Consider the following 56,482-nt stretch of genomic DNA (forward strand, 5'->3'; position numbering starts at 1 on the left):
CTCCGGACAAGGAATAGCTGAAGGGGCGCAACGCCCCTTTTTTCTTTTCCCCCACGCCATACCTGCGCCCGGCGCATGGCATTTGCCGCACCTCCCGCTCCTGACGGGCGCCTTGTTTTGCGCCCTGCGTTTCCCTTTGATTTATTGATAAAACAGCCGGTTCCGGCGGTTCCTTCCCCGCTTGCCCGGCGATAGGCTAAAAAAGACTTGACTTATGAATGATTACTATTATCATAAAAATCAAGCAAGCCAACAAGCCATCAGGAGGAGCCATGCAAAACCTTCGCGACTACCGCAACCTCGACATAGATTGGACCATGACGCCCGAGGCGGCCGTCACCCTGTACCTGGAGTGGGGCAACAACGCCTGGCGGGCAGAGCATGGGCCGGTGACCGGCAAGTACGACTCCAGCACCTATTTTGTCGTCTACGCCTGGGACGAGAATCCCCGGCTGATGCTCATCCGGCGCAATTCCGAGGGCGCCGAGGAGCTGCTCAACGAGGAGCTGCCCCACGACGTGGGCAAGCGCTTCCTGGAGTCCGTGAGCCATCTCAAGGGCGTGTATCCGCCCAACCGCGAGGTGCGCGAGTGGATCGAACGCCAATTTTCCGCACGCCAGTAGGGGCGGGAAGCCGCCTTCGGGCGGGCTGTCCAAAGGGTTCGGGACCGGCCTTGCGCCGGTCCTTTTTTATTTGGCGCGGCGGTTGGTTGCGTCGCCCGATCTTGTGGCCTGTCGGACGTTCGGCCCTTGCAAGCCATCGGCTTTGAGGGTAAGCCAAGTCGGATAAAGGAGAAATGGCATGTCCGATAAATTCGCCCGGAGAATGGGCACCGTGCACCGCTCGTTCATCCGGGAAATCCTGAAAGTCACGGCTGATCCTGAAATCATTTCCTTTGCCGGGGGACTCCCCAATCCCGAACTCTTCCCCGTGGACGCCATGGACAAGGCGGCCCACGAGGTGTTCGCGACCATCGGGACCTCCGCGCTGCAATATTCCACCACCGAGGGCGATGCGGGGTTGCGCGCCATCATCGCCGCGCGCTATGCCCGGCGCGGGCTGGCCGTGGACCCGGATTCCATCCTCGTCACCACCGGATCGCAGCAGATTCTGGACCTGTGCGGCAAGGTCTTCCTGGACCGGGGGAGCAAGGTCGTCATCGAGCGGCCCGGCTATCTCGGGGCCATCCAGGCCTTTTCCCTCTTCGAGCCGGAGTTCGTCACCGTGTCGCTTGAGGCGGACGGCCCGAACCTGGAGGAGCTGGAGGCGGCCTTCAAGGCCGGGGCCAAGTGCTTCTACGCCGTGCCCAACTTCCAGAACCCGTCCGGCATGAGCTATTCCGCCAAACGGCGCGAGGAAGTGGCCGAGCTGCTGGACAAGTACGACGTCCTGTTCGTGGAGGACGACCCCTACGGCGAGCTGCGCTTCAAGGGCGAGCGGCTGCCGAGCGTCTATTCCCTGCGCAAGGGCGGCAGCCTGCTCTGCGGCTCCTTCTCCAAGATCGCCGCGCCCGGCTTCCGCATCGGCTGGGTGGTGGCCCCCAGGGACATCTACGACAAGCTGGTCATCGCCAAGCAGGCGGCCGACCTGCACACTTCCACCGTGGCCCAGGCCATCCTGCGCCGCTACCTGGAGACCAACGACATCGAGCAGCACGTGGCCCTCATCCGCGAGCGATACGGCAGCCAGCGGAACGTCATGCTAGAAATGGCCCGCAAGCACTTCCCGGCCGGGGTGGACGTCACCGAGCCCGAGGGCGGCATGTTCCTGTGGGCGACCCTGCCCGAGGGAACCTCGTCCATGGACCTGCTCGACCTGGCGGTCAAGGACAAGGTGGCCTTCGTGCCCGGCCGCCCCTTCTACGTGGACGGCTCTGGCGAGAACACGCTGCGCCTCAACTTCTCCAACTCCGACCCGGTCCGGATCGAGGAGGGCATGCGCCGCCTCGGCGTGTCCATCGGTTCGCTGCTCAGGTAAACGCTCGCGGCCGCGAGGGAAGGCCGCGACAATGCATATACGAAGGAACTGCAATGTCCCAACACATCGTCATCATCGGCGGCGTGGCCCTCGGGCCCAAGGCCGCCTGCCGGTTCAAGCGGCTGGAGCCCTCCTCCCGGGTGACCATGGTCGACCAGAGCGCCCTCATCTCCTACGGCGGGTGCGGCATTCCCTATTACGTGTCCGGCGACGTCTCGGACGCGAGCGAGCTGTGCACCACCAGTTTTCACATGGTGCGAGACGTCGATTTCTTCCGCGAGGTCAAGGGCGTGGACGTGCGCACCCTGACCCGTGCCACTCGCATCGACCGTGAGAGCAAGCAGGTCCACCTGACGGACGTGACCACGGGCGAGGAGTCCGTGCTCGGCTACGACAAGCTGGTCATCGCCACCGGGGCCTCCCCGCGCAGGCTCGGCCTGCCGGGCGAGGATCTCAAGGGCGTCAGCTACGTCTGCAACCCGGACGACGCCACCCGTATCCGCGAGGGCATCTCCAAGGGCGAGGTGGGCAAGGCGGTCATCATCGGGGCCGGGTTCATCGGCCTGGAGATGGCCGAGGCCTTCGCCGACATGTGGGGCGTGGAAACCACGGTGGTCGAGATCACCGGCCAGATCATGCCCCGTCTTGTCAGCCCGGCCCTGGCCACCATGGGCCAGCGCCACATGGAGGAGAACGGCGTCACCTTCCATTTCGGCGAGACCGTCAAGGCCATCGAGGGCGAGGACGGCCGCGTGACCCGCGTCGTCACCGACAAGCGGACCCTGGAGGCCGACGCGGTCATCATCGCGGCGGGCGTGGTTCCCGGTTCGGACATCGCCCGCGAGGCCGGGCTGGAGGTCCACCCGCGCGGCGGCGTCATCGTGGACGAGCACATGCGCACCAGCGATCCCGACATCTATGCGGGCGGCGATTGCGCCATCGTCAGGAACCTCATCACCGGGGACCAGGCCTACCTGCCGCTGGGCTCCATGGCCAACCGCCAGGGCCGCGTCATCGGCACCAACCTGGCCGGGGGCGACGCTTCTTTCGACGGCGTGGTCGGTTCCTTCGTGGTCAAGTTCTTCGAGCGCTCCATGGCCGGGACCGGCCTGAGTCTGGAAGGGGCCCGGGCCGCCGGGTTCGAGGCCATGAGCGTGCTGCTCATCCAGCTCGACAGGGCCCATTTCTACCCCTCCAAGGAGCTGATGACCCTGGAGATGGTCGTGGACAAGCCCACCCGCCGCGTGCTCGGCGTCCAGGGCTTCGGCTCCACGCGCGACGCCATGGTCGGCCGCATCAACGCGGTGGCCGCCATCCTCAAGTACGCGCCCAAGGTGGAGGACATCTCCAACATGGAGCTGGCCTACTCCCCGCCCTTTGCTTCGGCCATGGACATTCTCAATTCCCTGGCCAACCTGGCGGACAACGCGCTGCGCGGCATCAACCGCGGCGTGGGCCCGGACGGGTTCAAGCGGCTCTGGGACGCGCGCGACACGGACGGGTGCTTCTTCCTGGACTGCCGCGAAGCGGGCGACGCCGATCCCTACATCGAGCGGCATCCCGGCGAGTGGCACAACGTGCCCCAGGGGCAGATCTACGACCGGCTGGCCGAGATTCCCAAGGACCGGCCCGTGGTCCTGGTCTGCAACACCGGCGCGCGGTCCTACGAGGCCCAGGTCATGCTTACCGAAAAGGGATACAAGGACGTTACCAACGTGCAGGGCGGCATGGCCGCCATCAAGAACTACGGCGTTGATCTGTAGTTGTTTTTTTATTCATAACGGGATAAACGGCTACTTTCCTGGCACCATGCCGGACAAACCGGCCCTGGCGGTAAAAGCGAGGAGTTCGTGCGGTTCTTGATTGTGGATGACGATGAAAGCGCGCTGGCCTACCTGGAGACGGTGCTCTCGCCGTTCGCCGGATGCGACGCAGTGCTTTCCGGCAGGGAAGCACTGGCCGCCTTCGACAAGGCGCATGCCGAGGGGCGTCCCTATGACGCCGTGCTGATGGACATCCTCATGCCCGGCATGGACGGGCACCAGACGGCCGAGCTCCTGCGCGCCCGGGAAGAAGCGCTGGGCGTGGACGAGTTCCACGCCTTCAAGCTGGTCATGGTCTCCTCCCTGGTGGACGACGTCAACGTGACCCGCGCCTTTTTCTCCACCCAGGCGGTCTGCTACCTGGTCAAGCCGCTGGAGAAGGAGAAGATTCTGGACGAGCTGCGCCAGAACCTGGTCATCTGATGCGGGTTGTTTCAGCAAAATGAAAGAGGACGGTCCGTCGGGCCGTCCTCTTTTTTTCGGGCTATTGGGGGGGGCGTCAGATGCGCCCTTCGGCCACGGCGTGGCAGGCCACCACCACGCCGCTTTGCATGGTGCGCGGGGCCGGGGCCTCGGTCATGCACCGCTTGCCAGCGTGGGGACAGCGGCCGTGGAACACGCAGCCGGAGGGCAGGTTGATGGGGGTGGGCACGTCGCCGGAGAGGCGGGTGTGTCCCCCCGCCTTGCCGCCCAGCCGGGGAATGGCCGAGAGCAGGGCCTGGGTGTACGGATGGCGCGGATTGGCGAAGAGCTCCGCCGCCGGGCCGAGTTCGCAGACGCAGCCCAGGTACATGACGCAGACGCGGCTCGAGATGTGTTCGACCACGCTCAGGTCGTGGCTGATGAACAGGTAGGTCAGGCCGCGCTCCTCCTGGGCGTCCATGAGCAGGTTCAGGATTTGGGCCTGGATGGAGACGTCCAGGGCGGCGATGGGCTCGTCGGCCACGATGAATTCCGGGTCCACCACCAGGGCGCGGGCGATGGAGATGCGCTGGCGCTGCCCGCCCGAGAACTCGTGCGGGTAGTTGGTGGACCAGACCGGGTCCACGCCCACCCGGCGCATGACCTCGGCCACCTTGTCGTGGACCTCGTCCCGGTTGAGCGACGGGTTGTGGAGCCGGACCGGCTCCTCCAGGATCTGGCGCACGGTCATGCGCGGGTTCAGGGAGGCGTAGGGGTCCTGGAAGACCATCTGCATCTTGGTGCGGTAGGGGAGCATCTGCGAGGAGCTCAGGTTGTCGATGCGTTCGCCCTTGTAGAGGATTTCGCCCCGGTTGGGCCTGTAGAGGCCCATGACGGTGCGGGCCAGGGTGGACTTGCCGCAGCCGGACTCGCCGACCACGCTCAGGGTCTCGCCGGGCATGACCGACAGGGTGACGCCGTTGACCGCCTTGACCACGGTCCGTTTGCGGGTGATCCGGCCGCCGTCCAGCCGGAGCTGGTCGAGAATGGTGCCGGAGATGTCGAAGTGCTTGTCGATGTTTTTGATATCGAGGATGGCGGTCATTATTGATCCCCTCCCTGGCAGCGGAAGCAGGCCACCTGAGCGCCGCCCTCGGCCTTGGTCAGGACGGGAATTTCGCGCAGGCAGCGGTCCAGGCGGACCTCGCAGCGCGGCTGGAAAGGACAGCCTTTTGGCATGTTCAGCAGCGAGGGCATCATGCCCGGAATCTGGTTGAGCCGCCGTTTGCCCTCGGCCATCTGCGGCAGGGCGCGGAGCAGCCCCCGGGTGTAGGGGTGCTGCGGCGAGCCGATGATCCGGTCCGTGGGACCGATCTCAACCACCTTGCCCGCGTAGAGCACGGCGATGCGCTGGGTCACCTCGGAGACCACGGCCAGGTCGTGGGTGATGAGGATGAGGCCCATGTTCTCGTTTTCGCACAGCTCCAGGAGCAGGGACATGATCTCCGCCTGGATGGTCACGTCGAGCGCCGTGGTCGGCTCGTCCGCGATGATAAGCTTGGGGTTGGTCAAAAGCGAGATGGCGATGACGATGCGCTGGCGCATTCCGCCCGAGAACTCGTGCGGATACTGCTTGAGCCGTTTTTCGGGCGAGGGGATGTAGACCTTCTTCAGCTTGTCCAGGCAGATGGCCTCGGCTTCCTCGTCCGAGACGTCCATGTGGGCCAGGATGGTCTCCTTCATCTGGGTGCCGATGGTCAGCACCGGGTTGAGGGTCATCATCGGGTCCTGGAAGATCATGGAGATGTGGTTGCCCCGGATGTGGCGCATCTTCTCGTAGGAATACCTGGAGATGTCCTCGCCGCCGAAGATGATCTCGCCGCCGGTGATCCGGCCGGGCTTGGAGATGAGGTTGATGATGGAGAACCCGAGCACGGACTTGCCCGCGCCGGATTCGCCGACGATGCCGAGGCGCTCGCCCCGGCCTATGGAGAGGGAGACGTCGCGCACGGCCCGGACCGTGCCCGAGCGCAGGGCGAAGTCGACCCTGAGGTTCTTGATGTCGATGAGCGGTTCCACGCCTTACCCCTTGTACAGTTTGGGGTTGAGGAAATCCCGGACCCAGTCGCCCAGGAGGTTGATGACCAGGATCAGGAGGACCAGCAGGATGCCGGGGAAGATGGTGATCCACCACGAGCCCGAGAAGATGTACTCGAACCCGGCGGTGATCAGCGACCCGAGCGACGGCTTTGTCACGGGCATGCCCAGTCCGAGGAAGGACAGGGCCGCCTCGCTCATGATGGCGTTGGCCACCTGCACGGTGGAGATGACCAGCACAGGCGAGAGCGTGTTGGGCAGGATGTGCCGCCACATGATCCGGCTGCTGGGCAGGCCGATGACACGGGCCGCCTCCACGTATTCCTTCCTCCGTTCGGCCAGCACCGAGGCGCGCACAGTGCGGGCGTACTGCGGCCATTCGGCCAGACCGATGATGACGATGAGCAGCGGCACGGCCACGTCCTCGTACCCGGCCACGCCAAAGGCGGTCTGCACGATGGCGCCGATGAAGATGGCGACCATGTAAGTGGAGAACGAGAGCTGCACGTCGGCGATGCGCATGAGGATGTTGTCCAGCCTGCGGACGTAGCCCGAGAGCAGGCCGACCACGATGCCCAGAAAGGCCTGGAGGCAGACCGCGCCCACGCCGATGATGATGGACACGCGCATTCCGTAGAGCATGGTGGACAGGATGTCGCGTCCCTGGGCGTCGGTGCCGAGCAGGAACTGTTCGGTGCCGCCATGCTCCCAGGACGGGGGCAACTGGGCGTTCATAATGTCCACGGTGGTGGGATCGTAGGGGTTGTGCGGAGCGAGGACCGGCGCCCCGAAGGCGCTCACGAACAGCAGGGCGAGGATGATGAAGCTCGTCAGGGCCACGGGATCGCGCAGGAAACTGTGGAGCATGTACGAGTCCTTGAAGCGTTGCCAGCGGGTGCGCATTCTATTTCCTCCCCGCCACGCGGACCGTGGGATTGACCAGGCCGTAGATGATGTCCACGGCGGTGTTGACCAGGACGAAGACGAATCCCACGAAGACGAGGTAGGCGACCATCAGCGCGGTGTCGGACCGCTCCACGGACTCGATGAACATGGAGCCCATGCCCTGCCACTGGAACACGGTTTCGGTCAGGATGGTGAAGGCCACCATGATGCCGAGCTGGACGCCGCCCACGGTGATGACCGGGAGCAGGGTGTTCTTGAAGGCGTGGATGATCCAGACGCGCCAGGGCTTGATGCCCTTGGCCCAGGCGTACTTGACGTATTCGGTCTCCAGCACTTCCATCATTTCCGAGCGGATGAGCCGGATGAACAACGGCAGCATGATGGAGGAAAGGGCGATGGAGGGCATTATCAGGTGTTTGATGCCGTCCCAGGTGAACATGCCGCTCTCCCACCAGCCGAAGAGGAGCACTGTCTTGCCGCGCCCGAAGGAGGGGAGCCAGTGCAGCTCCACCGAAAAGATGTAGATGAGCAGGATGGCCGTCAGGAACACCGGCATGGACACCCCGACGATGGAGGCCCCCATGGTGATGCGGCTAAGCCAGCTCTTTGGTCGGATGGCGGCGTAGATGCCGAGCGGGATGGAGAGCACGACGATGATGAACGCCGCGCAAAAGACCAGCTCCAGCGTGGCCGGGGCCTTGTTGACGATGACCTCGGTGGCCGGTTTCTTGAAGAAGTAGCTTCGTCCAAGGTCGCCGTGCAAGGTGGCGTTCAGGAAGCGGACATATTGGGTGACGAACGGGTCGTTGAGTCCGAGCTTTTCGCGGATTTCCGCGCGTTGGGCCGGGGTGACCCGCTCGCCCACCAGCTCGCGCACCGGGTCTCCGAAGCTGTGCTTGATGGAGAAGCCGATGAAGCTGATGATGAGCATGACGATGATCGCCTGCAGGATTCGTTTTACGCTGAATGCAAACATGGATGGTGCCGGTTGAGGTTGATGCCGTCCCCGGGGACGCGCGGCCATGCCGCCGGTCTCCGGGCCGTCGAAAGGGGGCCCTGGCCGTATTCCGCTCAAAAGGGGAACCCGGACGGGCCGGGTTCCCCTTTATTTCGATTTTGCCGGATGGGCAAGCGTTCCTTGCGGACTACTTGATCATCATGTCCCCGAAGTAGGGGAAGTTCATGACGTTGACGATTTCGGGCGTGTTCATGTTGGACTTGGAGGCCCAGGACAGGTGCTCCCAGTGCATCGGGATGTAGCCGGCCTCGTCGTACTGGATCTTCTCCACTTCCTGGAGCATGGCCGCGCGCTTGGCGGGATCGGTCTCGGTCTGGGCGGCCAGGGTCAGTTCGTCCACCTTGGCGTTGCAGTAGTTGCCGGAGTTGTACTGGCCGTAGCCGGTCTCGGCGTTGCGGCACATGGACAGGAACTCGTAGTAGTTGCCGGAGTCCTCGGTGTCGGGATGCCAGCCGATCATCTGGATGTCGGCAACCTGGGCGTCGAACTGATCCCAGTACTGGGCCTTGGGCATGGTCTTCAGGCTGACCTTGATGCCGATCTTGGACATCATGCCCACGAAGGCCTCGGCCAGCTTCTCGTCGTTCACGTAGCGGTTGTTCGGGGCGATCATGGTCGCCTCGAAGCCGTCGGGATAACCGGCCTCGACCATCAGGGCCTTGGCCTTTTCCAGATCGTAGCGCGGGGCGCATGCCGGGTTGTAGCCGACGAGACCCTCGGGGCTCATCTGGCCGGCGGCGGTGGCGAAGTCCTTCATGATCTTCTCGACCACGCCCTTGTTGTCATAGGCGTAGGCCATGGCCAGGCGGACCTTCGGGTTGGCGAAGGCGGCGTTGCGCTTCTGGTTGAGCTGGAAGGTGAGGATGCGCGAGCCGGACATGGTCACGAGCTGCAGCCCCTCGGTGGAGCGGACGCGGTCCAGGTCCTGCGGCGGCACGGGCATGATGAAGTCCACGTCGCCGGAGAGCAGGGCGGCCACGCGGGTGGCGTCGGTCTTGATCGGGGTCAGGACGATTTCGTCCACGTTGCCGGTGTTCTTGTCCCAGTAGTCCTTGAAGCGGGTGAAGACCATCTTCACGCCCTGCTCGCGGGCGGTGACCACGTAGGGGCCGGTGCCGGACTCATGGGTGTTGGCGTAGGAGTAGTCGGTCTTGATGACCAGGTCCTTGGCTTTGCCCTGGTCGTCGGTGCCGGTGTAGAAGGCCTTGTCCATGGGGAAGACGTAGGTGGCCATGTTGAGCACCAGGCCGTAAGGCTTCTTGCTGATCAGGTCCACGGTGTACTTGTCGACGGCCTTGGCCTCGGCAAAGGGCTCGAAGAGGCCCTTGAAGTCTTCGGAGTTGCGGAAGCGGGCCACGGTGAAGACCACGTCGTCGGCGGTCAGCTCGTTGCCGGAGTGGAACTTGACGCCCTTGCGCAGGTGGAAGCGCATGGTAAGGTCGTCGATGCGCTCCCACTTCTCGGCCAGGCGCGGCTCGAACTTCATATCCTTGGTGTAGCGGATGAGCGGGTCGAAGACCATGTGGGAATACTGGAGCATACCGCCGGAGAGCTGGACCTGCGGGTCGAGGGACACGGGGTCGGCGTCCATGGCGAGCTTGAGGACGACCTTGGCGGGCGCTTCGGGAGCGGCGGCTTTTTCGGCCTCTTGTTTCTTTTCACCCTCGCCGCAGCCGACCAGCAGCAGCGCGGATACGATAAGTGCGATCACGAGGACGGAAAATTTTCCCGCCTTGCGCATCGTCGACGATTTCATAAACGGATTCCTCCTGATGTTGATTCGTGCGCCGCGATCGGCGCACACCATACCTCTCCTCGTTTCCCTCCGGCCCTGTTGCCTGATCCCGGCTCCATTGTGTACAAGACGGGTGGAAAACATCGGGAGCATACACGCATCAACCCGTTTTAACAATAGTGTCCCGCGTGCCTGTTGAAAAGTGGAGGCGAAATGATATTCGGAATACGGCTTCTTCGGGCGGCTGTTTTGATTTTTATACTGATTTTATGCGGATGTGGCGCATCATTGGGGGTGGAATCCGGCGTGGAGCCAACCATGACCCTCGCCCTGGACGACGGGTTCGAATTTTCGGCGGCCGTGGACAAGGGCGACGTCCTCGGCCTGGACATGCCCCAGCCCAGCCAGCCCGGCTACCGCATTGAGGGCGCGGCCTTCGACCCGACCGTGTTCCGGCTCGACCATTTCCTGACCTATGACCGCGACGGCGCGCCGCGCGCCCAATATATGTTCACCGTACTGGAAGACGGGGCCTCGGATATACTCATCAAGATGCGCAACGGAGAGAGCGGTCCGGTGGAGCTGTTCAAGCGGGTCTCGGTCAACGTGGGGGGGAACCGCGGCCTGTTCTGACCCGCGCGGCCCGCGTCGCAAAGTCGCGGAAATGTGAGGGGAGCGCCTAAACCGGTTCGCGAATTGCGCCGATCAGGGGGGTGACGGAACACCTGACACACCCCGGAAGGAGCTTTCATGAACCGGCCGTTCTTCTTTCTGCACATTCCGAAAACCGCAGGCACCACGCTCAACGGCGTCTTTGACGACAACCTGACGCGCGAGCGCATCCTGGACCTCTACACCGAGTCCCAGCACCGGGCGCTCGCGGACGTGACCTATGAGGAGATCGCCCGCTATCGCATGGTGCGCGGCCACGTCTTCATCGCCGATTTCGCCCAGATCCTGGACGGGCCGGTCAATTTCCGGGTCTTCACCTTCCTGCGCGACCCCGTGCAGCGGGTCATTTCCGAATACTACTTCCTCAAGCGCTGGCCCAAGAGCCACCTCTACAAATACCTGAACGAGAACAACGTCTCCCTGCTGGAGTACGTCACCGGCGAGGACCGCGTCCTGCGCCGCCGGGGGCGCAACAACATGGTCAATTCCCTGTCCGGCGTTCGGCGCAGCGACCTGGACGAGGGACTGGAGCTGGCTTGGCACCACCTGCGCAACCGGTTTGAATTCTTCGGCGTCCTTGAGCGGTTTGACGAGAGCCTGCTCATGCTCAAGCGGCTCATGGGGCTGGGGAGCATCTTCCACGAGAAGCGCAACGTGCGCGGCGAAAGCCTGGACCGGCCCGTGACCCGCGAGGAGTTCGAGATCATCAGCGAGCGCAACCGGTACGACATCCGGCTGTACGAGCGGGCCGTGGAGGAGTTCGCGGCCAGGGTGGACCGGCTCGGCCCGGCCTTTCAGGCGGACGTGCGCATGTTCGAGGCCATCAACAACCGCTTCCAGCGCGTCACCGAGCTGGTGGACCGGCGGGCTGGCCTGGACCGGGGCGTGCTGATAAACCCGAAATAGGCGGGATCAGGCCTCGAAGCGCTGGGCGGTCTTGGTCAGGGAAAAGTCCGTGTTGCCTGCGCCTTCCATGACCGTGAGGCAGATGACCAGCGGACTCATGTAGCCGCGCCGCCAGTCGAGCGTCAGGCGCAGCCCGTCCTCCATCTGCTCGGCCCGGGCCACCAGGGGGCGGATGTCCGTCTCCTTCATGCCTTTCTTGCCCTTGCGCGTCACCGTGAGGGAATCGGCGTCCAGGAAGGCCTTCCACTGGGCCAGCCGCCGTTCCGCGTCGCCGTGCAGTTTGAGCTCGAAGACCTCTTCCACGGCCTGGGGCTGCTTCTTGCCCATGGACAGTCGGTCCGCCTTGAGGGGGGCCATGCCCAGGGGCATGACGGGGGTGAGCCGCTTGATGACGTCCACGGGCTCCAGGTCCTCGCGCAGGAAGATGTTGATCCATTCCGCCCTGCTCTCCACGCCCACGGGCAGCGCCATGCCGAAGGAGAGGCGGGGCATGGGGTGGAACCCGGCGGAAAAGGCCAGCGGCAGCCCGGCCCGACGGAAGGCGCGCTCGAACACGGTCTGGAGCTCCAACTGGCTCAGGTAGGCGGCCGGGCCGGTCTTCTCGTACCAGAGCCGGTAGTGGCCCTCCTTGACGGTCAGGTCGGGCACGGTCACCACGTAGGGCGGCTGCTCCCCTTCCTGGTCGCGCGCGGCGAAGACCAGGCGGGGGCGGATGTCCTTTTCACCGGCCTGGGCCGCGAGGGTGGAGACGCGGCCGTCGCCGCCGCACACGCCGCAGTTGCGGCAGGCTCCGTAGCGGCAGTCCTCGGTGATCTTCCCGGCCAGGGCGCGCTCGCGCTCGGCAAGGAGGAAGCGGCGGGTCAGGCCGGAGGAAAGATGGTCCCAGGGCAGGGGGGCTTCCGGGTCGCGCGGGCCGGTGTATTCGTCCCAGGAGAGCCCGGCCTCGGCCATGGCCTCGCGGTATGGCTCCAGGCGCAGGTGGTCCTTCCAGCTGGAGAAGAGCGCACCCTTCCGGTAGGCGAGCTCCACCACCTCGGCCAGCCGCCGGTCCCCGCGCGAGAACACGCCCTCCAGCGAGGTCATCTCCGGCTCGTGGAACTTGAAATTCAGTCGTTTGTGTGGCCGGAAGGCGTCGCGCAACCGGCCGATGCGCCGGTATATTTCCTCATATGAAATCTGCGGCTCCCACTGGAACGGGGTGTGCGGCTTGGGCACGAAGGGCGAGACCGCGGCCGTGACCTGAAGCCTTTTTATGTGGCGTCCGGCGGCGTCGCGCACCTTGAGGCAGAGGTCCACGATGGCGTCGAGGTCCTCGTCGGTCTCGGTGGGCAGGCCGATCATGAAATAGAGCTTCACGCCCTGCCAGCCGTTGTCGAAGAGCAGGCGGACGTGATCGAGCAGCCCCTCCTCGTCCACGCCCTTGTTGATGACGTCGCGCAGCCGCTGGCTTCCGGCCTCCGGGGCGATGGTCGCGCCGGTGCGGCGGATGGAGGAGATGCGCTCCATGATCGGCGCGGAGAGCGAGCCCACGCGCAGGGACGGCAGGGAAATGGCGATCTGCTCGGCCGCGCACTGGTCGAAGCAGCGGGTGAAGAACGTGTCCAGGGCAGAGAAGTCGCCGGTGGACAGGGAGAGCATGGAGGTCTCCTCGAACCCGGTTTCGGCCAGGCCGCGCGTCAGGATGTCGCCAAGGGCGTCCAGCGAGCGCTCGCGCACCGGGCGGTAGATCATGCCCGCCTGGCAGAAGCGGCAGCCGCGCGTGCAGCCGCGCGCAATCTCCATGGTCAGCCGGTTGTGCACGGCGTCGAAGGGAATGGCCTGGCCGCGCGGGAAGGGGACCTTGTCCAGGTCCGCCACCACGGCCTTCTCCACATGGTCGTAGCCGGGCAGGAGCGGCCGGAGCGGCTCGCCAGGCCCCTGGTCCTCGAAGAGCGAGGGGACGTACACGCCGGTGATCCCCGCCAGGCGGCGGAGCAGCTCGTCCTTGGAAATATCGTCCTTTTTCGCCTGGGCCATGCAGTCGAGCAGCGCGGGCAGGGCCTCCTCGCCGTCGCCGATGACCATGGCGTCGAAGAAGGGGGTCACGGGCTCGGCGTTGAAGGCCGCGCCGCCGCCCGCCACCACCAGGGGGGCGAGGCCCGCCCGGTCCGCCGAGCGCAGGGGGAGGCCAGCCAGGTCCAGCATGTAGAGGACGTTGGTGTAGCACAGCTCATGGGTCAGGCTGAAGGCGATGACGTCCATGTCCGCCAGCGGGGTGTCGGACTCCAGGGTGGCGAGCGGCGCATCGTGGCCGCGCATGATGGCGGCCACCTCGTCGTCCGGGGCGAAGACGCGCTCGGCCCAGAACTCCGGGCGGGCGTTGACGGCCTCCAGGAGGATTTTCTGGCCGAGGTAGGCCATGCCGACCTCGTACATGTCGGGAAAGGCGAGGGCGCAACGGACGGAGACCGAGGCCGGGTCCTTGAGGACCACGCCCCATTCGCTGCCGAGGTAGCGGGAGGGGCGGGGGAGTATTGGCAGAAGTTCCTTCATGGGAGGGAGAGCCTAAGGGGATTCGGGTGAATGGTCCACACAAAAACGGGGCGGCTCCTGCGAACCGCCCCGCCTGATGCGCGTAAATGGGGGAGGCTAGACGAGCTTGAGGCCGCCGCCGGAGCCCATGCCGCTGCCGGACAGGTCGAGGCCGCCGCTGCTCATGGCGATGTTGGTCACCGCCTCCAGGTACTTGGTTTTGAGCTCTTCGGGGCAGTTCTGGTACTGGAAGAGGACGTGCGCCGTGGAGATTTCCCCGTGCATTTCCTGATCGAAGGGGTAGCCGAAGGGCAGCAGGACCATCTGGGTCCCCTGCTGGGTGGGCAGCGCCTGGATGGTGGCGGGATCGGCGATCTTGCCGGCCGCCTCGTCGAACTTGCCGACGATCATGTCGCCGCTGACCAGTTTCACCAGTCTGATATCGTAATCCATGGGGAATCTCCTTGCGTTTGGTGTGGCCTCCCTAAGTAGGTACGGGGAGGCGCGCTGTCAAGGGCCGTTTCCCGCCAGGGGCGAAAGGGGCGGAACCGGGTGGGTCGGTTCCGCCCCTTTCCGGGGTGAGGAGGAGATGGGCTGTTACGCCTGCTCGGGCCCGTGCAGGATGGCCATGACTTCCCGGGTGTCGGGAGGCAGGGCCGCCTCGCCCTTGGAGGCGTATTCCATCTTCGAGGCCGCGTAGATGGCCAGGAAAGACAGGAGCATGACGAATCCGCCGGGGTTCTGGTACTGCAGGAAATGGGGGAGCATGTCCTTGCCCAGGATCATGAAGAAGGACCCCACGATGCCCACGACCAGCCCGGCGCAGGCGCCGTTTCGGGTCATCTTCGGCCACCACACGCCCATGACCAGCACCGGGAAAAAGGTGGACGCGGCGATGGCGAAGGCCAGGCCCACCAGGACCGCGATCTGCATGTTCTCGGCCCAGAAACCCAGGGGAATGCCGAGCAGGCCCACTCCGATGGAGGCCACGCGGGCCACCAGGACGCGGGAGCGCTCGGGCATGTTCGGGTTGAAGACGTTGACCACCAGGTCGTGGCCGATGGCCCCGGCGCAGGCGATGATAAGCCCGGCCACGGTGGACAGGATGGCCGCGAAGGCCCCGGCCACCACGATGCCGAGCAGGACCTGCCCGCCGAAGTGGGAGCCCGCCACGGGCACGGCCAGGTTCTTGCCGTTGGCGGCCAGCCACTTCATCAGGTGCGGGGACACGCCCAGGGCCTCGCCCTGAAGGTAGACGTAGCGCACCACGTGGCCGACGTAGGGGCTCAGGATGTAGAACATGCCGATCAGGAAGAGCACGTAGATGACGGTCTTGCGCGCGGCCTTGCCGTCGGGCGCGGTGTAGAAGCGCACCAGGATGTGCGGCAGCCCGGCCGTGCCGAACATCAGGGCCAGCAGCAGGGACAGGGTGTCCTTGAGGCTGTGCAGCCAGTAGGCCGGGTGCGTGTAGGCCACGCCGTCGAACATCTTGCCGGTCATGGGGTCCGGCCCCTTGAAGGTGGAGATGAAGGCCACCACGTCGGTGTAGGTGTAGCCCTTGGCCATGAACGGGATGAAGGCGAGCAGGAACATGGCGCCGAACAGGATCCAGAACTGGACCAGTTGGTTGACGGTGGTGGCCTTCATGCCGCCCACGGTGACGTAAGTGGTGATGATGAGTGCGATGATGACGATGGACTTCTCATAGCTCATGTTGAGCAGCAGCCCCATGACCTTGCCCGCGCCCAGCATCTGCGGGGCCATGTAGAACAGCGAGATGAAGAGCACGCCGACCACGCCCAGGATGCGCGCGCCCTTGGAGTGGAACCGCTCGGAAACGAAGTCGGGCACGGTGTAGCGGCCGAACTTCCGCAGAGGGCTGGCCAGGAAGAGCAGCAGGGCGATGTAGCCCACGAAGAAGCCCAGGGCGTAGATGATGCCGTCGAACCCGAAGAGGAAGGCCACGCCGGCCACGCCCAGGAAGGACGCGGCGGAAAGGTAGTCCGACGAGATGGCCGAGGCGTTGATGAAGGAGTTGACCTTGCGGCCCGCCAGGTAATAGTCCGCCGAGGTTTTCTGGCGGCGGAACATGAACGTCGTCACCACGGTGAAGGCCAGCATGGCGCCGATCAGCACCAGGGCCATGACCGGGATTTGGTATCCGGCTTCCATGATTATTCACCTCCCAAGGTGGTTTCGATTTCGTCCTCCAGGGCGTTGGCCCTGCCCACGTACCAGATGAAGAGCGCCCAGGTTACGGGATAGATGGCGATGGCGACGAGCCAGTAGTGGAGCGGGAAGCCCACGATGCTGACGCCGGTCACGGCCGCGGGGGCCAGGTAGACGAGCAGGAAGATGCCGATGACGAAGGCGAAGTAGGGAATCCCGACGCCCAGCGCCATGCCGAGTTGCCTTTTGCGGATGGTTTCGATCCGATCCATGATGTTTACCCCCTGTTTGCGGTTGAACGATTTGCCGTTGCAGCCCTTTTATCGTAGGGAACTGAAGGGGCGCATGGGATTTCAGGTAAACGGTCGAACCCGTCCGGTCGCGGATCGGCGGGGTGCGCCTGGTCCGGTCAACGGGCCTTTTCCCCCGGTCAACGGCTGGGGCCGGGCGCGTGGAGAACCTTCTTGAGCAGTCAATCACGGGATGAACGGTCGTCGTCGGCGGCGGTGGACGGCGCTTTGGGGACGCCGGACGGTCTGGACCGCGAGCTGCTGGCCATGGCCCGGGAGGGCAAGCTCACCGGCCTGCGCAGTACCAGGATCGACCTGGTGCAGGACTGGCTGGACCGGGGGCTCTCTGCCGAGGCCACCTGCAAGCGGCTCACGGCCTACAACCGGTCCGTGGTCCTGGCCGTGCTTGAGGCCCACGCCGAGGAGCATCCCTGGCTCAGGTCGTGCACCTTCCTGGAGTTCGGCTCCGGCGGGCGCGACGAGCAGTCCGTGGGCTCGGACCAGGACAACGGCCTGCTCATGCGCGTCTCCCCGGACCCGGACGAGCTGGACGAGGTCACCCAGTCCATCGTGGTGGCCCTGGACGGCGCGGGGCTGGCCCTGTGCGAGGGCCAGGTCATGGTCAACAACCCGCAATGGCGCGGGGATTTCGACGACTGGCTCGCGCGGCTGACGGGCTGGCTGTCCAACCCGGCGGAGCGCGGCTCCTGGCAGTCGGGCCTGGTGCTCGACTTCCGGGCCGTGTTCGGGGCCCCGCGCGACGCCATCCTTCTGCGCGAGCGGCTGTGGGAATACGTGCGCACCAAGCCCATCGCCCTGTCCCTGCTCATCGGCGAGCTGACCGACTACCGGATGCCGCTGACCTTCTACGGCGCGTTCGTCACCGAGAAGGACGGTCCGTGGCAGGGGTTCCTGAACCTCAAGAAGAGCGTCCTGGCCCACCTGACCAACGGGACGCGCATCCTGGCCCTCAAGTACAACCTGCCCGAGCACAACACCTGCGACCGGCTGCGCGCGCTCTCGGCTGCGGGCCACGTTTCGTCCAGGCACGCCGTACAGTTGCTGGACGGGTGGGAGTACCTCCAGCGCAAGCGGCTCGACATCGCGCTGGACTGCGCGCGCGACGACGCGAAGCCCCACTGCTACGTCAAGCCCTCCGCCCTGGAGCCGGCCGAGCGGGACCGGCTCAAGGCGGCCATCCACGCGGTGGAGAAGCTGGTCCGCCTGGTCCAGGCCGGGATCGGGCTGTGACGTCTCCGGCTCCGATCTTGCAACGGCCCGGCGGGCCGACGGTCGGCTGACGCCCATATAGTAAGGATACGCGCGCGTGAACGTTCTCGTCATCAACCTGACCCGCTTCGGGGACCTGATCCAGACCCAGCCGGTGGTGACCGGCTTCCGGCGGCTCGGCTGCCGGGTCGGGCTGGTCTGCCTGGAAAATTTCGCCTCGGCCGCCACGCTGCTGGACGGCGTGGACGCGGTCTTCCCCCTGCCGGGGGCGCGGCTGCTCTCCGGCCTGGACGGGGACTGGCGGCTGGCCGTGCGCGACGCGGACGGGTTCCGAGCCCGCGTCCTGGCCGAGTTCCCGCCGGACAGGACCGTGAACCTGACGCCCTCCGTGGCCGCGCGGCTGCTGGCCCGCGCTCTGACCCCGGACGGGGCGGCGGCGGGCTTCTTCGTGGACGAGTTCGGGTTCAATGCCGACAGCTCGGCCTGGGCCGCCTTCCTGCAACTGGCCGGGGGCAACCGGGGGGCCAGCCCCTTCAACATCTGCGACATCTTCCGGCGCACGGCCGGTCTGGCGGGCGAGGGCAATTCCCTGGCCCTGGCCGCGCCGACAGCCGAGGTCGCCGCCAGGGCCGAAACCCTGCTCCGGGCCGGGGTAGCCGCCGCGCCAGGTTTCGTGGCCATGCAGCTCGGGGCCAGCGAGGACCGCAGGCGCTGGCCCGTGGAATATTTCGTCCGCACCGCCCGGCTGCTGCGCGAGCGGGACGGCCTGGTCCCGGTCCTCCTCGGGACCGGGGGCGAGGCGGCGCTGGGTGAGCGTTTCGTGGAGGCGTTCGATGGCCCGTGCGTCAACCTCGTGGGCCGGACCTCGCTGGCCGAGCTGGCCGGAGTGCTGGCCGCCTGCCGGGCGCTGGTCACCAACGACACCGGGACCATGCACCTGGCCGCCGGGCTCGGCACGCCCGTGTGCGCCGTGTTCCTGGCCACGGCCCAGCCCTGGGACACCGGCCCCTACCGGGCTGGCAACATCTGCCTGGAGCCGGACCTGGAGTGCCACCCCTGCGCCTTCGGCCGCGAGTGCGGGCGGGAGCACGCCTGCCGTCGCGCGGTCACGCCCGAGGCCATGTACGCCCATGTCGCCCACCTGCTCGGCGGCGATCGGCCAGGGCCGTTCCCCGGCGCGCGCGCCTGGCTGACCCGGACCGGGGACGACGGGTTCATGGACCTCGTCTCCCTCTCCGGCCACGGCGGGACGGACCGGGCCCTGTGGATCGCCATCCAGCGCGCCCACTACCGCCCCTTCCTGGACGGCGGCCGCTTCGCCGGAAAAACCGGCCTGGCGGGCCGGATGAGCCCTGGCGCGGCCGAGGGGCTGTACAAAACTTTGACGAGCGCGCACGACCTGCTTTTCCTGCTCTCCCGGCAGGGCATGGTCCTGGCCCAGGCTCCCAGGGCCCAGGCCAAGGCCAAGTTTCTGACCTCCTGGCAGCGGCTTCAGAACGTCCTTGGGGCCAATGACTATCTCAATATGTTGGGATTGCTTTGGAAATTTGAGTCGCAGCGGCACGGCGGCGATCTCGCCTCCCTGCTCGGCATGACCGACCGCTACCTGGGTCTCTTCGCTTCCCTCAAGGCGGAATTCGAATAGTCGGCATGGTTCTTGAATAGTCCGGTAAAAACCGACCCATGCGGAAAAAATTCCCTTTCGAGGAGGAGACCACAATGATTGTTATCGATGGCAAGCAGTATGACATCGGGCCCCAGAACTTCGAGAATCTGGAGCAGGTGTTCGTCAAGGTCATGGAAGACGGCCATCTTGAAGACCGCGTCGTGACCGACGTGCTCATCAACAACGAGCCTTTCAGCGAAATTTACCCCCACCAGTCCGAAGACATCGAGATGGACGGCGTGGAGTCCGTGGAGATCGTGACCATGTCCGCCGACGACATGGCCGTGGAGATCACTCTGGAGCTCTACAAGGTGGTCAACATCATGAGCGAGGGTGCCAAGCAGGTGGCCGGGCTCTTCCGTCAGGCCGACGACGCCGAGGCCCTGGACACCTACCAGGATCTGCTGGAGGTCATCCGCAACTTCCTCAAGATGGTCGGCGTGCTGCGTGACGAATACTCCCTCAAGAACAACGAGGACTACGAGAAGGGCGCGGTCGAGCTGAACGAACTGTTCACCGAGATGAGCTCGGTCCTGGAAAACGAGGACTGGATTCTTCTGGCCGACCTGCTCGAATACGAATTCCTGCCGGCGGTGGAAAAATGGAAGCGCGTCATCAAGGCCCTGCGCGACGACATTCGTCAGGCGAGGAAGTAGACATGACGGCCCGGCGTCGGATGCTCGACGAGGCGCTGTCCATCGGCCGCAGGGAGCTGGGCTGCCTGGCGGACGGGGACGTCTTCGAGGCGGAGCGGCTCTCCAAGGACAGGGAACGCATCCTGGACGAGGCCATCGGCGGCCTTGATCGCGAGCATCTCTCCGAACTGGCCGACAAGCTGGTCGAGGTGAAGTCCCTGCACGACGAGATCTCCGAGGAGGCCCGGCGGCTGCACGCGACGCTGCGAAACGACCTTGTCTCCCTCAAGAAGCAGAACCGCCGCATCTCCGGCTACAGCCTGGGTGCGGGCAACCTGCCCAGCCGCGCCCGCCAGCGGTTTGTCCACAAGAAGGGGTGATCTTCCGCTCGAAACGCATGTGAAAAGGCCCCGGCAGTTCCGCCGGGGCCTTTTTCATTCCCTGGGCCAGGGCTAGAATCTTTCCCAGGACAGGCGGCCCGTGCGGTCGTTGACCAGGGCCTGGCCGTCGAACTGGACGCCCATGCGGGTGAAGCCGGGCGCGCCCCCGGTCATGGCGCGGACGCGGCCGGAATACCAGAAGGGGCGGAAGGCTTTTTCCCGGAAGTTGAACATGAACAGGTTGAGGGTCACGGCCGAGCCCACGGCGCAGGCCTCGGGAAGGAGCCCGTCCTGGACCAGGAGGCCGATGCCGCCGTCCGAGAGGTTGACCACGGCGTTGGCGGACTGGGACGGTCCGTCGCCGCCGAAGGAGTTGATCCCGATCTGCGGGGCCGCGTCCTCGAAGGCGAGGTCCGAGGCGAAGGGATCGGCCACCCAGAGCTTGACCCGGATGAACTGCTGGTCGGCCACGCGTTTGCGGCCGTGCCTGCGGCGCGGGATCATCGCATAGTCCAGGGGTTTGGAGAGGACGATGCGGTCCGTGCGGCCGGAGCGGTCGGACTGGAGGACCCTGGCCCGGAGGGAGTTGATCTTGCCGTCCCGGCCGGTGCGCAGGGGGGGGAAGACGCAGGTGACCTCGCCGCCCTCCTTGACCCGGAGCGGGCCCAGCCGCTCGATGATCTCGCACTTGATCTTGCCGCCCGTCACCGACGTGATGACGCAGCGCAGGGGCACGTTCTCGTCGTCGGGCCCGCGCACGAGGTCCACGGTGGCCCCGCTCTGCTGCAGGACGCGGGGGACGTTGATCCGCTTGGGCGCGCGGGCGCGGCCGCTCCCCCGGAAGAGGCGCAGGGCGAGCAGGGCGAGGAGCAGGGCGGCCACGGCGAGCAGGGCCGCGCCGCCGTAGCGAGCCGCCTCGGCGGGCAGGCCGGGAAAGAGGGCGCGGGTCCACTCGGTCAGGGCGCGGCCCGCCTGGTCGATGAGTTCCTGGAGATCCATGTCGTCCACCGGCTAGAAATTGACGAAGTGCTTCTTGGCTTCAATGACCTTGCCAAGATAGCGCCGCGTCTCGCTCTGGGGAAGCCCCGATTTGAGCTTTTGGTAGACCTCGCCCGTGGACAGGGCGTTGATCCGGCGCTTGGCCCGGTCCTTGTTGGCGTCGAAGGTGCGCAGCACCGCGCCCGCGCCGCCGTTGTATCCGGCGATGACGCAGTATTCGCGCGACACCGGGTCGTCGATGCCGCCGAGGAAGCGGGCGTCGAGCAGGTGCAGGTAGGCCGTTCCGTAGGTGATGTTGCCCGCCGGGTCGAAGAGCGTCTCCCGCGTGGGCGCGCCCGCCTTGCCGTGCAGGAAGCGGTAGACGTCGCTGCCCGCCGTCTTCTGCACCACCTGCATCAGGCCGATGGCCATGGCCCCGCTGACGGCGAAGGGGTTGAAGTCCGACTCCACCTGCATGATGGCGTAGACCAGGTTGCGGCTGACGGAGAACCGCCTGGCCGCCGCCTCGACCAGCCCCCGGTATTTGCGCGCGCGCACGTCCAGGTGGTCGCGGGCCATGTCGATGGTCACGTAGCGGACGGTCTTGCCGTTCGCGGCGCGCGTCCTCAGGCCCGTGGCCATGAGGTGGTCGGCGAAGCGCCCGGCCCGCCAGGCCCAGCGGATGTCCTTGCCGTCCGCGTCCTTGACCTCGCCCAGGAGGAATGGCGTCTCGCCGAGCTTGACCGGCTTGTCGGAATAGAGGTCCACGGCGCGCGGGTCGCCGGGGGTGAGCAGGGTGGTGACGATGGCGGTCCTCAGGCTGGCCGGGCCGTTCTCCTGGTCCAGGGTCTCCACGGTGATGATTCCGGCGTCGAAGTCCACGCTGGCCCGCGACAGGTAGTTGTGGGTGTACTTGACGTAGGTCTTGGGCTCCGGGACGCGGGTGTCGGACGCGCCCCAGACCGAGCCCGCGGCCTTGACGAAGTCGTCCACCACCTGTTTGAACCGCTTGAGGTCGGCCGCCAGCGCCCTGGGATTGGCGGCGTAGCCGATGGCCTTGTCCCTGGCCAGGGCCTCGGCCGCGGCGGCCGGGCTGCCCGTTGCCGCCGCCCGGGCGATGCGCACGGCGTCGTAGCGCGAGCATGACGCGAGCAGGGTGAGGAGCAGGAGCGGGATGTAGAGGGGCTTCATGGCCATGTTCGATAGGTCGCCTTGACACGCATCACGGAAGGATGATTAAAGTTTGACGGTTGCGACGAATGATCGCAGGATAGGAATGTTTGGCGGGAAAAACAAGAGCGTGCAAAAGTTGCACGGCGATCACGGGGGGAAGTCCATATGGCGACCGGCCAGATCATCGAGCGAATCGACCACGACCTCGAACCGCTGATGCCGCGGTTCTTCGACAATTCCCGGCAGGACGTCCGGACCATGCGCGACGCCCTGGCGGGCGGCGACATGGAGTCCCTGGCCCGGCTGGGGCATACGGCCAAGGGGACCGGCTACGGCTACGGCATGCGCACCATGGGCGACATCGGCGCGGAGCTGGAGGCGGCGGCCAAGGTCGCCGACGCGGCCGGGTGCCTGGACGCCATCGAGCGCATGGACCGCTACCTGGACACCGTGGTCGTCGAGTTCCGCAACTGACCCCCCGGCGGCGCGGGCCGCCATCCCTTTCCCCCGGACGCGCCGGAGCGGGGGAGGAGGGGCCCGCTCCGGCGGATCGAATCTAGAGCAGCTCCATGGCCTGCTCCACACTCCAGTTCTCGTGCACGACCTTGTTCAGCGCGGCCACGATCTTGGCCGGGTTTTCGTGCTGGAAGACGTTGCGGCCCACCGAAAGGCCGGAGCCGCCCGCCTGGATGGAGTCGTAGACCATCTGGACCAGGTCGCGGTCGCTGTCCATCTTGGGCCCGCCGGCGATGACCACGGGCACGCAGCACCCCTCCACCACGCGGGAGAAGGACTCCGGGTCGCCGGTGTAGTTGACCTTGACGATGTCCGCGCCGAGCTCCACGCCCACCCGGGCGCAGTGGGCCACCACCGTGGGGTCGTACTCGTTGTCGATCTTGGGCCCGCGCGCGTACATCATGGCCAGCACCGGCATACCCCATTCATTGGCCTCGGAGCAGAGCGCGCCGAGGTCGGACAGCATGCGGCCCTCGGTCTCGTCGCCCAGGTTGATGTGCACGGAGACCGCGTCGGCCCCGAGCTTGAGGGCGTCCGTGACCGAGCCCACCAGGGTCTTGGCGTTGGGGAACGGGGAGAGCGAGGTGGAGCCGGAGAGGTGGATTATCAGGCCGATGTCCTTGCCGCCCGCGCGGTGGGAGCAGCGGGGGATGCCCTTGTGCATGAGCACGGCGTTGGCCCCGCCGTCGGCCACCTGGTTGACGGCCTGGCGCAGGTCCACAAGGCCGTAGATGGGCCCGACGGTGACCCCGTGGTCCATGGGGACGACGATGGTCCGGCCGTCGTTGCGGTTCATGATGCGTTCCATCCGAATGGCTTTTCCCAGATGCATGAGGTGCTCCTTTGGTGTTTCGACCGGCGGCGCGGCCCGAAAAAAAAGAGGCCGCGGACTTTGCCCGCGGCCTCTTGGTTGATCGATTTTCTCCAAATACTAGCGCACACCAAGACCGCAGGCGTTCCTGTCGTTAAAGCTAAAGAAGAAAAAGAAACGGGCGGAGTTGTGTGTCATGACTATCGGGGTAGCGCAGATCGCCGCGCGCTGTCAAGCGGCGAACGGGTGACGGTTCGGGGGGCGGGTCAGTCGGCCACGGCCGTGCACTTCATTTCCACCAGGCCTCCCAGGGGCAGGCCCGCCACCTGGATGGCGGCGCGGGCGGGCTTGTGGGAGGTGAAGTATTCCGCGTAGATGGCGTTGAGGTCCGCAAAGCGGCCCATGTCCATGACAAAGACCTCCACGGCCAGGACCTTGTCCAGGGAGGAACCGGCGGCTTCCAAAATGGCTTTCAGGTTTTCCAGGGCCTGGCGGGTCTGGGCCTTGAAGCCTTCCGCCAGCTTGCCTTCGCCCGGGATGATGCCGAGCTGGCCGGAGACGAAGACCAGGCCGTTCGCCTTGGCGGCCTGGGAATAGGGACCGACGGCGGCCGGGGCCATTTCCGTATGGATCAGATCGATGTTCGGCATGGGAGCCTCCTTGGTTTGGCGGGGCGCTAACCGGCGACCCAGAGATAGGTGTTGCGAAATTTGGCGGGCAGGTGGCGGACGATGCGGACGATGATCGCCACGGCGATGAGCGCGAAAAGCAGTCGGCCCCAGAGGATGCCCGAGATGTGCCCGCCGATGAGCAGGAGCAGGAGCGTGTCTTCGATGAGCGAGTGGCACAACCCCATGAGAGTCAGGGAGTAGAAGACGTCCTCCCGGCTCACGCGACCGCTCTTGGCCTCGCTGATGATCAGCCCGCCGCCGTAGGCCAGCCCCATGGTCAGCCCGATGACCGTGATGGCCGACGCCTTGGGGCCGATGCCCACCTGCTTGAGCACCGGGCGGAGGATGCGGTTGATCAGCTCGATCAGGCCCAGGGCCTGGAGTATGCGCATGATGGTGAGCAGGGCGAGGATGATGCAGGAGATGGAGAGCAGGTTGCGCACCTGGCCGAGCCCCCAGGCCAGGAGCGAGGAATCGCCCGTTGCTTTCGCGGTGAAGAGCATGACGGCCGGGGTCTGGAGGGTGCCGGTGGCGTCGTATGCGAGATGCATCACCATGGCCAGGGCGAAGGCCCCGACCAGGCGCGAGACGGCCTGGAACAGGAAACGCGCTCCTGAGCGGCGGGCGATGGCGCACTCCACCGGGAGGCCGTGGCCCACCAGCATGAGCACCGCGAGCACCGTGGCCTGCGCTCCGGTCAGGGGATTGTCCTGAATGAGCGAGGCCAGGACGATGAGGCCGGTATAAATGTTGTTGAGCAGGGCGGCCGCCCAGACAAGGCCCATCTCCGCGGGCAGGCCCAGCAGGCTCATGGCGGGCTTGAGGGGCCAGGCCAGGTACTGGATCAGCCCCAGTTCCTGGAGTATCTTGACCCCGATGAGAATCGGAACCATGACCTTGAAGAGTTCGAGGGAAGCCGTGACGGTCTGGCGCACGATCTCCCCGGCGGTACGGAAGAGTTTTTCCATGGGATTGGGCCTCGTCGGCGCACTCTAGGGCATCCCCAGGCAAAAGAAAAGGGGAGGCCGGAGCCTCCCCTTGTTTTTGTCTGTTGTCGCGGGACGCTACAGGAAGGCCCTGGTGACGTGATAGCCGATGACGGCCATGACGAAGGCCAGGGTGGTGGAGCCCACCACGCTGAAGGCGGCCCAGCGCCAGCTCGACTCCCGGGCCATGGTCACCACGGTGACGAAGCACGGGGCGTAGAGCATGGTGAAGATTATCAGGGCCACGGCCGAGGCGGCGGTGAAGGCCGGGTCGGCCAGGAGCCGCTCGGACAGGGGCTCGGCGTCCTCGGGGTCCACGTCGCCCATGGAGTAGGCGGTGCCCAGGGTGGAGACGATGACCTCCTTGGCCGCGAACCCGCCGGTCAGGGCGATGTTGGTCCGCCAGTTGAAGCCCGCATGTTTGGTCAGGGGCTCCAGCGCGGCGCCGATGCGGCCCGCCACGGTGTTGAGCATGGCCTCCTCGGACTCGGCGTTGGCGATGTCGGCCGCGGCCTCCTCGGTCTGGGCGGCCTGGCGCAGTGCCTCGTAGTGGGCCACCCGGTCGGCGGGAAGCTGCGGGAAGGTCATCATGGCCCAGATGAGGATGGAGATGCCGAGGATCACGGTGCCCGCCTTCTTGACGTATTCCCAGGTCCGCTCCCAGGTGTGGATGAGCACGCCGCGCAGGGTGGGCATACGGTAGGGCGGAAGCTCCATGACGAAGGGCGTGCACTCGCCCCGGATGACCGTGGAGCGCAGGGCGCGGGCCACGAGCAGGGCCATGCACCATGCGCCCAGGGTAATGGCGAGCATGACCGTGGCCGCGTGGGCCGGGAAGAAGGCGGCGGCGAGCATCAGGAAGACCGGCACCTTGGCGCCGCAGGTCATGTACGGGGCCACGAACAGGGTGGCCAGCTTCTCCTTGGGGCTGCGCAGGGTGCGCGCGGCCATGACGCCGGGCACGGCGCAGCCGCCCGCGATGCCGCCCGAGACGATGAACGGCAGCACCGAGGTGCCGTGCAGGCCGAAGATCTTGAAGACGCGGTCCAGCATGTAGGCCATGCGGGCGATGTAGCCGGAGTCCTCAAGGGCCGAGATCATCAGGAACATGAAGATGATGAGCGGAACGAAGCCGAGGACGCCGCCCACGCCGTCGATGATGCCGGAGACGATGAGCGAGCGCAGGTGGCCGTCGGGCAGGGCGTTGCTTGCCGCGTCGCCGATGACGCCGAACAGGCTTTCCAGCCAGCCCATGGGGATTTCGCCCACGGTGAAGGTGACCTTGTAGATGAGATAGACGATGGCGATCATGATGAGCGGGCCGAGCAGGGTGTGGGTCAGGACCTTGTCCATCTGGTCGGAGCGCGAGATGCGGTCCTCGTCCAGCAGGGGGTAGGTGACCACGTCCTTGATGATGCCCGCGATGAAGCCGTAGCGGTAGTCGGCGATGAGCGCGTCGGGCTGGGCCTTGAGGGTCTTCTGCATGTGCTCCGCCACCTCGCGCGCCATGGCCTCCAGCCTGTCGGACACGGCGGTGTCGGCCATGCGGCCCTTGACGATGACGTCCTCGTCCCGCTCCAGGTACTTGATGCCGGTCCAGCGGGCCGGGACCCTGTCGGTCAGGAAGGCCGACTCCTCGATGAGGGCGGTCATCCTGGCCAGGACCGGGTCCAGGTCCGGGCCGTAGGAAATGTGCAGGGGCTTCCACTCCCCCCGGCGCTCCGCGGCCAGGGAGACGGACGCCTTGAGCAGTTCGTCGGTCCCGTGGGCGTTGCGGGCCACGGTCTCGACCACGGCGCAACCGGTCAGGGCGGCCAGCCGCGCGCTGTCGATGGTCTTGCCGTTCTTGCGCACCTCGTCCATCATGTTCAGCCCAAGGACCAGGGGCACGCCCAGTTCCATGATCTGCACGGCCAGGTAGAGGTTGCGCTCCAGGGCGTCGGCGTTCATCACGTCGATGACGGCCTCGGGCCGCTCGTCCACCAGGAAATTGCGGGCGACCAGCTCCTCCTGGGTGTAGGCCGTCAGCGAATAGGTGCCGGGCAGGTCCACCACCTCCAGGGAATCCCCGTTGCGGGTGAGGTGGCCGATTTTCTTCTCGACGGTGACGCCGGGCCAGTTGGCCACGTGCTGGTGCGCGCCGGTCAGGGCGTTGAAGGTCGTGGTCTTGCCGCAGTTGGGGTTGCCGGCGATGCCGATGGTATAGGTCGACATGCCTAGCCCTCCTGTTCGCGGACGGTTATGTGGTCGGCCTCGCTGTTGCGCAGCGTCAGCGTGAAATCCTTCAGTCGCAGGGCCACGGGGTCCCGCAGGGGGGCCTTGCCGATGACCTTGCATTCGGTGCCGGGGATCAGCCCCATGTCGCGGATGCGGCGGCCCAGCTCCCCGGCGGCCGACACCGTGACGATTTTCAGCATTTGATTGACCTTGGCCTTGCGCAGGCAGAACGGTTCGCTCATGAATGGTACCTCACTCTCTTGGCGACAGGTTAAACTTTCCGGGCTACTGGCGGCAGCCGCAGGATGGCCCTTGGGCCTTGTTTTGCGAGGGGCACGAGGGCCCCTGGCTACAGCCGGAGCAGTCGCAGGAAGGCCTGTCCGCCCGGAAGGTGCGGATGACCCTGCGCGCGAAGAACGCAAAGGCGGCGAGCACGATGATGCCTACTATTATGGTGTCGGTCATGATGTCCCTCAAAAGATGGTTGTGGCCCCATCGGGCCGGACAAAAGAGTGATAGTGATGTTGAAAATCAATGTCAAGTAAAACGCGCCGGAAAAATGCCACCGATTTTTGGCTGCCAATTAATGCAGCAATTCAGGTTGATTGAAATGGGAAAACGGTTTGACTGCCGTCGGCCTGTTCCGATCGTTCGCCAAGGTTGTCAATATCTTGCTTTTATGGTCATATGCGCGAATTCCGAATGGGAGTCGTCGCCAGTTGAAGACCAGATTGTTGCTTATCGCCGAACCGGGCGCGGCGCGCAACGCCTATATGGAAGTGTTGCGCAGTCTTGACGTCGAGGTGGATTGCGTCGGGTCCCCGGCCGAGATTACCGGCCGCCTGGCCGACGCCTTCTACAGCGGCCTGGTCGTCGACGTCCCGACCATGATCCGTTGCGAGTGCGGGGACAAGAACCGCATTACACGGTGCATGGAGCGGTTCCCGGTGCTGCGGGTCATGTTCAACCCCGACGCCGGCGGCATCCGGGGACTCTCCCAGGGCGGGACCCTGCGGCACAACCGCGACCTGGCGGATTTCGTGGAGTACGAGTGCCGGTCCTTCACCGCCCGCTCCATCCGGGTGGCCCGGCGGCGGGAGGTGGTTTTCAATGTAGTCCTGTTCAACCGGCCAGACGGGGCCGAAGGCGAGCGGACCGTGACCATCAACGTCTCCGAGCACGGCTGTTTCATTTTTACGATCAACGACTGGCGGCTGCAATCCCCGGCGTGGATGGTGGTCAGCGAGTTCGAGGACAAGACGCCCGTCGAGCTGCTGGTGCGTTGGCGGCGTCCCTGGGGAACCGAGGGCCGGGCCCCGGGAATCGGCGCGACCTTCGAGTCCATGACCGCGTACCAGTACGTGCAACTCCAGTCCATTCTCTGAGAACGAGGCGAGAGCATCATGTCGGACGATTCAAAGGAATTCATGCAATGGGTGGACGCTCTGGCCAAAGGCATCATCGCCGGTTGCGCCGTGGGCTTTTTGTTCAGCCTGACCGGGCTGATGGCCGCGCCCAAGGCCGTGGTCCTGGGCGGGCTGGCCGGTTGCCTGGCCTCCATCACCTTCAAGAACAGGACGGACGACCGCAGGGACCGGGACAAGTAGTCCCCGGCCGGGTCGTCAGAACCCCTTCTTCTTCAGGCCCAGTTCGAGCAGCCGGAGGGCCTCCGGCAGGTTTTCCCCGGGGGTGAACGTCTCCAGGCACTCGCGCGTGCCCAGCTTGCAGGTGTTGCTGTTGCAGGGATAGCAGGGCAGGCCCTTGGTGGCGCTGACGTGCTCGTCAGAGGGAAAGCCCCAGCCGGTGCCCGTGGCGCCCTGGATGGTCAGGGTGGGAATGCCCACGGCCACGGCGAAGTGGCGCGGGGCCGAGCAGTTGCCGAGGTGCATGGCCGCCCGCTCCTGCACGGCGGCCATCTCCCGCAGGGAAAGCATGGCGTCCGGGACCAGCGCACCGTCGCCCGCCTGGGCGGCCACGGTCTCGGCCAGCTCCTTTTCGCCCGGTCCGTAGAGGATCACGGCCCCCAGCTCGGGATGGCGCTCGCGCAGCAGGCGGACGAGTTCCGCGAAATGTCGTTCGGGCCAGCGTCGGGTCTCCCGCCGGTGGCTCGGGTCCACGGTGATGAACGGCCGCCCGCCCAGGCCGTGGCGTTCGATGAAGCCGTCGGCAAAGGCGCGTTCCCCGTCGGTCAGCCAGAGCTCCGGGCGTTCGCCGTTCCACTCGATGCCCAGGGGGGCGAGCACGCCCGCCTTGCACTTGGCGGCATAGCCGTACACCAGGGGACCCCAGTTGGTGTAGAGGAACCGGTTGTACCACTTGGGGGGAAAGCTCAGCCGCACCGGCGCGCCGGAGAATCGGACGACCCACTTGCAGCGGGGGAGCTGCTGGAAGTCCACGATGAGGTCGAACCCCTGCCGCGCGACCCCGGCGTACCAGGCCAGGGCCTTGAACGGGTTCTTGAGCGCCTTGCGGTCGAGGACCCAGACGGTGTCGACGTGGGGGTTGTTCTCCAGGACGGGCAGGCAGCGTTTTTCGGTCAGTACGTGCAGCTCGGCATCGGGGTAGCGCTCCTTGAGCAGCCGGATGGCCGGGGTGGCGAGGAGCACGTCGCCGATCTGCCGGAGCTGGCAGGCCAGGATTTTTCGGGGGTGCAGATTGGTGATGTCTTTCATGGATGGCGGTCCGGGATGGTTCCTCTCGAATGAGCGGATGCAATTTCCCCTATCGCCGGGGGGATGTCAAGGCGAGGGTATGGACAACCGGTGCCAGTTGTGCTTTGGTGTGCCAGCCTTACTCCCGACGCAAGGAATCAGCCGAACATGCTCTGCGCCATACCCATCGAAATCGTCAACCGAGAACTCGACGCGGTCCTGTACCTGGCCCTCCACCTGGCCGGGCGGGGACTCCCCACCCTCATGGGCGACTACATGGTGCGCCGCTGGGTCTTCCGGTTCGACAAGGGCAAGCCGGTCATCTATTTCGACCAGGACCAGAGCCTGCGCGACAACCAGGCCGTGCTCGACGCGGGCGGCGTGGTCTTCAACCTCAACCAGGAAGGCCTGGTCCTGGAGGACTCCCTGGAGCAGGCCGACTACGCCCTGGCCGTGCGCGCCCTGACCATGCTTTTCGCCTGGGGCGAGGCGGGCAGACGCAACATCCTGCGCCGGATTCCCGAGGACAGGCATTCCCTGGTCAAGGTCACGGGCCATCCCTCCTTCGACCTGGCCAACGAGCGCTTCGTCCCGTTCTACCGCGACCCGGAGATCATCGCGGCCCACGGCGAGGGCCACATCCAGATCAACACCAATTTTTCGTACGCCAACCTCAAGATGGACCTTGACCGGTACATCAAGATGCTCTCCGGCATGGACGAGTGGAAGATATACGGCGACAAGGCCGTTCAGGAATACGTCTGGAAACTGCACGACTTCCAGGCCGGCCTTCTTGACAAGTACATTGAGCTCGCCGGGGTTCTCGCCGACGCTTTTCCGGACCGCCACGTGGTCTTCCGGCCCCATCCCATGGAGAACCGCGACCGCTACGTCCAGGCCTTCCGCTCCCTGCCCAACGTTTTCGTGGACAACGCGAAGCCGGTGCGCAACTGGCTCGCATCGGCCGGGCACGTCGTCCACTGCGACTGCACCACCGGCATGGAGGCCCTGCTCATGGGCCGCCCGGTCATCGGCTACCGGCCGGTGGAGAACGCCGAACTGACCAACCGGCTCTTCGCCGGGATCGGGGTCCCGGCCGACACGCCGGAGGCCGTGGCCGAGGCCGTCCGCGCGGGCGACATGCCCGTCGAAATGCGCCGCGCCCAGTTGGCGACACTCTCTCCCTACCTGGCGAACCTGGAGGAGAGCGCGGCGGGCCGCATCGCGGACTACGCCGCCTCCTGCACCTCGCCGGACAAGGTCTGGCTGCCCCGGCCCCTGCGCTGGACCGAGCGGCTGGAGTGCTTCCGCAAGCACGTCAGCAAGCTGATCCGGGCCCGGCAGCCCGGGCACAATGGCCGCAAGGTCCGGTACGCACTGGAAAAATTCCCTCCCACCAACGTCGCCGTCCTCATCGACAAGGTCCGCCGCCTGCGCGAGGCCGAGCCCTCCCTGCCCGCAGTGCGGGTGGAGCAGGTCGCGCTCAACACGTTCCTGATGGTTCCGGAAAAAGGCTGAGTTTCGAGGGCCGCGTTTTGGCGCGGCAACGGGACTAGTCGATCCGTTCGAGCAGGAAGACCACCGGCCGGTAGCCGTCGGTGCAGCAGGTGACGAACCGCTGCGGCCCGCCGCGCGACATGGACCAGACCATCTTCTGCATGTCGGCCCAGGCCCAGCCGCAGAACCCCTCGGGCTTGTCCCAGGGCGCGTCCGGGCCGACGACGAAGACGTCGCCCTCGGCGAACTCCGGGCAGGGCGTCCAGCTTTCGGGATGGTCCGCGTACGCCTCGATCAGGTCCTGGTGGAAGAGCCGCTTCTGGACGGTGATGCGGACGGCGTGGTTGCGGCCCATGGCGCTAGTCCCGGCGCACCGGGATGCCCGCCCGGCGCAGGTGGGCCCTGGCCTCGGCCGGGGTCTGTTCCGTAAAGTGGAAGATGGAGGCGGCGGCCACGGCCGTGGCCCCGCCGTCGCGGATGGCCTGAAGCATGTGCTCGTAGTTCCCGGCCCCGCCCGAGGCGATGACCGGGATGGTCACCGCGTCGCTCACGGCCCGGACGGCCTCGATGTCGTAGCCCTTGAAGGTGCCGTCCAGGTCCACGGAGGTGAGCAGGATCTCGCCCGCCCCGCGCTCCTCCATCTCCCTGGCGAAGGCCGCCGGGGCCAGCCCGCGCGGGTTGCGGCCCGAGTTGGTGACCACTTCCAGCCGTCCGTCCGGGTGGCGCTTGAAGTCGATGGAGACGATGGCGCACTGGGCCCCGTATTTGTCCGCCACGCGTGTGACCAGGGCGGGGTCGTTCACGGCGGCGGTGTTCATGGCCACCTTGTCCGCCCCGGCCTCCAGCAACCGGCCCACGTGGTCCACATGGGTCACGCCGCCGCCTACGGTGAGCGGCATGAAGCAGTCGTCGGCGAAGTCGTTGACCCAGGCGAAATCAGGCTCGCGGCCGTCGCCCGTGGCCTTGATGTCCACGATGATGAGCTCGTCCACGTTGCGCATGTTGTAGACCTTGATGGACTGCATGAGCGAGCCCACGTGCCGCCAGCTGTCGAAGCCGACGCCCTTGACCAGCCCGTAGTCGCGGTAGAGCAGGGTGGGGATGATGCGCGTCTTGAGCACTACGATTCCTCGCTGAGCCGGATGAAGTTCTTGAGCAGTTTCAGGCCGATGGCCTGGCTCTTCTCCGGGTGGAACTGGGTGCCGTAGACGTTGCCGCGGTTGACCACGGAGACGAACTCGCCGCAGTAGGGCGTGGTGGCCACGGCGTTGGCCGGGTCGTCGGGCGCGAAGTGGAAGCTGTGCACGAAGTAGAAGTCCTCGCCGGGCGGGATGTCCGCCAGGAGCGGGTTGGGGACCTCGTAGTCCACGTTGTTCCAGCCCACATGCGGGATGCGCTCGCCGCAGGTCGGCCGCAGGGGGCGGACCGTGCCCGGAATCCAGCCCAGGCCCCGGTGCTCGCCGTACTCCAGGCCGGTGGTGGCCAGGAGCTGCATGCCCAGGCAGACCCCCAGGATGGGGATGCCGTAGGCGATGATCTGGTCTTCGAGGATCTTGTCCAGGTTGCGCTGGCGCAGCAGGCCGATGGCGTCGCCGAAGGCCCCCACGCCGGGCAGCACGCAGGCGTCGACGACCTTGAAGTCCTCCTCGCGGTCGGTGAGCAGGGGCTTGGCCCCGCATACCGTCAGCGCCCGCGAGATGGAGCCGATGTTGCCCACGCCGTAATCGACCACCGCCACCGTCAGCATGTCGTCCCCGCCCGCCTAGACGTTGTCGTCGTTGATCCGCACCAGGTTGCCCTGGCGGTCCCGGAGCAGGTTGCCGCGCCGGTCGGTCTTGAAGATCTTCTTGTTGGTGAAACGATCGCAGACGGCCTGGAATTCCTCCAGGGTCATGTCGATCTCCTCCAGGATGGTCGAGAGGTCGCAGCCCAGGTAGCTCCAGGGGAATTTGCCCTCGTGCTTCCTGACCAGTTGGAGTCCCTGCTCGCGCGAGAGGCGGCCCCGGCGGATGTGCCAGCAGGCCCAGTCCGTGGGGCGGCTGTAGCCGTACTTGAGGAACTTGAAATAGTCGTGGATGCGCATCTGCTGGTTGTCGAGGTTCTCATAGTTGACGATGGACCCCTCGACGATGGTCGGGTTGCTCTCGAACCCGTGGGCTGCGGCCACCAGGGCGTTGGAGAGGCCGTCCCACTGCTTGTAGTGGCCCAGGAAGATGCCCGTGACGCCCACCTCGGCCAGCTCCTGGTCGCTGGGGTAGGTGTACTGGACCAGGTGTTTCTTTTCGATGCCGGCCTGGCCCGCCAGGTCGGTGACGCGCAGGCCGAGCAGGCCGCCGAACTCCTCCAGCCAGCGCCGGGTCAGGTGCGGGCTTCCGGCGTCGGCCGCAGGGCCTCCGTTCTCGTTTTGGGGATTCTCGCCCCACACGATCAGAGGGATGCGCTGCTGGACCGCGATGCGCACGGGGATGGTGAAGATGGTCAGGTGCTCGGGCCAGGAGATGTCGCCCACCTGCTCCAGGCAGAGCTTGTTGATGCGCCGCCGGATCACGGGGTTGGTCGAGACCTCGATGTAGTCCACGCCGAGCTTCTTGATGTTCTCGATGTTGCGCCGTCCGATGGGGGAGAGGCGGTCGGTGCTGGCCGTGACGCACAGGGGGTTGAGGCCCATGTCGAGCATGGTCAGGGTCTGGTAGGTGGAGTCCTTGCCGCCGCTGCACGGGATGAGGCAGTCGTAGTTGGAGCCGTCCTTGGAGCGGTACCGCTCGACGATCTCCTCCAGCTCCCGCAGCCGGGAGGCCCAGTCTATCTCCTCGCGCTGCTCGAAGAACTGGCAGGCGGCGCAGACGCCGTTCTCATCGAACCAGAGGTCCGGCTTGGTCTCCGGCATGACGCATTTGGTGCAATATTTGAGGTGGTCGGACATGGTGTCTTCTCCTTTGGGCTTGGGGGATCAACCGATCAGGTTCCAGTTCAGGGGCGTTCCCATGGCGATGTCGCGGGTGGCGCGGCGGCCCGTCACCTCTTCCAGGTAGCGGGTGTGAAGGCCGTGCCCGGGGCGGATGGAGCGGACGTTTTCCCGGGTGAAGAGCTCGCCCTGCTTCATGTCCCGCACAACAAACAGGGAGCGGCGGAACGCGACGCTCTCCTTCTGCTTCTCGGTAAGGGCGTAGGAAATCTCGCCCAGGGCGGACTCCGCCGTGCGGATGTCACGCACCATTTGGCCGAACTCGTCGGGCTCCATGGAAAAGGCGCCGTCGGGCCCGCCGTCGGCGCGGGAGAGGGTGAAGTGCTTTTCCACGATGCACGCGCCCAGGCTTACGGCGGCGACGGCCACGGCGCTGCCCATGGTGTGGTCGGAAAGGCCCGCAGGGCAGCCGAAGGTCTGGGAGAGGTGGGCGATGGTGCGGAGGTTGGCCTCCTCGGGCGGGGCCGGGTAGGCCGAGGTGCACTTGAGCAGGGCCAGCTCCCGGCAGCCGTTTTCCCGCAGGGTCCGCACCGCCTCGTCGATCTCGGCCAGCGAGGCCATGCCCGTGGACATGATGACCGGCTTGCCGGTGGCGGCGATCTTCTTCAGCAGCGGGATGTCCACGTTCTCGAAGCTGGCGACCTTGTAGCAGGGCATGTCGTGCGCTTCGAGAAAGTCCACGGCCGTGTCGTCGAACGGGGTGGAGAAGCAGTCCATGCCCAGCCCGTTGGCCAGCGCCTTGAGCCGGGGCGTCCACTCCCAGGGGGTGAAGGCCTCCTGGTAGAGGTCGTGCAGGGTGCGCCCCTCCCAGAGGGTGCCCTGGACCGTGAAATATTCGTTGGCGCAGGGAATGGTGATGGTGTCGGCCGTGTAGGTCTGGAGTTTGACCGCGTCCGCCCCGGCCTCGGCGGCGGCCCGGATGAGTTGTTCGGCCCGCTCCAGGCTCTTGTTGTGGTTGGCCGACATCTCGGCGATGACGTAGGTGGGCCTGTTCGGGCCGATTTTGCTGAAATCCAGTCTGGACAAGGTGCCGCCTCCGCTCTGTTAGGGCAAAATCATCGTGGCCGTGGCCTTCATCAGATACTTGCAGTTGATGAACGTGTCGTGGGTCCGGAAGTGCTCGGCCAGGCGTTCCGCCACCGCGTCCCGCAGGGCCGGGTCGTGGAAGGTGGAGTTCTCCCAGTAGCCGAACACCTTGTCGGCCGAGTCCCAGGCCACCGGGTTGCGCTCGGTGGTGCTCCGGACGTCCTTGAGGTTGTCGCTCATCCAGTTCACCACGTCGGCCATGAACCGCTGGGCCGTGTAGACGATGTAGTCGTCGATTCCGACCCCGCACGCCTGGAGGAAGCTGAACAGTTCGTCGTTGTTCCGGCCGTAGGGGCCCACCACGGTGATTCGTCCGGTTTCGGACAGCCGGTCCCGCACCAGGCCGAGCAGCCGGGCGAAGTCCTTGTTGTAGTAGAGGCCGTAGGAGCAGAAGAACAGGTCGATCCGATCCGGGAACGCGGCCGTGACGGCCTCGAAATCATTGAAGTCCAGGCGGCGGGCCTCGACCCGGTCGCGGACGGCTTCGTCCAGTTGGCCGGTCAGGTAGTCCAGGGACTTCTGTTCGATGTCGAAGGCGTGGATGCGCGAGCCGGGAGTGAGCCGCCGGGCGAACTCCAGGGTCTGCTTGCCGGTGCCGCAGCAGCACTCGACGATGTTCGCGTTGTCCGGAATGTCGAGGCCCTGGAAGATCCAGCCGACGAAGTCCAGCGCCTGGGAGGCGTTGCCCTCGATTCTTGCGAGTAGCGCGTCCCGCCGCGTCGCGTTTTGTTTTTCAGCCATGTTGTCGATATCCTGAGTATTCTTGTGGTCGTTAGGGGATGATGGCCCGGTAGAGCATGAAGGCCTCGGCGGCGATGCAGCCGCATTGCGAGCCGCGCAGCGCGGCCAGGGCCTGGATGGCTTGGGCGCTCCTCGGGTGGGGCCAGGGCTGCAGTTCCTCCTCGTAGGCGCCGAGGGCCTCGATTTTCCTGTCGAGCTGGTCGGCGACGTTCACGTAGACCTGGGGCGTGAACTGCGGCCCGGCGCCCGGAGGGGCGTATTCGGTGCTGGAGAGGACCTCGAAGCCCAGGATGGTCCTGGCCGTCTTGCCGGGCAGGGGGCGGAAGGCGGTCATCACCGCGCGGTGCGTGAGGGAGTGGTCGATGTTCAGGTCGCCCGCGTGGTGCGTGAAAATGATGTCGGGATCGAATTCCCGGGTGCTCTTCTCGATGAACTGGACCAGGTCGAGCAGGGGCACGGAATCGAACCGGTTGTCGGGCATGTTGCCCAGGATCAGCTCCGTGGCGTTCAGGATGGACGCGGCCTTGCCCGCCGAGCGGGCCGCGCCGCTCCGGGACGCCGCCGCGTCGCTGTCCAGGCGCGAGGTGGGGCCTTCGCCGAGGAGGATGATGACGACTTCGGCTCCCTGCGCGGCGAGCCGGGCCAGCGTGCCGCCGCACCCCAGGGTCTCGTCGTCGGGGTGGGCCGCCACGGCCAGAACTTTCTTGCCGGTGCAATCAAACATCAGGACCTCTGTTTTTGCAGGATGACGATGGGAATCCCGTCGTGCTCCGACGGACCGATCCGCTCGAAGCCCGCCTTCTCGAACGCGCGGACGGACGCCGTGTTGTCCGCGCGGACTTCCGCCGTGAGGCTGGGCGTTTCCGGGTCTTCGGCAAAGAACCGGGCCGCGGCCTCCCGCAGGAGCCGGCTGCCGATCCCCTTGCCCCGCGCCGTCCGTCGCAGGGCGATGCTCAGGACGCAACGTCCCTTCTCGCGTTCGAACCGGATGTAGCCCGCCACGTTCCCGTCGGGCTCCCGGATGGCGTAGAAGGGGGCGTCCCCCCGGGCAAGTCGATTTGTAAACCATCGGACATGATCAGTCCACTGCACTTCGCCGGTGGAAAAGAAGAAGCGGCGGACCTCCGGGTCGCTCGCAACGGCGAAGACGCCCTCGCAGTCGTCCACGGTGACGTGGTCGAGCCGGAGCAGCCGTTCGGCCATGGCCCGGACGACCCTGTCGGCCCCTTGCCCGTCGATGAGGGCCATGCTTCGGCGGTGCAGCTCCCGGCGGGCGGCCGCCGAGGCCAGGGTCGCCGCGAGGGGGCCTTCCAGGCAGTCCACGGCGATGCCGTTTTCCACCAGGTGGCGGACGTTGCCCCGCTGGTTCTCGGCCAGGGAAAGGACCCCGAAGGGGACGCCCAGGGCGCACAGTTCCCAGCAGGTGGACCCGCCCGCCGTGACGCAGAAGTCGGCCCGGCTCATCCGCTCGGGCATGTCCGGGGCCGTGGGCAGGATCACCACCTCGGCCGGGCAGCCGGAGAGCAGCTCCCGCCACCGTTGTTCCGGCACGCCGCCCGCGATGACGTGCAGGGCGCAGCCTTCGAGAACGGGGTCGCACAGCCGGTCGGCCAGGGGGCCGAGCAGGGCGGAGACGTCGGCCCCGCCCAGGCTGACCAGGATGTTTTTCGCCCTGTCGGGAAAGGTCCTGGCCGCCGCCCCGGGGATTTCGGCGAGAAACTCGCTGCGCAGCAGGACGTGCTGCGGTCCCAGCAGTTTGTCCGCGATTTCGCCCTGGTAGGGAATCTCCTCCGCGCCGATGTTCTGGTTCAGCAGGAGGTCGCAATGGTATGCCGGGAGGTGGCCGTAGTCGTCCATGACCAGGACCCGGCGGCCGGTGCGGGCCAGGGCGCGCTGGCAGTCGGCGTCGAACCGGTAGCCGTCCAGGGCGATCCAGGGGCCGTCGGTGGCCGACACGTCCCGGACCAGGGCCTCGGGGGATTCCCGTTCCGGTGGCGGACCGTCCAGGAGGATGGTCTCGACGCCTTCCCGGCGCAGCCGGTCGGCGACGAAGTCGTTTTGCAGGCGGCCGATCAGGACAGCGCGGCCGCCGAGCCTTTGCCAGGCCTGGCAAAGGGCGATCATGCGCATGACGTGGCCGGTGCCGATGGCGGGCGAGGCGTCCGCCCGGATGGTCAGCGTCCCGATCACAGCTCGCCGGTCTCCCCGAGGACGCGGTACATGGCCTCGGCCCGGACCCAGTCCTCCTCGGTGTCGATGTCCTGGACGCGGTGGCGCGGGATGGGAACGCCCACTGCCTCGCCGTCCATGAATTCCTTGCCCGCGAGCAGGAACTCCCGCGTGGCCCAGTAGAACTGGCCGCAGTCGTGGAAGGCCTCGGGCAGGTCCTGGGAGCGGGTCGCGCGGTGCTCGGGCCAGAACAGGGTCATGCGGCCGTCGGCGTCGCGCCGGAGCCCGCGCTGGATGGGGTAGGCGAAGGTGGTCACGGCGAAGGCGGCCGGGGCCCCGGCCAGGGCCGCGTGCCCCCGTTCCAGGTCGGCGGGCAGGCAGAAGGGGGCCGTTGCATACAGGCCGCAGACGGTCTCCACCTCGCGGCCGTCGGCCAGGCACCACTGAAGGGCGTGGCGGATGACCGGCGTGGTGCCGGTGAAATCGTCGGCCAGGCTCGCCGGGCGCATGAAGGGCGTCTCGGCCCCGTGGGCGCGGGCCGTCTCGGCGATGGCCTCGTCGTCAGTGGAGACGATGACCGAGGCGAACAGCCCGGTGGCCAGGGCGGTGCGGATGGACCGGGCGATGATCGGCAGGCCGCAGAAATCCCGGATGTTTTTGCGCGGGATGCGCTTGCTCCCGCCTCGGGCCGGGATGACCGCTATGTTCATGCCACCTCCAGCAGGGTGCGGATCACGTAGTCGAGATTCTCGTCGGTCAGGGCCGGGAACATGGGCAGGGAGAGGATCTCCCGGTAGGCCGCCTCGGCTGCGGGGCAGAGTCCTTCGCCGGTGCCCAGGCGCTCCCGGTAGTAGGGATGCAGGTGGACCGGGATGTAGTGGACCTGGGCGTGGATGCCCGCCTCGCGCAGTTTCCTGTAAACCTCGTCCCGCCCGTCCAGGCGCACCACGTAGAGGTGGTAGGCGTGCACCGCGCCGGACCGCACCTTGAGGGGGCGGACGGCCGTGCCCGCGAACCGCTCGTCGTAGACGGCGGCGATCTCCCGTCTGCGGCGCAGGAATCCGGGCAGCTTCCTCATCTGGCTTTCGCCCAGGGCGGCCTGGATGTCGGTCATGCGGTAGTTGTAGCCCAGCTCCGTCATCTCGTAGAACCACGCCCCGGCCGTGTCGCGGGTGCGGGCGTCGGTGGTGATGCCGTGGTTGCGGAAGAGGCGCAGGCGCGCGGCCAGCCCGGCGTCGTCGGTGACGACCATGCCGCCCTCGCCCGTGGTGACGTGCTTGACCGGGTGGAAGGAGAAGACCGTCATGTCGGCCAGCCCGCCCACGGGCCTGCCGTCCAGGGTGGCCCCCAGGGCGTGGCAGCCGTCGGCCACCAGGGCCAGGCCGTGGCGGTCGGCGATCTCGCGCAGCCGGGGCCAGTCGCAGGGCTGCCCGGCGTAGTCCACGCCGATGATGGCCTTTGTCCGCTCCGTGATCCTGGCCTCGGCCGAGGCCGGGTCGATGAGCAGGGTGGCCGGGTCCACGTCGCAGAAGACCGGGGCGCCGCCCTGGTAGAGGACGCAGTTGGCCGAGGCGGCGAAGGTCATGGGCGGCACGATCACCTCGTCGCCGGGGCCGATGTTCAGGGCGAACATGGCGGCGTGCAGGGCGGCCGTGCCGTTCATCACGGCCACGCCGTGGGCCGCGCCGCAGAACTCCCGAACCGAGGTCTCGAACCCGTCGATGCGGGGGCCGGTGGTCAGGTAGTCCGAGCGCAACGCCTCGACCACGGCCCGCACGTCGTCGTCATCGATGTACTGCCTGCCGTAGGGGATGATGGACATGGCTATATCTCGAAACCCTGTTCCTTGAGGACGGCCCGGAATTCCTCGATGGAGATCCAGTCGTCGTTGGTGTCGGAGCCGTAGGCGAAACCTTCGGGGACCTTCTCGTACCGGCTGATGTCGCCCTTGTAGCGCAGGACGTCGGACATGGGCAGGATGATGTAGCCCGTGTCGGTCCTGACCACGTTGTGGGACTCCTCGGCCGGGATCATGCACTCGTGCAGCTTTTCGCCGGGGCGGATGCCCACGACCTTTTGCCCGCATTCGGGCGCGATGGCCGTGGCCAGGTCCGTGATCTTCATGCTCGGGATGCGCGGAACGTAGATTTCGCCACCGGCCGAGCACTCGATGGCGTGGAAGACCATCTCCACGGCCTTGTCCAGGGTGATCCAGAACCGGGTCATGCGGTCGTCGGTGATCGGGAGCACGCCTTCCTTCCGCTTCTTCATGAAGAAGGGAACCACGCTGCCCCGGCTGCCGATGACGTTGCCGTAGCGGACCACGGAGTACCGGGGGCCCAGGGCGAAGGCGTTGGCCGCCACGAAGAGCTTGTCCGAGGCCAGCTTGGTTGCGCCGTAGAGGTTGACCGGGGCCACGGCCTTGTCCGTGGACAGGGCCACGACGCATTCCACGCCGAGGTCGGAGGCCACGTTGATGAGGTTCTGGGCGCCGTAGATGTTGGTCTTGATGGCCTCGGTGGGGTTGTACTCCGAGGCGGGCACCTGCTTCATGGCGGCGGCGTGGACGATGACGTCCACCCCCCGGCAGGCGCGGTAGAGCCGTTCCTTGTCCCGCACGTCGCCGATGAAGAAGCGGATGGGGGAGGTGTCGGACATGGGAAAGTCCTGGGCCATCTCGAACTGCTTGAGCTCGTCCCGGCTGAAGATGATGAGGCGCTTGGGCTTGTAGCGCTCCAGCGTCATCTTGACGAATTTCTTGCCAAAGGAGCCGGTGCCTCCGGTAATGAGGATGGTCTTGTTGTTGAGCATTCGTATCCCGTTAGGATGTTGATGGGTGTTCATGTCTGGGGGATGTGCGCCAGAGCGAGGCGACCTCCGCCCATGCCGAAATGCCGTGCATAGTAATAGTCGATGACGGCACGGTGTCAAGCCGCAGCACGCGCCGGAGGCGTCCCGCGGGTTCGCCTGTCGTCGGCTTGCCGCCCGCCGGAGGCCGCCGCTCCGTTCACTCCGCCTTTTTCACGGCAGTGGCTCGGCCCGGTGGAGCTTGCGGCCGAACCAGACTTCGGCGGCCGGGGGCGTGGCCGGGTCGCATCCCTTCGGGACGAGCAGGAAGGAGGTGTAGTCCACCCGCTTGAGGCGCTCCGGCCCGATGAAGTCGTCGTGGGCCGTGACGTCGGTCACGAACAGGGCCGCCGTGCGGTATTCGTTGCGCTGGATGGCCATCAGGACGTGGTCCTCGCGCGGGACCCGCTTCCCCTTCGTTCCGGTGAACAGGCTGATGATCTTGCTCTCGATGAGGTCGGGCTGCCAGTGCTCGTAGTGCATGAGGATGGGTTTTTTCTCGGCCAGCAGGGGGGCGAGGAGGCGGTAGTCGCAATCGAGCTGGACAAGGGAGTTGACCGGCGGAATCTTCTTGGCGGTGAAGGCGAGGAAGGCGATGAAGACCAGGGCCAGGAGCGCCTTGGCCGTCCTTGGCCGGGCTCCCCGGAGCACGAACAGGGAGCGGACCAGCAGAAGCAGGCCTACGGGCGCGATGACGCCCCAGAAACGGGTGCCTACCGGCATGGCCAGCTTGAGCGGCGAGAAGCTGGAGAGCATGTAGAGCAGCAGAAAGGCGTGGATGGCGTAGAGCAGGCCCAGGGCGCGCCAGCGCGGGTCGCGGTCAAGGGCGTTGTGCAGGGCGGCGATGAGGCAGAGGGCCCAGACGGCCACCAGCCCCTTGAGCTTCACGATGGCCTTGATGTTCAGCAGGTAGTCGTGGAGCGAGATGCCGAGCCCGGCCGTCTTGAGATGGGTGGCGGCGATGATGCCGATGCGGCCCATGGGGTTGCCCGTGAGCTGCCGGAAGACCGCCCATTCAACGGTGCAGAGCACGCCGAAGATCAGGAAGAAGAGGAAGACCGGCCGGAAGCGGAAGGTGGGCAGGAAGAGAAGCAGGGCCAGGCCCGGCGCGGCGTAGATCATGGTCACCCGGCAGCCCCAGCCCAGGAAGAATACCACGGCCGCCAGGGCCAGGACCGGGGTGGAGCGGGTGTCCAGCCAGATGAGGATCAGCCAGAGGCACAGGCAGAGGTGGAACAGCTCGAACACGCCGGGCCAGAGCTGGCTGCCGGTCTGCGCCATCTGGGGAAAGACGATGGCGGCCAGGGCGGCGGTGACGCCCAGCTCCCGGCTGTGCAGCCGCTGGCCGATGAGGAAGACGAGCCCGGCGGCCAGGGACGAATAGAGCACGGGCTGGACGTACATGATGACCGGGTTGAGGCCGAACGCCTTCATCAGCCCGGCCAGGGGGAGCAGGATGCCCCAGCGCACGGTCTGCTGGTACCAGAAAGTGTAGCTTCCGGTGGTGAGCAGGGCGTTGACCTGGTGCCACTTCTCGAAGTTGTCGCCGCCGATGTCCACGTATTCGGCGGTGAGCAGGCGCACGGCCACGCTGACGAGGACGATGCCCAGGAATATGAGCGCGGTATGTTCGTTCCGGGGGCGTTGGGAGAGCATGGGCGTCCGTCCGTTAGAGGTTGAGCTTGCCCTCCCGGAAGACCAGGAGCTTTCGGGCGAAGAAGTTCAGCACGAAGCCGATGAGGGTGGCGAAGAGCTTGGCGCCCAGCGGCGAGGCCCCCAGGGCGATGAGCCCCACGGTGATGCCCACGTCCACCATGCAAAGCACGGCCACGGACGCGGCGTAGACGGCCAGCTCGCCCGGAGCGCTCCAGTGCGCCTTGTGACGGAAGAGGATTTTGATGCACAGCCAGTAGTTGACCGCGGCGGCCACGATGAACGCTGCGGTGGCGGCGGCCCCGGCAGACATGGCGGGCAGCAGCGCCAGGAAGCCGATGGTGTTGACGATGGCGGCGGTGAGCCCGATGAAGAAATAGATGAGGAGTTGCAGGGGCAGCGGCGCGCAGTGGGCGTTGTAGTGGAAGAGGCAGTAGAGGGCGCGCACGCCGTCTCGCCAGCCGATCTTCTTGCCCTCCTCGTAGGTGCGGCCGTCGTAGGAGATGCCGCGCTCGTAGACCCGCGCCTTGGAGTGGGCCAGCTTGGAGACCATCTCGGGCTCGATGCCGAACCGTTTCTCCTCCAGGTTCAGGGACTGGATCAGTTCGCGGCGAAAGACCTTGTAGCAGGTCTCCATGTCCGTGAGGTCCAGGTCGGTAAACAGGTTGGAGACGAAGGTCAGCCCCTTGTTTATCATGGTGTGGTAGAAATAGAGCACGCGGCGGGTGCCGGTGGCGTTCAGGTAGCGGGAGCCGAGCACGGCGTCGGCCCGGCCGTCCACCAGGGGGACCAGGAGTTGGCGCAGGTCCATGGGGTTGTACTCCATGTCCGCGTCGTGCACGCCCACGAACTCGCCGGTGGCGGCGGCGAAACCGGTCTGGAGCGCGCCGCCCTTGCCCTGGTTCGCCTCGTGCTTGAGCAGGCGGATGCAGGAATGCTCGCGGGCCAGTTCCTCGGCGACCTTGCGGCTTGCGTCCCTGGAGCAGTCGTCCACGATGATGACTTCGAGGGTGAGCCGCTCGTCCTGGATGGCCAGCAGGCCCTCCACGCTCGGGCGCAGGGTTTCCTCCTCGTTGTAGCAGGGAACCACCACGGTGAAGACAAAGGGCCGGTCGAAGGTGACGTCGCTCATGCGGGAACTCGTATTGTTGTTTTGGGCGCGCGCCCGGTCTGGGCGCTTGCCGGAAAAGCCGGTCCGCTGGCCGGTGCCGCGATGCCGAGCCTGATTACCATACATGATACCCCGCCGCAATAGTTGCGGGCGGGCCCCGGAGGCAATGAAAAGGGCGGCCTGCGGAGTTCCGCAAGCCGCCCGGATGTGCTGTTCGACGCCTTACAGGATCTGGCTCAGGAAGAGCTTGGTGCGGTCGTTCTCCGGGTTGGTGAAGAAGTGCTCCGGGGTGCCGACCTCAACGATCTTGCCTTCGTCCATGAACACGACCTGGTCCGCCACCTCGCGGGCGAAGCCCATCTCGTGGGTGACCACGACCATGGTCATGCCTTCCTTGGCCAGGGTCTTCATGACGTCCAGCACCTCGCCGACCATTTCCGGGTCCAGGGCGCTGGTGGGTTCGTCGAAGAGCATGACCTTGGGGTCCATGGCCAGGGCGCGGGCGATGGCCACGCGCTGCTGCTGCCCGCCCGAGAGCTGGGACGGGTAGTTCTCGGCCTTGGCGTGGATGCCGACCTTGTTGAGCAGGGTCATGGCCTTTTCCATGGATTCCTTCTTGCCCCGCTTGCGCACCGAGGTCTGGCCCACGGTGACGTTCTCCAGCACGGTGAGGTGCGGGAAGAGGTTGAAGGACTGGAAGACCATGCCCACTTCCATGCGCACGGCGTTGATGTTGGTCTTGGGGTTCAGGATGTCCGTGCCGTCGATGACGATGTGCCCGGAATCGGCCTTTTCAAGCCGGTTGAGGCAGCGCAGGAAGGTGGACTTGCCCGATCCCGAGGGGCCGATGACCACGACCACCTCGCCCGGATCGACGTGGTAGGTGACGTCGTGCAGTGCCTGGACCTCGTGGGGGACGAAGAAGGTCTTGTATATGTTCTTTACATCAATCATGGCTAAGCCTCCGCCGTCCGTTTTTCAAGGTACTGGACGAACATGGACAGGGCAAAGGTGATGACCAGGTACATGATGCCGCACAGAAACCAGAGTTCGTAGGGCATGAGGCTGGTGGTGACCGCCTCGCGCGTGGCCTTGGTCAGCTCGCGGATGGCGATGACGCCGAGCAGCGAGGAGTCCTTGATCAGGCTGATGAACTGGCCCGCCAGCGGGGGCAGGATGCGCTTGAAGGCCTGGGGCAGGATGATCTTGCGCATGGCCATGGACTTGGGCATGCCCAGCGAGCGCGCCGCCTCCATCTGGCCCCGGTCGATGGACTGGATGCCCGCGCGGACGATCTCGGCCACGTAGGCCCCGGCGAAGATCGCCAGGGAGGCCACGCCGAACCACAGCTCCGGAATCTGGAACAGCCCAGCCTTGGCGAGCAGGTTGTTGATGATGGTGCCGAGCACGAAGTACCAGATCATGATCTGGACCAGCAGCGGGGTGCCCCGGATGATCTCGATGTAGGTGATGGCCAGCCCTTTTACGCACGGGTTGGTCGAGATGCGGGCCAGGCCGGTGAACAGCCCGAGCATGATGCCCAGCAGGATGGACACGATGCTGACCTCGATGGTGATGATCAGGCCGTCGGTGAGCAGGCCTATCTTGCCCTCCTGGTACACGCCGATCACGTCGCCCATGTAGAGGGTGTCGCCTTCCTTGACCCGCAGGTCTTCGCCGGGGATGGTGTAGTGGTCGGTCCCGTCGGGTCCCTTGACGATGACCACGGCCTCGCCCCTGGAGCGGGTGATGGTGGCTACTTCGCCCTCGATCTCGGCCTTCACGTTGATCGTGTCGGTGTAGTAGAAATACTTGGGCAGCCGGTTCCAGTGCCAGATATAGTTGGTTTGCGTGGTGGACCAGTAGAATCCCACGCAGACGATGGCCATCAGGATAGCGTACAGCGCTTTCCACATGACGGATTTGTCGAGCCCCTTGAGGGAGCCGACCTTGGGGAGTTTCTTCATAGGGACAGCTCGAAATAGTTAGCGAAAAAAAAACGAACGGGGGCCGCTGCAAGCGGCCCCCGTAGTGTCATTAGTGGGCGATTTCTTCGTACCAGTCGTTGGAGCCGAACCACTTGTTGTAGATCCGCTCGTAACGGCCGTCGTTCTTCATCTGGCGCAGGAAGTTGTTCAGCCAGTTGAGGAAGTCCGGGTCACCCTTGTTGATGGCCCATCCGAGGGGCTCGTAGGTGAAGGGCTTGTCCAGGAACTTCATGCCCGCTTCCTTGCCGCGCTGGGTGTAGAAGATGGAGCACATGGGCAGGTCGTAGACGGTGGCGACGGCCTTGCCGTTCAGGGTCTCCAGCATGGCCTGGTCCTCCATTTCGAAGGACTTGTAGGTGGCCTTGGGCAGGAGGCGCTTGACGGCCTGCTCGCCGGTGGTGCCGAGCTTGGAGGTGATGGTGTACTTGGGATCGTTCAGATCCTTCCAGGAGTGGATTTCATCGGCGAACTTGGGGTTGAGCAGCACGGTCTGGCCGACGATGATGTACGGGTCGGCGAAGTTGACCTTCAGGTTGCGCTCCTGGTTGATGGTCATGCCGGCGGCGATGATGTCGTACTTGTCGGACATCAGGCCGGGGATGATGCCGTCCCAGGCGGTGTTGACGATTTCAAGCTTTACGCCCATGGCCTTGGCCATCTCGGCCAGCAGATCCATGTCGAAACCGACGACGTTGCCCTTCTTGTCGGTCATCTCGAAGGGCATGTAGCCGGCCTCGGTGCCGACGCGCAGGGAGCCGCGGTTGACGATCTTCTCAAGGGTGGAAGCCTTCTGGAGTTCGAGGCGGACGTTGACGTCCTCCTTAGTGGCCTGGGCCTGCTGGGGCTGCTGGCTGCACGCGAAAAGAAAGAGCATGGTGCTGATCACGGCGATCAGGGTAATGAGACGTTTCATCCTTTCCTCCAATGAAACAGGGTGGGTTGGTATACCTCTTCATGAGGCAAACGGCCGGGTTGAACCGCTTCCCTCAATCCCATGGTCCTAATGACAAGCGTCGTCCAGAAAGGGGCTACTCCGCAGGACGACAGTCCTTCATATCCGCAACTGGTGAAAAATACAAGGCTAGTTCTTGCCCGCCGTATCGAGTGCCGTTTTTGCCGATGGCGATCATTGTGTTTTTTCGGAGGGCTGGAATCGAACGAAGTTCATGGCGGAGCAGCAGCCGGTATTCCCGGCGGAAGGTTGTTCGAGGAGCGTTGCAGGAAGTCGTCCCTGATAATAATTGTCTTTCTGCGGGGTGGCGGTAGGGTGGGGACAGTCATGGGCCCGGGCGGGCCCGCAGGCGAGCCGGGAGAGGACAGATGCGCATATTGGTGGTGGAGCGGGACGAAGAGGCCCGGCGGACGACCTTGGACGCGGTGGCCGGGGCCGGGTGGGAACTGGCCGCAGAGGCGGCTACGGTCCGGGAGGCGCGGGATCTGGCGGACGGGACGCATCCCGACCTTGTGCTCCTGGACGCGGGGCTGCGCGGCGAATGCGCCGGGGAGGCTTGTTTTTTCGGGCTGCCGATCATCCTGATGACCTCAGGATCGGAGCGGGAGGGCGGCGTCTGGCCCGACGGCGTGCCGGTGGGCCGCCTGCGCAGGCCGGTGACGGCCGTACAGCTTCGGGCGGCCGCGGAGCTGGAGCTCTGGAAGCGGCGCATGTTGAACGACCTGGGCCGCGCCCGGCGTGAGGCTTTGGTGGCCGAGCGGGCCAAGACCTCCTTCCTGGCCACCATCAGCCACGAGCTGCGCACCCCCATGAACGGCGTGCTCGGCATGACCGAACTGCTCCTGCTTTCGGACCTGGAGGAGCCCTATCGCGAGAACGTGGACCTGATCCGGCAGTCGGCCCAGTCCCTGCTTTCCGTGCTCAACCAGATCATCGACTATTCCCGGCTGGAAGCGAGTTCGCCCCGGCTCAGGGAGGCTGATTTCCGCATGGAGGACCTGCTGACGGGCGTGCTGTCGCAACATCGGCGGGCCGCCGCTGCCAAGGGCGTCCGGCTCGGATACACCCTGGACCCGGCCATGCCCGGCTGGCTGCGCGGGGACGCGGGCAAGATCCGCCAGGCCCTGGGCAACCTCCTGGCCAACGCGGTCAAGTTCACGGCCTCGGGGCAGATCATGGTGGACGTCTCGCCGGAGCCCGGCCCGGACGGCGCGCCGGGGGAGGATGTCGTCCAGGTCCGCGTGCTGGTGCAGGACACCGGCGTCGGCATCCCGCCCGACCGCATGGACGCCATCTTCGAATCCTTCGTCCAGGGGGGCGACCACCTGGCCCACACCTCGGGCGGCCTCGGCCTGGGGCTGGCCATCGTCAACCGGCTGGTGACCATGCTGGGCGGCACGGTGCACTGCGCGAGCCGGGAAGGGCGGGGGAGCACCTTTTCCTTCGCCATCCCGCTCGGGCGCAGCCGCTACGAGACGCGCTCTCCGCTGGAGACGGCCATGGGCGAGGACAAGCCTCTGGCCGGGGCCCGGGTCCTGGTGGCCGAGGACGAGACGGTCAACCAGCGCTACCTCACCCGGCTGCTGGAAAAGATGGGCTGCGCGGTCACCCTGGCCGAGAACGGGCTGGAGGCGGTGGAGGCCCTGCGGGCCGCCCCCTTCGACATCGTGCTCATGGACGTGGAGATGCCGGTGATGAACGGCATCGACGCCACGCGTGCCATCCGCCGTCCGGAGACCGGCTGCCTGGCCCCGGCTGTGCCCATCGTGGCCCTGACGGCCCACGCCATGTGGGGCGACGAGCAGCGCTGCCGGCACGCGGGCATGACCGACTACGTGCCCAAGCCCGTGGACATCGGGACCGTGGCCGCCATCATCCAGTCGATCCTGGACGGCAGGGACGGGGAGGAGGCGTTCGCCGCAACCTTTGTGCAGGGCGATTGACTTGTCCGCGATTCCGGTCATACTCTCAACCATATGGAACCCAAAAAACTGCTCGACACCAACGGATCGTCACCGTTTTTCACCGGCGGCATCTACAAGGCGTTTCTCATCGTCCTGCTGCTGTTTTCGCTCTACCTCGGGTTCTCCATCGTCGAGCCCTTCATCCACACCCTGATCTTCGCCACCGTGCTGGCCGTGCTTTTCTCGCCGGTCAGTGCATGGGCGCAGAAGCGCTTCTGCGGGCATCGGGCCGTGGCCTCGCTTTTCACCGTGGCGGTCATCGTATTTTGCCTGCTGCTGCCCATGACCTTTCTGCTCATGGCCCTCATCGGCCAGGGCGTGCAGTCCCTGGGCGCGCTCAACGCCTGGGTGGCCAAGGGCGGCTACGAGGCCTTCATCAATTCGTCGGCCTATGACCACTACATCGCCATCCTGCACGCCAAGCTCCCGTCCCTGCACATCAACGAGCTCGACATACAGGCGAGCATCATCCAGTATTCCAAGCAGTTCGCCCAGGCCATGCTCGGCTACGGCACCGAACTGGTGCGCAACGCGGCCAAGCTCATCCTCCATTTCCTGCTCATGGTCTTCATCCTGTTCTATTTCCTGCGCGACGGGGCCAAGATGGTGGCCTACCTCAAGCACCTTTCGCCGCTTCGGCCGCTCCAGGAGGACTTCATCATCGAGTCCCTCAGGCGGGTGGCGCGCGGGGTGCTCATGGGCTCCCTGCTGGTGGCCGTGCTTCAGGGCGTCGCGGGCGGCATCGGGCTGGCCGTGGCCGGTATTCCCGCCTTTTTCTGGGGAGCCGTGGTGGCCCTGGCCTCGCTCATCCCTGTGGTGGGCACTGGGCTGGTCTGGGTGCCCGCCATGTGCTACCTGCTCCTGTCGGGCGACTGGAAGATGGCGCTGTTCCTCGGCCTGTGGTTCGGCGTCTTCGTGGTCGGCATCGACACCGTGCTCAGGCCCCTGTTCATGAAGGAGGCGGCGCGCATCTCCACCTTCTACATCTTTCTGGCCATCCTCGGCGGCGTGTACACCTTCGGTATGCTCGGCATCCTTTACGGGCCGCTCATCCTGAGCTTCGTCATGGTCATGCTGCACATCTACGTCGAGGAGTACGCCGAGGACCTCAAGGACACCCTGGACGAGGAATCATGCGGATAGCAAGAATACTGCTTCTTCTGTGCCTCTGTCTGGCGACGGTCCCGCTGGCGGGATGCCCCAAGTCGCCCCCGCCGCCGGACCAGCAGTCGGACCGGCACCCGGCCCCGTCGTCGGCCGGGGACAATCAACCGGCGCAGGACACGCCGCCGTTCTACCGCATCCTGCGCCAGGGCGACGCGCGGCGCATCTCCCGCAATCTTTCCCCGACCTCACAGGGTTTTCGCTCCTGGACCGAGTACCGGTCCGCCCTGGAAGACAACCTGGGGTATATCCTCAAGAAGAAATCGGACGCGGTCTGCGTCCGTCGTCCCGGCCTAACCCTGACCTGGGGCCAGTTGGGCGACAGCGTGGCCGAGCTGATGGCCATCCTGCCCCGGCTGGACCGGCGGCCCGGCCTGCTGGCCGAGCGCTTCCGCTGGCTTCGGGTCTCCCCGGACACGCTGCTGACCGGCTACTACGAGCCGTGGCTGGACGCCTCGCTCACGCCCGACGACACCTACCGCTACCCGCTCTACGGCATGCCCGACGACCTCCAGGTGGTGGACCTGGGCAAGTTCCATCGCCGCTGGAACGGGCAGCGGCTGGTCTATCGGATGGGCTCGGACGGCATCGAGCCCTATCCCGACCGGCGGGCCATCGACGCCCACGACGCCATCGGCGGCAAGGGCTACGAGATCGCCTGGGCCAAGGACCCGGTGGACGTCTTCTTTCTCCAGATTCAGGGATCGGGGCGGCTGGTCCTGCCCGACGGCACGTCGCGTCACATCCTTTACAACGGCCGCAACGGCCGCCGTTACGTCTCGCTGGGACGCGTGCTCATCAGCCGCGGCCTGGTGCCCAGGGAGGAGATGTCCATGCAGCGCATCCGCCAGTTCCTGAGCGCCAACCCGGAGGAGGCGCGCCAGCTCATGTTCGAGAATCCCAGCTACGTCTTTTTCCGGCTCTCGGACCGGGGGCCGTTCGGGGCCGCGAACCTTCTGCTCGAACCCTGGCTCAGCGTGGCCGTGGACCCGTCCATGATCCCGCTGGGCGGAGCCTGCGTGCTCTCCACCCGTCTCGGCGACAGCAAGACCGGCAAATCCCGGCCGTTCCGCACCCTGGTCCTGGCCCAGGACACGGGCGGGGCCATCCAGGGCACGCGCATGGACCTGTTCTGCGGCTCCTCGCCCGAGGCCGAGCACCTGGCCGGGCATCTCCAGGAGCCTTCCGAAGTTTTCCTGCTGGTCAGCCGGCAGGCCATGGCGTCCGCCGAAACGGCGGTCAATTAGGAGACGATCAATGCAATACGTGGCGTTATTCGAAGAGGAGAAACGCGGTTTCTCCGTGACCTTTCCGGATTTTCCGGATTGCGTCACCTTTGGCGAGGACCTGGACGAGGCCGTGGACCATGCCCACGAGGCCCTGGCCTCCTATGTGGAAATGCTGGTCGAGGAAGGGGCGTCCCTGCCCGAGCCCTCGGCCAAGAAGGCCATCCTGGCCCGGCCGGAGAGCGGGGACAGGCGGGCCATCAATATCGAGGTGGCCGGGGACGGCGGCGACTGGGAGGAGTTCGAGGTGGCCATGCATCGCCACCTGCTCGCCCGCATCGAGAAATACGCCGACCTGCACGGGGTCTCCCCGGCGGACTTCCTGGCCGCCGCCGCGCGCCTGGCCCTGCGCGAGGACGTCTTCGGCCGCTGATTCCTTCCTACCTTTTTGTCATTCCGGATCGCCGGGGGGATGGAAATTTTCGCCACTCCCCGGCGACTTTTCGTATTTTCCCCCCGGAATCCCCGTCAGTACTGGCATTCTGCCTTCGACATTGTTGTCAAAAATAGGTTTTCCCTACAGCTTGCGCGCTTTTGCCTTTTGGTCTACGGTCCTCGTCCGGGGCGGGAACTGGCTCCTGCACAGTTGCATGAAAAATTAATTCGATTTTTCTTGCAAAAATGTGAATGACCTGCGGTCTCCGACGGGATGACGGAGTTGGATCGTGTTTTGCGGGTCGTTTTTGGCACATGATGCCAGTTTCCCGGCCATAACGTTCAACCGTGGAGTGACGAGAGAAAATGTGCCGTTTATTTGCACTCACGAGCCGCGATCCGGTGTCGCCCATGCGCGCCATCGACGCCCTCAACGTGATGAAGGAAGGGCATGACGGTTCCGGCGTCGGCCTGTTCCTCAGCGGTCTTGGCGGACCTTTCGAGGAGTTCGGTGAATGTCCCATCCTGTCCGGCATCTTCAGCGATTCCGGGCTGAAACGGGTCTTCGACTACATGTCGGACAAGGGCTTCAACAGCAAGTATTCCGTCCTGTTCACTCCCGAAACCGAACCGCCCCTCGGCACGCCCAAGCGTGGCATCTACGCCTCCATCGCCTTTGAAGTCCCGGCGGAGATGAAGAAGCTCTCGAAGGACGACCTGGGCAGCCGCCTGGTGCGCATCCGCCTCGATCTGCGCGCCATGGGCGAGCAGAAGAACGACATCATGGTCTTCTCCTTTTGGCCCGACACCATCATGATAAAGGAAGTGGGCGACCCCCTCGCCATCGGCGAGTACCTGCGCCTCGGCCGCGAGGAGCTCTACGCCCGCCACATCCTGGCCCAGGGGCGGCAGAACACCAACTACGCCATCAACCTCTACGCCTGCCATCCGTTCTTCATCGAGGGCGTGTCCACCATGACCAACGGCGAGAACACGGCCTTCGTGCCCATCCGCGAGTATTTGCAGTCGCGCGGGGTCACCGGCTACGAGGGATACAATTCCGACTCCGAGGTCTTCACCCACATCGCCCATTTCTCCACCAAGAAGCTCGGGCTCGACATCTCCGCCTACAAGCACGTCATCACCCCGATGAACGACGACGAGATGGCCGGTCATCCGGACCGCGCCTTCCTCTCCGGGCTCAAGAAGTCGTGCCGCAAGCTGATCATCGACGGCCCCAACTGCGTCATCGGCTGCCTGGACGACGGCTCCATGTTCATGGTCCAGGACCGCAAGAAGCTGCGGCCCGGCGTGGTTGGCGGCAATCCGGAAATCGGCATGTACGCCTTCTCCTCGGAAATATGCGGGCTCAACGCCGCCATCCCCGAGCGCGACAAAAGCAAAGACTTTCAACCCATGCATCTCGATACGGCCATCGTCAGACCTGACTGCCGGGAGGTAACCAAATGCTCGCAGAAAGACCCATTACGCCTTCAACGCTAAGCGTCAAGGACCTGCCCTGGCAGATCAAATGGGACATCAACACCTGCACCAAGTGCGGGCGTTGCACCTCGGTCTGCCCGGTCAACGCCATCGAGCTCGGCGTGTTCCGCAAGCGTGAGATCAACGCGCCCATGGGCCTTTCCGCCAAGCCGACCACGACCTTCTCCACCTTCTACGGCATTCGCCAGCGCACGGACCCGGCCTATTCCTGCATCGGCTGCGCCATGTGCAACATGGTCTGCCCGAACAACGCCATCAGGCCCGAACGGCAGTACGACTCCACCACCCTGGAGTTCCAGAACAACCGCGGCGGCCAGTCCCGCACCCGGGGCGGGCGGCGCAACAACAGCGAGTCCCTGCTCGACCAGATCAAGTTCATCCGCATCTCCATGCTCACCGACCCGGCGCTCGACGCGGGCCGCCACGAGTTCGAGATGCGCACGCTGCTCGGCCGCGTGCTCTCGCCCGAGGCGGAGCTGAAGGCCCTGCGCGAGAACGGGTGGATGCCGCCGGTGCGCGAAATCTACCCCCTGGTCATCGGCGGCATGTCGTTCGGCGCGCTCTCCCCGAACATGTGGGAAGGCATCCAGATGGCCGTGGCCTACCTGAACGAGGAGCTGAACATGCCGGTGCGCGTGTGCACGGGCGAGGGCGGCTGTCCGCCGCGCCTGCTGCGCTCCCGTTTCCTCAAATACGTCATCCTTCAGATCGCCTCGGGCTACTTCGGCTGGGACGAGATCATCCACGCCATCCCCGAGATGAAGGAGGACCCCTGCGCCGTCGAGATCAAGTACGGCCAGGGCGCCAAGCCCGGCGACGGCGGCCTGCTCATGTGGTACAAGGTCAACAAGCTCATCGCGGCCATCCGCGGCGTGCCCAAGGGCGTCAGCCTGCCCAGCCCGCCCACGCACCAGACCCAGTACTCCATCGAGGAGTCCGTGGCCAAGATGATCCAGTCCATGTCCATGGCCTGGGGCTTCCGCGTGCCGGTCTATCCCAAGATCTCCGCCTCCTCCACCTCCATGGCCGTGCTCAACAACCTGGTCCGCAACCCGTATGCGGCCGGTCTGGCCATCGACGGCGAGGACGGCGGCACGGGCGCGGCCTACAACATCTCCATGAACCACATGGGCCATCCCATCGCCTCCAGCATTCGCGACTGCTACAACGCCCTGTGCACGGCCGGCGCCCAGAACGAGATTCCGCTCATCGCGGGCGGCGGCATCGGCAAGCACGGCAACCTGGCGGCCAACGCGGCGGCGCTTATCATGCTCGGCGCGTCCATGGTCCAGATCGGCAAGTACGTCATGCAGGCCGGAGCCGGTTGCCTGGGCAGCGAAAAGGACCGCTGCAACGTCTGCAACATCGGCGTCTGCCCCAAGGGCATCACGTCCCAGGACCCGAGGCTCTACCGCCGTCTCGACCCCGAAAAGGTGGCCGAGCGCGTGGTGGACTTCTACCTGAGCTTCGACACGGAACTGCGCAAGGTGTTCGCGCCGCTCGGCCGGTCCACCTCTCTGCCCATCGGCATGTCGGACGCCCTCGGCATCAGCGACAAGGATGCCGCCGACCGTCTCGGCATCAAGTACGTGATCTAACGCCCAGGAACGGAGTAGCAAAATGGCCAAAAGAACATATCGCATCAGCGGCAGCGAGGACGGCCTGCGCGTCGAGTCCCGTCTGCTTGAAAAACGCATCCAGGAAGCGGTCGCCAAGGGCGCGCGCAAGCTGGAGATCGACGCGCTCGGCCAGCACGGCATCGGCGGACGCCTCTGGGTCTCCAAGGACGAGCCGATCCACGTGACCATCACCGGCTCGCCCGGACAGCGCATCGGCTCCAAGGGGTTCCCCGGCACGACCATCGAGATCATGGGCGAGACGTCCGACGACGTCGGCTGGCTCAACGCGGGCGCGGAGATCATCGTGCACGGCCAGGCCAGCAACGGCGCGTGCAACGCCATGGCCCAGGGCAAGGTCTTCATCGCGGGCAACATCGGCTCGCGCGGCATGACCATGACCAAGACCAACCCGCGCTTCGACGCGCCCGAACTCTGGGTGCTCGGCTCGGTGGGCGACTACTTCGCCGAGTTCATGGCGGGCGGCACGGCCGTCATCTGCGGCCACGAGGCCCAGAACCCCAAGAACGTTCTCGGCTACCGCCCCTGCGTGGGCATGGTCGGCGGCCGCGTCTTCGTGCGCGGGCCCATCGACGGGTTCTCGCGGTCCGACGCCGTCCAGGAGCCCATCGACGACGAAACCTGGGCCTGGCTGACCGCCGGGCTGGAGGACTTCCTCAAGAAAATCAAGCGTACCCGGCTGCTCCCGCGGCTGACCAGGCGCGACGAGTGGCAGCTCATCCGGGCCAAGACCCCGTTCGAGAAGAAGGGCAAGACCCGCCGCTCCATGGCCGACTTCCGGACCGGCGTCTGGGATGCGGAGCTGGGGCGCGGCGGACTGATCGGCGACCTGACCAGCCTGGACCGTTCGCCCATCCCGCTCATCGTGCACGGCGACCTGCGCCGCAAGGTGCCGGTGTGGGAAAACCGCAAGTACATGGCCCCGTGCCAGTCCAGTTGTCCCACGGGAATGCCCGTGCAGCGGCGTTGGCAACTGGTGCGCGACGGCCTGGTGGACGAGGCGGTGGACCTGGCCCTGGCCTACACGCCGTTCCCGGCCACGGTCTGCGGCTACCTCTGCCCGAACCTGTGCATGCAGGGCTGCACCCGCAACACCCAGCAGCACATGGCCGCCATCGACATCA

General features: G+C 65.8%; 55 protein-coding genes (1 of these 55 cut by a window edge). 21 read left to right on the top strand and 34 right to left on the bottom strand.

Going from position 1 to position 56,482, the window contains the following annotated elements; genetic code table 11:
- The first annotated feature begins 272 nt into the window (after positions 1-272).
- The 4 genes from PHP91_RS06605 (at position 273) to PHP91_RS06620 (ending at position 4,223) form a co-directional block, all read left to right on the top strand.
- On the top strand, positions 273-623 hold the full coding sequence (locus PHP91_RS06605) for a DVU0772 family protein (RefSeq protein ID WP_300138687.1): 351 nt from the start codon (positions 273-275) through the stop codon (positions 621-623).
- Positions 624-801: 178 nt separating this feature from the next.
- Complete coding sequence (locus PHP91_RS06610) at positions 802-1,977, top strand: PLP-dependent aminotransferase family protein (protein WP_300138690.1); 1,176 nt, start codon at positions 802-804, stop codon at positions 1,975-1,977.
- Positions 1,978-2,030: 53 nt separating this feature from the next.
- The gene (locus tag PHP91_RS06615; protein WP_300138693.1) at positions 2,031-3,740 is read left to right on the top strand and encodes an FAD-dependent oxidoreductase; all 1,710 of its coding nucleotides are present in this window, start codon (positions 2,031-2,033) and stop codon (positions 3,738-3,740) included.
- Positions 3,741-3,827: 87 nt separating this feature from the next.
- Entirely contained in the window at positions 3,828-4,223 is a 396-nt protein-coding gene (locus PHP91_RS06620; RefSeq protein WP_300138696.1) for a response regulator, read from the top strand.
- Positions 4,224-4,299: 76 nt separating this feature from the next.
- Here PHP91_RS06620 and PHP91_RS06625 read toward each other — a convergent pair whose 3' ends face one another.
- From PHP91_RS06625 to PHP91_RS06645, 5 genes are all read right to left on the bottom strand, one after another.
- Positions 4,300-5,307 (bottom strand): oligopeptide/dipeptide ABC transporter ATP-binding protein, encoded by a 1,008-nt coding sequence (locus PHP91_RS06625; protein WP_300138699.1) that lies wholly within the window; start codon positions 5,305-5,307, stop codon positions 4,300-4,302.
- A complete protein-coding gene (locus PHP91_RS06630) occupies positions 5,307-6,281 on the bottom strand; it encodes an ABC transporter ATP-binding protein (RefSeq protein WP_300138701.1) in 975 nt (324 codons plus the stop codon). Before PHP91_RS06630 ends, PHP91_RS06625 begins: the two co-directional genes overlap by 1 nt.
- 3 nt (positions 6,282-6,284) lie before the next feature.
- Positions 6,285-7,202: an ABC transporter permease gene (locus tag PHP91_RS06635; protein WP_300138704.1), complete on the bottom strand. Its 918-nt coding sequence runs from the start codon at positions 7,200-7,202 to the stop codon at positions 6,285-6,287.
- A 1-nt stretch (position 7,203) separates the two neighbouring features.
- Entirely contained in the window at positions 7,204-8,181 is a 978-nt protein-coding gene (locus tag PHP91_RS06640; RefSeq protein WP_300138707.1) for an ABC transporter permease, read from the bottom strand.
- Between the two features lie 169 nt (positions 8,182-8,350).
- Positions 8,351-9,979 (bottom strand): ABC transporter substrate-binding protein, encoded by a 1,629-nt coding sequence (locus tag PHP91_RS06645; protein ID WP_300138710.1) that lies wholly within the window; start codon positions 9,977-9,979, stop codon positions 8,351-8,353.
- 297 nt (positions 9,980-10,276) lie between these two features.
- Between PHP91_RS06645 and PHP91_RS06650 the strand changes: the two genes are divergently transcribed.
- Both PHP91_RS06650 and PHP91_RS06655 read left to right on the top strand, forming a co-directional pair.
- Positions 10,277-10,591, top strand: coding sequence for a hypothetical protein (locus tag PHP91_RS06650; protein ID WP_300138713.1), 315 nt, complete (start codon positions 10,277-10,279; stop codon positions 10,589-10,591).
- A gap of 117 nt (positions 10,592-10,708) precedes the next feature.
- Positions 10,709-11,536, top strand: coding sequence for a sulfotransferase family 2 domain-containing protein (locus PHP91_RS06655; RefSeq protein ID WP_300138716.1), 828 nt, complete (start codon positions 10,709-10,711; stop codon positions 11,534-11,536).
- Between the two features lie 6 nt (positions 11,537-11,542).
- Here PHP91_RS06655 and PHP91_RS06660 read toward each other — a convergent pair whose 3' ends face one another.
- The 4 genes from PHP91_RS06660 to PHP91_RS06675 all read right to left on the bottom strand — a co-directional run bounded on the left by PHP91_RS06660 (position 11,543) and on the right by PHP91_RS06675 (position 16,488).
- Entirely contained in the window at positions 11,543-14,068 is a 2,526-nt protein-coding gene (locus tag PHP91_RS06660) for a TIGR03960 family B12-binding radical SAM protein (RefSeq protein ID WP_300138719.1), read from the bottom strand.
- Positions 14,069-14,164: 96 nt separating this feature from the next.
- Complete coding sequence (locus tag PHP91_RS06665; RefSeq protein ID WP_300138722.1) at positions 14,165-14,500, bottom strand: hypothetical protein; 336 nt, start codon at positions 14,498-14,500, stop codon at positions 14,165-14,167.
- Between the two features lie 144 nt (positions 14,501-14,644).
- Entirely contained in the window at positions 14,645-16,219 is a 1,575-nt protein-coding gene (locus PHP91_RS06670) for a cation acetate symporter (protein ID WP_300138725.1), read from the bottom strand.
- Positions 16,220-16,221: 2 nt separating this feature from the next.
- On the bottom strand, positions 16,222-16,488 hold the full coding sequence (locus PHP91_RS06675) for a sodium/substrate symporter small subunit (RefSeq protein WP_300138728.1): 267 nt from the start codon (positions 16,486-16,488) through the stop codon (positions 16,222-16,224).
- A 192-nt stretch (positions 16,489-16,680) separates the two neighbouring features.
- On the opposite strand from PHP91_RS06675, the gene PHP91_RS06680 reads away from it, so the two are divergent.
- From PHP91_RS06680 to PHP91_RS06695, 4 genes are all read left to right on the top strand, one after another.
- A complete protein-coding gene (locus tag PHP91_RS06680) occupies positions 16,681-17,757 on the top strand; it encodes a putative nucleotidyltransferase substrate binding domain-containing protein (protein ID WP_300138731.1) in 1,077 nt (358 codons plus the stop codon).
- Positions 17,758-17,833: 76 nt separating this feature from the next.
- Entirely contained in the window at positions 17,834-19,381 is a 1,548-nt protein-coding gene (locus PHP91_RS06685; protein ID WP_300138734.1) for a glycosyltransferase family 9 protein, read from the top strand.
- 74 nt (positions 19,382-19,455) lie between these two features.
- Positions 19,456-20,058: a hypothetical protein gene (locus tag PHP91_RS06690; protein ID WP_300138737.1), complete on the top strand. Its 603-nt coding sequence runs from the start codon at positions 19,456-19,458 to the stop codon at positions 20,056-20,058.
- A 2-nt stretch (positions 20,059-20,060) separates the two neighbouring features.
- Complete coding sequence (locus PHP91_RS06695) at positions 20,061-20,417, top strand: hypothetical protein (protein WP_300138740.1); 357 nt, start codon at positions 20,061-20,063, stop codon at positions 20,415-20,417.
- 72 nt (positions 20,418-20,489) lie between these two features.
- Here PHP91_RS06695 and PHP91_RS06700 read toward each other — a convergent pair whose 3' ends face one another.
- Together PHP91_RS06700 and mltC are read right to left on the bottom strand one after the other, a co-directional pair.
- On the bottom strand, positions 20,490-21,416 hold the full coding sequence (locus PHP91_RS06700) for a hypothetical protein (protein WP_300138742.1): 927 nt from the start codon (positions 21,414-21,416) through the stop codon (positions 20,490-20,492).
- A 12-nt stretch (positions 21,417-21,428) separates the two neighbouring features.
- Complete coding sequence (gene mltC / locus PHP91_RS06705; RefSeq protein ID WP_366141544.1) at positions 21,429-22,592, bottom strand: membrane-bound lytic murein transglycosylase MltC; 1,164 nt, start codon at positions 22,590-22,592, stop codon at positions 21,429-21,431.
- Positions 22,593-22,733: 141 nt separating this feature from the next.
- Between mltC and PHP91_RS06710 the strand changes: the two genes are divergently transcribed.
- Complete coding sequence (locus PHP91_RS06710; protein ID WP_300138745.1) at positions 22,734-23,042, top strand: Hpt domain-containing protein; 309 nt, start codon at positions 22,734-22,736, stop codon at positions 23,040-23,042.
- Positions 23,043-23,124: 82 nt separating this feature from the next.
- Here the strand turns inward: PHP91_RS06710 and PHP91_RS06715 are convergent, their stop codons facing one another.
- From PHP91_RS06715 to PHP91_RS06740, 6 genes are all read right to left on the bottom strand, one after another.
- Positions 23,125-23,916 (bottom strand): 2-amino-3,7-dideoxy-D-threo-hept-6-ulosonate synthase, encoded by a 792-nt coding sequence (locus tag PHP91_RS06715; RefSeq protein WP_300138748.1) that lies wholly within the window; start codon positions 23,914-23,916, stop codon positions 23,125-23,127.
- 245 nt (positions 23,917-24,161) lie between these two features.
- Positions 24,162-24,545: a Rid family detoxifying hydrolase gene (locus PHP91_RS06720; protein ID WP_300138751.1), complete on the bottom strand. Its 384-nt coding sequence runs from the start codon at positions 24,543-24,545 to the stop codon at positions 24,162-24,164.
- A gap of 26 nt (positions 24,546-24,571) precedes the next feature.
- Positions 24,572-25,534: a nucleoside recognition domain-containing protein gene (locus tag PHP91_RS06725; RefSeq protein WP_300138754.1), complete on the bottom strand. Its 963-nt coding sequence runs from the start codon at positions 25,532-25,534 to the stop codon at positions 24,572-24,574.
- 96 nt (positions 25,535-25,630) lie between these two features.
- On the bottom strand, positions 25,631-27,766 hold the full coding sequence (feoB, locus tag PHP91_RS06730) for a ferrous iron transport protein B (protein ID WP_300138757.1): 2,136 nt from the start codon (positions 27,764-27,766) through the stop codon (positions 25,631-25,633).
- Between the two features lie 2 nt (positions 27,767-27,768).
- Positions 27,769-28,011, bottom strand: coding sequence for a FeoA family protein (locus tag PHP91_RS06735; RefSeq protein ID WP_300138760.1), 243 nt, complete (start codon positions 28,009-28,011; stop codon positions 27,769-27,771).
- 43 nt (positions 28,012-28,054) lie between these two features.
- The gene (locus PHP91_RS06740) at positions 28,055-28,234 is read right to left on the bottom strand and encodes a FeoB-associated Cys-rich membrane protein (protein ID WP_300138763.1); all 180 of its coding nucleotides are present in this window, start codon (positions 28,232-28,234) and stop codon (positions 28,055-28,057) included.
- A gap of 254 nt (positions 28,235-28,488) precedes the next feature.
- On the opposite strand from PHP91_RS06740, the gene PHP91_RS06745 reads away from it, so the two are divergent.
- Together PHP91_RS06745 and PHP91_RS06750 are read left to right on the top strand one after the other, a co-directional pair.
- Positions 28,489-29,154, top strand: coding sequence for a PilZ domain-containing protein (locus PHP91_RS06745; RefSeq protein WP_300138765.1), 666 nt, complete (start codon positions 28,489-28,491; stop codon positions 29,152-29,154).
- 18 nt (positions 29,155-29,172) lie between these two features.
- Positions 29,173-29,376 carry a hypothetical protein gene (locus PHP91_RS06750; RefSeq protein ID WP_300138768.1) on the top strand — a complete coding sequence of 68 codons (204 nt, stop codon included), beginning with the start codon at positions 29,173-29,175 and terminating at the stop codon, positions 29,374-29,376.
- A 15-nt stretch (positions 29,377-29,391) separates the two neighbouring features.
- Here the strand turns inward: PHP91_RS06750 and PHP91_RS06755 are convergent, their stop codons facing one another.
- Positions 29,392-30,441 carry a glycosyltransferase family 9 protein gene (locus tag PHP91_RS06755; protein ID WP_300138771.1) on the bottom strand — a complete coding sequence of 350 codons (1,050 nt, stop codon included), beginning with the start codon at positions 30,439-30,441 and terminating at the stop codon, positions 29,392-29,394.
- Between the two features lie 147 nt (positions 30,442-30,588).
- On the opposite strand from PHP91_RS06755, the gene PHP91_RS06760 reads away from it, so the two are divergent.
- Entirely contained in the window at positions 30,589-31,938 is a 1,350-nt protein-coding gene (locus PHP91_RS06760) for a surface carbohydrate biosynthesis protein (protein ID WP_300138774.1), read from the top strand.
- 34 nt (positions 31,939-31,972) lie between these two features.
- Here the strand turns inward: PHP91_RS06760 and PHP91_RS06765 are convergent, their stop codons facing one another.
- From PHP91_RS06765 to PHP91_RS06840, 16 genes are all read right to left on the bottom strand, one after another.
- Entirely contained in the window at positions 31,973-32,272 is a 300-nt protein-coding gene (locus tag PHP91_RS06765; protein WP_300138777.1) for a TIGR04076 family protein, read from the bottom strand.
- 4 nt (positions 32,273-32,276) lie between these two features.
- Positions 32,277-33,038, bottom strand: a complete 762-nt coding sequence (locus PHP91_RS06770) for an imidazole glycerol phosphate synthase cyclase subunit (RefSeq protein WP_300138780.1) — start codon at positions 33,036-33,038, stop codon at positions 32,277-32,279.
- Positions 33,038-33,664 (bottom strand): imidazole glycerol phosphate synthase subunit HisH, encoded by a 627-nt coding sequence (hisH, locus tag PHP91_RS06775; protein WP_300138783.1) that lies wholly within the window; start codon positions 33,662-33,664, stop codon positions 33,038-33,040. The genes PHP91_RS06770 and hisH overlap by 1 nt, the downstream gene beginning before the upstream one ends.
- Positions 33,665-33,679: 15 nt before the next feature.
- Entirely contained in the window at positions 33,680-34,840 is a 1,161-nt protein-coding gene (locus PHP91_RS06780) for an N-acetyl sugar amidotransferase (protein WP_300138786.1), read from the bottom strand.
- 27 nt (positions 34,841-34,867) lie between these two features.
- A complete protein-coding gene (gene pseI, locus PHP91_RS06785; protein WP_300138789.1) occupies positions 34,868-35,908 on the bottom strand; it encodes a pseudaminic acid synthase in 1,041 nt (346 codons plus the stop codon).
- An 18-nt stretch (positions 35,909-35,926) separates the two neighbouring features.
- Positions 35,927-36,709: a methyltransferase domain-containing protein gene (locus PHP91_RS06790; RefSeq protein WP_300138791.1), complete on the bottom strand. Its 783-nt coding sequence runs from the start codon at positions 36,707-36,709 to the stop codon at positions 35,927-35,929.
- 31 nt (positions 36,710-36,740) lie between these two features.
- Entirely contained in the window at positions 36,741-37,433 is a 693-nt protein-coding gene (locus PHP91_RS06795) for a PIG-L deacetylase family protein (protein ID WP_300138794.1), read from the bottom strand.
- Positions 37,433-38,899, bottom strand: coding sequence for a UDP-2,4-diacetamido-2,4,6-trideoxy-beta-L-altropyranose hydrolase (pseG, locus tag PHP91_RS06800; RefSeq protein ID WP_300138797.1), 1,467 nt, complete (start codon positions 38,897-38,899; stop codon positions 37,433-37,435). The genes PHP91_RS06795 and pseG overlap by 1 nt, the downstream gene beginning before the upstream one ends.
- Positions 38,896-39,588, bottom strand: coding sequence for a pseudaminic acid cytidylyltransferase (gene pseF, locus PHP91_RS06805; RefSeq protein ID WP_300138800.1), 693 nt, complete (start codon positions 39,586-39,588; stop codon positions 38,896-38,898). Before pseF ends, pseG begins: the two co-directional genes overlap by 4 nt.
- Entirely contained in the window at positions 39,585-40,700 is a 1,116-nt protein-coding gene (gene pseC, locus PHP91_RS06810; protein ID WP_300138803.1) for a UDP-4-amino-4,6-dideoxy-N-acetyl-beta-L-altrosamine transaminase, read from the bottom strand. Before pseC ends, pseF begins: the two co-directional genes overlap by 4 nt.
- Positions 40,701-40,702: 2 nt before the next feature.
- Positions 40,703-41,689: a UDP-N-acetylglucosamine 4,6-dehydratase (inverting) gene (gene pseB / locus PHP91_RS06815; RefSeq protein ID WP_300138806.1), complete on the bottom strand. Its 987-nt coding sequence runs from the start codon at positions 41,687-41,689 to the stop codon at positions 40,703-40,705.
- Between the two features lie 210 nt (positions 41,690-41,899).
- Complete coding sequence (locus PHP91_RS06820; protein ID WP_300138809.1) at positions 41,900-43,381, bottom strand: glycosyltransferase family 39 protein; 1,482 nt, start codon at positions 43,379-43,381, stop codon at positions 41,900-41,902.
- Between the two features lie 13 nt (positions 43,382-43,394).
- Positions 43,395-44,510, bottom strand: a complete 1,116-nt coding sequence (locus PHP91_RS06825; protein WP_300138812.1) for a bifunctional glycosyltransferase family 2/GtrA family protein — start codon at positions 44,508-44,510, stop codon at positions 43,395-43,397.
- A gap of 201 nt (positions 44,511-44,711) precedes the next feature.
- Positions 44,712-45,443, bottom strand: a complete 732-nt coding sequence (locus PHP91_RS06830; RefSeq protein ID WP_300138815.1) for an amino acid ABC transporter ATP-binding protein — start codon at positions 45,441-45,443, stop codon at positions 44,712-44,714.
- A 2-nt stretch (positions 45,444-45,445) separates the two neighbouring features.
- Entirely contained in the window at positions 45,446-46,456 is a 1,011-nt protein-coding gene (locus PHP91_RS06835) for an ABC transporter permease subunit (RefSeq protein ID WP_300138818.1), read from the bottom strand.
- Positions 46,457-46,526: 70 nt separating this feature from the next.
- On the bottom strand, positions 46,527-47,390 hold the full coding sequence (locus PHP91_RS06840; RefSeq protein WP_300138821.1) for a transporter substrate-binding domain-containing protein: 864 nt from the start codon (positions 47,388-47,390) through the stop codon (positions 46,527-46,529).
- Positions 47,391-47,797: 407 nt separating this feature from the next.
- Between PHP91_RS06840 and PHP91_RS06845 the strand changes: the two genes are divergently transcribed.
- From PHP91_RS06845 to PHP91_RS06875, 7 genes are all read left to right on the top strand, one after another.
- The gene (locus tag PHP91_RS06845; RefSeq protein ID WP_300138823.1) at positions 47,798-49,372 is read left to right on the top strand and encodes a hybrid sensor histidine kinase/response regulator; all 1,575 of its coding nucleotides are present in this window, start codon (positions 47,798-47,800) and stop codon (positions 49,370-49,372) included.
- A gap of 33 nt (positions 49,373-49,405) precedes the next feature.
- Positions 49,406-50,536, top strand: coding sequence for an AI-2E family transporter (locus tag PHP91_RS06850; protein WP_300138825.1), 1,131 nt, complete (start codon positions 49,406-49,408; stop codon positions 50,534-50,536).
- Positions 50,527-51,804, top strand: a complete 1,278-nt coding sequence (locus PHP91_RS06855) for an MltA domain-containing protein (protein ID WP_300138828.1) — start codon at positions 50,527-50,529, stop codon at positions 51,802-51,804. The genes PHP91_RS06850 and PHP91_RS06855 overlap by 10 nt, the downstream gene beginning before the upstream one ends.
- Before the next feature lie 10 nt (positions 51,805-51,814).
- A complete protein-coding gene (locus PHP91_RS06860) occupies positions 51,815-52,216 on the top strand; it encodes a type II toxin-antitoxin system HicB family antitoxin (RefSeq protein ID WP_300138831.1) in 402 nt (133 codons plus the stop codon).
- Positions 52,217-52,584: 368 nt separating this feature from the next.
- Positions 52,585-53,721 carry a glutamate synthase gene (locus PHP91_RS06865; RefSeq protein WP_300138834.1) on the top strand — a complete coding sequence of 379 codons (1,137 nt, stop codon included), beginning with the start codon at positions 52,585-52,587 and terminating at the stop codon, positions 53,719-53,721.
- Positions 53,685-55,319, top strand: a complete 1,635-nt coding sequence (locus tag PHP91_RS06870) for a glutamate synthase-related protein (RefSeq protein ID WP_300138837.1) — start codon at positions 53,685-53,687, stop codon at positions 55,317-55,319. Before PHP91_RS06865 ends, PHP91_RS06870 begins: the two co-directional genes overlap by 37 nt.
- 22 nt (positions 55,320-55,341) lie before the next feature.
- A protein-coding gene (locus PHP91_RS06875) for an FAD-dependent oxidoreductase (protein ID WP_300138840.1) crosses the window boundary here: on the top strand, positions 55,342-56,482 show its 5' portion. 1,190 nt of this gene lie beyond the right edge of the window; only the first 1,141 of its 2,331 coding nucleotides appear in the window; it begins with the start codon at positions 55,342-55,344; the stop codon falls past the right edge of the window.

The sequence above is a fragment of the Pseudodesulfovibrio sp. genome (genome assembly GCF_028692895.1).
In the GTDB taxonomy this organism is placed as follows: Bacteria; Desulfobacterota; Desulfovibrionia; order Desulfovibrionales; family Desulfovibrionaceae; genus Pseudodesulfovibrio.

Bases quoted from the DNA above. Each gene is read 5' to 3' on its own strand.
- PHP91_RS06710 (WP_300138745.1), top strand. From the start codon at position 22,734: ATGGCGACCGGCCAGATCATCGAGCGAATCGACCACGACCTCGAACCG.
- PHP91_RS06690 (WP_300138737.1), top strand. From the start codon at position 19,456: ATGATTGTTATCGATGGCAAGCAGTATGACATCGGGCCCCAGAACTTC.
- PHP91_RS06750 (WP_300138768.1), top strand. From the start codon at position 29,173: ATGTCGGACGATTCAAAGGAATTCATGCAATGGGTGGACGCTCTGGCC.
- PHP91_RS06825 (WP_300138812.1), bottom strand. From the start codon at position 44,510: ATGAGCGACGTCACCTTCGACCGGCCCTTTGTCTTCACCGTGGTGGTT.
- PHP91_RS06740 (WP_300138763.1), bottom strand. From the start codon at position 28,234: ATGACCGACACCATAATAGTAGGCATCATCGTGCTCGCCGCCTTTGCG.
- PHP91_RS06855 (WP_300138828.1), top strand. From the start codon at position 50,527: ATGCGGATAGCAAGAATACTGCTTCTTCTGTGCCTCTGTCTGGCGACG.
- PHP91_RS06670 (WP_300138725.1), bottom strand. From the start codon at position 16,219: ATGGAAGCCGGATACCAAATCCCGGTCATGGCCCTGGTGCTGATCGGC.
- mltC (WP_366141544.1), bottom strand. From the start codon at position 22,592: ATGGCCATGAAGCCCCTCTACATCCCGCTCCTGCTCCTCACCCTGCTC.
- PHP91_RS06760 (WP_300138774.1), top strand. From the start codon at position 30,589: ATGCTCTGCGCCATACCCATCGAAATCGTCAACCGAGAACTCGACGCG.
- PHP91_RS06870 (WP_300138837.1), top strand. From the start codon at position 53,685: ATGCTCGCAGAAAGACCCATTACGCCTTCAACGCTAAGCGTCAAGGAC.
- PHP91_RS06675 (WP_300138728.1), bottom strand. From the start codon at position 16,488: ATGGATCGGATCGAAACCATCCGCAAAAGGCAACTCGGCATGGCGCTG.
- PHP91_RS06610 (WP_300138690.1), top strand. From the start codon at position 802: ATGTCCGATAAATTCGCCCGGAGAATGGGCACCGTGCACCGCTCGTTC.
- PHP91_RS06835 (WP_300138818.1), bottom strand. From the start codon at position 46,456: ATGAAGAAACTCCCCAAGGTCGGCTCCCTCAAGGGGCTCGACAAATCC.
- PHP91_RS06780 (WP_300138786.1), bottom strand. From the start codon at position 34,840: ATGTCCGACCACCTCAAATATTGCACCAAATGCGTCATGCCGGAGACC.
- PHP91_RS06765 (WP_300138777.1), bottom strand. From the start codon at position 32,272: ATGGGCCGCAACCACGCCGTCCGCATCACCGTCCAGAAGCGGCTCTTC.
- PHP91_RS06840 (WP_300138821.1), bottom strand. From the start codon at position 47,390: ATGAAACGTCTCATTACCCTGATCGCCGTGATCAGCACCATGCTCTTT.
- pseF (WP_300138800.1), bottom strand. From the start codon at position 39,588: ATGAACATAGCGGTCATCCCGGCCCGAGGCGGGAGCAAGCGCATCCCG.
- PHP91_RS06845 (WP_300138823.1), top strand. From the start codon at position 47,798: ATGCGCATATTGGTGGTGGAGCGGGACGAAGAGGCCCGGCGGACGACC.
- PHP91_RS06820 (WP_300138809.1), bottom strand. From the start codon at position 43,381: ATGCTCTCCCAACGCCCCCGGAACGAACATACCGCGCTCATATTCCTG.
- PHP91_RS06715 (WP_300138748.1), bottom strand. From the start codon at position 23,916: ATGCATCTGGGAAAAGCCATTCGGATGGAACGCATCATGAACCGCAAC.
- PHP91_RS06660 (WP_300138719.1), bottom strand. From the start codon at position 14,068: ATGAAGGAACTTCTGCCAATACTCCCCCGCCCCTCCCGCTACCTCGGC.
- PHP91_RS06615 (WP_300138693.1), top strand. From the start codon at position 2,031: ATGTCCCAACACATCGTCATCATCGGCGGCGTGGCCCTCGGGCCCAAG.
- PHP91_RS06640 (WP_300138707.1), bottom strand. From the start codon at position 8,181: ATGTTTGCATTCAGCGTAAAACGAATCCTGCAGGCGATCATCGTCATG.
- PHP91_RS06790 (WP_300138791.1), bottom strand. From the start codon at position 36,709: ATGGCTGAAAAACAAAACGCGACGCGGCGGGACGCGCTACTCGCAAGA.
- PHP91_RS06755 (WP_300138771.1), bottom strand. From the start codon at position 30,441: ATGAAAGACATCACCAATCTGCACCCCCGAAAAATCCTGGCCTGCCAG.
- PHP91_RS06865 (WP_300138834.1), top strand. From the start codon at position 52,585: ATGTGCCGTTTATTTGCACTCACGAGCCGCGATCCGGTGTCGCCCATG.
- PHP91_RS06700 (WP_300138742.1), bottom strand. From the start codon at position 21,416: ATGGATCTCCAGGAACTCATCGACCAGGCGGGCCGCGCCCTGACCGAG.
- PHP91_RS06735 (WP_300138760.1), bottom strand. From the start codon at position 28,011: ATGAGCGAACCGTTCTGCCTGCGCAAGGCCAAGGTCAATCAAATGCTG.
- pseB (WP_300138806.1), bottom strand. From the start codon at position 41,689: ATGCTCAACAACAAGACCATCCTCATTACCGGAGGCACCGGCTCCTTT.
- PHP91_RS06725 (WP_300138754.1), bottom strand. From the start codon at position 25,534: ATGGAAAAACTCTTCCGTACCGCCGGGGAGATCGTGCGCCAGACCGTC.
- PHP91_RS06795 (WP_300138794.1), bottom strand. From the start codon at position 37,433: ATGTTTGATTGCACCGGCAAGAAAGTTCTGGCCGTGGCGGCCCACCCC.
- pseC (WP_300138803.1), bottom strand. From the start codon at position 40,700: ATGTCCATCATCCCCTACGGCAGGCAGTACATCGATGACGACGACGTG.
- PHP91_RS06665 (WP_300138722.1), bottom strand. From the start codon at position 14,500: ATGGATTACGATATCAGACTGGTGAAACTGGTCAGCGGCGACATGATC.
- hisH (WP_300138783.1), bottom strand. From the start codon at position 33,664: ATGCTGACGGTGGCGGTGGTCGATTACGGCGTGGGCAACATCGGCTCC.
- feoB (WP_300138757.1), bottom strand. From the start codon at position 27,766: ATGTCGACCTATACCATCGGCATCGCCGGCAACCCCAACTGCGGCAAG.
- PHP91_RS06860 (WP_300138831.1), top strand. From the start codon at position 51,815: ATGCAATACGTGGCGTTATTCGAAGAGGAGAAACGCGGTTTCTCCGTG.
- PHP91_RS06720 (WP_300138751.1), bottom strand. From the start codon at position 24,545: ATGCCGAACATCGATCTGATCCATACGGAAATGGCCCCGGCCGCCGTC.
- PHP91_RS06650 (WP_300138713.1), top strand. From the start codon at position 10,277: ATGACCCTCGCCCTGGACGACGGGTTCGAATTTTCGGCGGCCGTGGAC.
- PHP91_RS06695 (WP_300138740.1), top strand. From the start codon at position 20,061: ATGACGGCCCGGCGTCGGATGCTCGACGAGGCGCTGTCCATCGGCCGC.
- PHP91_RS06830 (WP_300138815.1), bottom strand. From the start codon at position 45,443: ATGATTGATGTAAAGAACATATACAAGACCTTCTTCGTCCCCCACGAG.
- PHP91_RS06635 (WP_300138704.1), bottom strand. From the start codon at position 7,202: ATGCGCACCCGCTGGCAACGCTTCAAGGACTCGTACATGCTCCACAGT.
- PHP91_RS06605 (WP_300138687.1), top strand. From the start codon at position 273: ATGCAAAACCTTCGCGACTACCGCAACCTCGACATAGATTGGACCATG.
- PHP91_RS06625 (WP_300138699.1), bottom strand. From the start codon at position 5,307: ATGACCGCCATCCTCGATATCAAAAACATCGACAAGCACTTCGACATC.
- PHP91_RS06645 (WP_300138710.1), bottom strand. From the start codon at position 9,979: ATGAAATCGTCGACGATGCGCAAGGCGGGAAAATTTTCCGTCCTCGTG.
- PHP91_RS06850 (WP_300138825.1), top strand. From the start codon at position 49,406: ATGGAACCCAAAAAACTGCTCGACACCAACGGATCGTCACCGTTTTTC.
- PHP91_RS06655 (WP_300138716.1), top strand. From the start codon at position 10,709: ATGAACCGGCCGTTCTTCTTTCTGCACATTCCGAAAACCGCAGGCACC.